Here is a 54,991-nt window from a genome sequence, read left to right on the forward strand (position 1 = left end):
CCCACGGCGCACCGGCTCACTTTATGACCATGGTCAAGCAGCAGGGCGCTCTGCTGGCAAAGGGCCGTCTGCTGGGCATCCAGTTCGATGTGCTGTTCACCGATGACCTGTACCAGACCATCAGCAAAAATGCCATTGAGACCGCCGCCGTGCTCAAGAAGGGACTGGCCGAAAAGGGCTATTCGTTCTTCATGGATTCGCCCACGAATCAGGTGTTCATCGTGTTGTCCAACGAGCAGCTGGCCGCGCTGGAAGGCAAGGCAAAGTTCGGCTTCTGGGAGAAGTACGATGATACCCACACCGTTGTCCGCATTGCCACCAGCTGGGCCACCCGGATGGAAGAGGTGGAGCAGCTGCTGGAGCTGATGTAAGGGCACACCTGCCAAATGGCGGAGCGTCTCTTTGTGCAGGATGCAGATTGTATTTCCCGCGCGGATATGCTATTCTTAACTGGATAAAGGCTGCACTTTGTGCACCGTGGAAGGATGGTTTATATTATGGGCTTTTTTGACAAGCTTTTTGGCGGCAAGGCCGCATCCGAGACGAAATTTTCCGGCCAGAAGATGACGGTCATGCTTCCCATTGACGGCAAGGTGATCCCGCTGGAGCAGCTGCCTGACGAGACTTTTGCCTCTGCGATCCTGGGCCCCGGCTGCGGCGTGGAGCCCACCGGCGACACCGTTTATGCTCCCTTTGACGGCACCGTTACGCAGGTGCCCGAAAGCCTGCACGCCGTTGGTATGATGAGCGATGACGGCATTGAGCTGCTGATCCATGTCGGCATGGACACGGTGGAGATGAAGGGACAGGGCTTTACCTCCCTGACCAAAGAAGGGGCCAAGGTCAAGGCCGGCACCCCGCTGCTGAAGGTGGATCTGGAAGCCATCCGCGCCGCAGGCCACCCCACTGCAACGGCCCTCATCGTGACCAACAGTGATGACCTGCCGGAGATCAGTGTTGCTGCAAACGGCGATGCTGCCGCTGGCACGCCGGTGTTCAAGTTCAAGAAATAAGTGAGCAGATCCCCCGGAAGCAGAGAGCTTTCGGGGGATTTTTGCGGAGAAAAGTCGTACTTATTTGCAAAAAAGCTGTATTTTGCGCGGTTTTCTCTTGCATTGCATGGGAAGCTGTGCTAGAGTAGACAAAGTGTGAGCCAAAAACCGGTACTGTGAGAGGAAAAGTATATGGAAACAAAAAAGAAACACGAATTATCCCTTGCAAAACGCATGGCGATTTCTCTGGTCTGCGGCCTGGTGGCCGGTCTGGCCTTTATGTTCCTGCGGGAGCATCTGAACGCCAGCGGTCAGGCACAGACCTGGACCACCATCAACAACCTGCTGTTCCAGGATATCACCGCCGAGGGCGCTGAGCGAGCCTTTGGCATCTTCTACATCATCGGCCAGCTCTTCATCAAGGCACTGCAGCTGGTGATCATCCCCATGGTCTTTACCTCCATTTCGCTGGCCATCGGCAGCATTGCAGACACCCGCACCATGGGCCGCATTTCCGCAAAGACCCTGTTCTGGTTCCTGCTGTGCTCCTTCCTGGCGCTGCTGCTGGCAGGCTGTGTGGGCTACGGCGCCTACTCCATGGGCCTGTTCAACACCCGCATCGAGGGTCTGGCAGAGGCCAGCGGTTCCACCGGTTCCAACCCCCTGAACGTGGTGCTGAACATCATCCCCTCCAACATCGTCACTGCCTTTGGCAGCAATGGCGCTGTGCTTTCCAGCGTGTTCCTGGCAGTGGCCATCGGCCTGAGCATGAACACCCTGGGCGAGAGCCGCACCGCGACCCTGCGCCGCCTGCTGGGCGAGGTCAACGATGTGGTGGTCGTGTTCCTGAACTTCATCGTCAGCAACTTTGCCCCCTTTGCAGTCTTTGTGCTGCTGACCCGTACCTTCGCCATCTACGGCATCGATTACCTTAAGCCCGCGCTGGTCTATGTGGTGGTCACGGTGGTCCTGCTGCTGGCCTTCCTGATCATTGCCTACCCGCTGGTCATTGCACTGGGTGCCAAGCTGAACCCCTTCACCTTCATCCGCAAGATCGCCAACGTGGCAGTGTTCGGCTTCTCCACCTCCTCCAGCGCCGCCACCCTGCCCCTGAACATCAAGGTGTGCGAGGAAGAGTTCGGCGTGGATGAGAGCATCGCTTCCTTCGTCCTGCCGCTGGGCATGACCATCAACATGGACGGCACCGCCATCATGCAGGTCGTTGCCACCGTGTTCATTGCAGGCTGTGCCGGTTACACCGTCACCCCCGGCCAGCTGGTCGTGGTCGCCCTGCTGGCCCTGCTGGCATCTGTGGGCACCCCCGCCGCTCCCGGAGCCGGTGCTGTCATCCTGTTCACCATCCTGTCCGGCATGGGCTTCGTCAACGACGGCGCTCTGCTGGCCTACTCCCTGATCCTGGCCATCAACCGCCCCATCGAGATGCTGGTCACCTCCCTGAACGTGGTGGGTGATGCAGTTGCCAGCATCTGCGTTGCCAAGAGCGAGGGCCTGCTGAACGAGGAAACCTTCAATAAGTAACAATACGCCGTAACAGGCGCAGCAAAAACTCCCATGCACAGCATCTTCCGATGTGAGCATGGGAGTTTTTTGCGTGGTTGTATCTGTGGGAAGAGTGTGGTATACTCGGCTCAGTTCAACAACTCGGAATTTGAAAGGATGATGATATGATGGATAAATTAAAAAAGAACATGGTTTTCTACCTACTGTTGCTGATAGATTTTTATATCGTTCCTTGGTTTATAAAAAACACAGGAAGTGCAATGATTGTTATGTTAGTAATTATTCCTCTAATATGTTTAATAACCTCTGTTTTTTATGGGATTAGGAATGGTTTTAACTTCTGGTATATTTTGATTGTAGCAATAATGTTTGCGCCATCTATATTTATATTTTATAACTCAAGTGCATGGGTTTATGTAGTTGGATATGCTGTTATTGCATTATTGGGAAATTTAATAGCATTGCCATTAGGAAAAAGATAACTTCGCGTTTGTGGAGCAAAGCGGAACAATAAAAGAGCAGTGCTTCCGGTGGGTGGACCCATTGGAGAGCACTGCTCTTTCTTTGTGGGAATGTTCAGCAGGCAGGAACGTCACAGCGTGCCGTAGGGTGCAATGCCGATCATGTACTCAACGCCAATGGCGACCAGAACGACCAATGTGGAGATGATGAAGCCGTGCAGCATGGGCTTTGCGCCGGAACGGCAGAGTGATTTAAAGTTTGTGTTCAGACCAATGGCCGCCAGAGCCGCGACCATCAGAAACTTGCTGATGGTCTTCAGGCCGGAAACCAGCCCGGCGGGCAGAAGGCCCAGACTGGTCAGCAGGGACATGGCAAGGAACGCAAGGATGAACCAGGGGAAAATGGAACGGATGCTCACCTTGACACCGTTGGCCTGGGCACTCTCTTTCTTTTTCAGGTGCAGGTTGATGGCGGCAAAGACCAGAACAGCCGGAATGATCGCCAGTGTGCGGGTCAGCTTGACCATCGTTGCAAAGTCACCGGCTGCTTCACTGAAAGCGTAACCGGTGGCTACGACGCTGGAGGTATCGTTGACCGCCGTACCGGCCCAGAGACCGAATGCGGCATCGGAAAGCCCGAGCCACCGGCCGAGGAGCGGGAACACAACGATCATCACCGTATCGAACAGGAAGGTGGCGGACATACCGTAGGCGATGTCCATGTCATCGGCCTCGATCACCGGCGCAATGGCGGCAATGGCAGATCCGCCGCAGATGCCGGTCCCAGCGTTGATCAGGCTGCTGGTTTTCCAGTTGAGCCCGAGCGCTTTGCCGATCAGCGCGCCCAGTCCAAAGCAGGTGGCCAGGGTGAAGAGCATGACCGTCAGCGAAAAACGGCCCACGGTCAGCACGGTGCGGATGTTCAGGCTGGCACCCAGAAGGACGATGGCGAATTTCAGGACCTTCTTAGAGGTGAATTTGATGCCGGGCGCGGTTGTTTTGTTGGGCTGGAAAAATGCATTGATGGCCATGCCGATAAACAGGGCGATGACCGAAGCGCCAATGAGGTGGAGCCCGGCGCTGCTTTCCAGCGTTTCCAGCCACTTGGCGATGCAGGCGATGCCCAGTGCCAGCGCGGCTCCGGGGATCAGGGCGGTGATCTTCTTTGACATTCGTTGGGTTTCCTTTCTTTTGCATGTTATACGGAAATAAAAACAAGCGAAAACCACCGGCAGAACCGGTGGTTTATTGCTGGAGAAAAGGGCGCTCAGAACGAGCCGCCGGAGGAGCCGCCAAAGCCGTCGCTGTCCACGGAGGAGCCGCCGGAGCTGCTGCTCTCCTCGTGGGGCGGGTCGTAGACCTGCACACGGTCGGTGTGGGTGTAGTTGTCCACCTGCACCCGCAGCTTTAAGCCTGCGCCGATGTAATCGTTGGCTTCGGTCTTGAGCCGGGCTGTTTTCATCTGGCTGTACAGCACGCCGCAGACGATACCGGCAATGATCATGGGCACGCCGATGACGATGAGGAGCAGGATGGGCCAGCCGCTGGTATCGTTGTCAACATCCAGCGGTTCGCCGTGCTCGGCGTAGAAATCCAGCGTGTCGGCGCACATGGAGAGGTACTCGGAGGCGGCCTCGGCCCAGTCGTTGTCCGAGAGATAGGGGACAACGGCATCTTCGATCTGCTCGATGCGGTAATCGGTAAAGGCTGTCACGCCGCCGCCGTAGGTGATGGTGACATACTTGCGGGAGCCGACTGCCAGCAGGAAGAGGATGCCGCTCTGTTCAGAGCCGCTGCCCAGACCGTTGGCAAGGTAGTAATCTTTGGCGTACTGGCGCTGGTCGGTGTCACCGATGCTGTCCACCACGAGAAAATATACGTCGCAGTCGTGGCCGTCGCTGGCGGCTTCGGCGGAAGCTTCCAGCTGGCTGTAAGTATCCGCATCGAACAGGCCCATCTCGTCCCGCACCAGCGGTGCGGCGGCAAAGGCGGGGATGCTCAGGCAGAGCGCCAGCACCAGAGCGGCCAGCAGGGCGGCAAAGTGTTTTGCAGTGTGTTTCATTCTGCCACCCCCTTATAACAACAGCAGGAACGCCAGCACTGCCATCAGGGGCAGGCTGATGCCCGCAAACCACGCGGCCACCCGGCTCTTGTCCACCGGCAGGTCACCGATGAGCCGCCCGGTCTGCCCGTTCATGGCGAACAGGAAGTCCTTGTCCTTCCACCGGGTGTGGAGCATCCAGACCGGCAGCAGGGCGTAGTGGGCGTGGGTCATATCCACGTTGATGTTCTCGGAAATGGGGTGGATCTCGCTGTAGCCGCCGGTGGTGGCGTGGAGCGCATCGGCCGTGGAGTTGTACATCCGGCGGTAGGCGCGCTCGGCACAGGCATCGGCATCCTCGTCATACCGGTCGGCCAGATAGCCGGGCAGGTAGGCCGTGGAGAAGGGCTTCAGGTCGCCGTAATCAAAGGGCTCAATGGCATCCATGTGGGTGTTGGGCATCTTGCTGGAGCCATCCACCGGCACCTTGGCAAAGGCGGCCGAGCCCTCGCGGCGCACATCGTAGTGCTGGGTGGTGGTCACCATGTAATCACCCTCGCGGTGGCTCTCGGAGTTCTGGCCCTCGTACCGGCCGCGCGCGTCGGCCCTGGCATCGTAGAGCCAGAAGGGGACATATACGCCCTGGATCTCTGCGATGTGGTTCTGGCTCTTGAACGCCTTGGGCAGGAAGGCCTTGCCCTTGTAATATCTGGTCAGCTGGGCAATGGCGGCCTTTTTGTCCAGCCTGAAGGGCAGGATGTACTCCGGCTTCAGTTTCCCGGAGAGCTTGCCGCCCAGCACCGTGGGGTTGCCGCAGTAGGGGCAGGTAGTGGCGGCGGTGGTCTCGTCACAGACCAGCTCGGCCCCGCAGGTGGGGCAGGAGTAGCTGTTCAGGCCCTCCGCCTCGGCCTCGCTCCACACCGGACTGTCCTGCCGGGGCAGGCGGGCGGCTTTTTTGGCATCGCCCTCGGCGGCAGTGTCGGCAGCGGCCTGCTTTTGGGCGTAGCGGGCCTCGATGTCCTTTACGTCGTAGGCCGAGCCGCAGTAATCGCAGACCAGCTTGCCGCTGGCACCGTCATAGTGCAGGGGGCCGGTACAGGCCGGGCACTGATAATTCGTTGTCTTTTCAGCCATGCGTCAGACCCCTCTCAGGCCCCAAAGGGCTTGCCGCACTCGGGGCAGAATTTGGGCGGGTTGGCCGGGTCGGCGGGCACAAAGCCGCAGTTGGCGCACCTGGCGGCGGGCCGGGGCTTGCCGCACTCCGAACAGAATTTGCCGCTGTTCTTTGCACCGCAGCTGCACACCCAGACAGCCGGGGCTTCGGGCCGGGGCTTGCCGCATTCGGCACAGAACTTGCCCGTGTTGCCGGTGTGGCCGCAGCTGCAGGTCCAACCTGCGGCCGGTGCGGCCTGAGGCTGCGCGGCGGTCTGCTGGCCGCCCATCTGGTAGAGATCCCGGGCGTTGACACCGCCCGCTGCAGCGGCCTGGTTCATCCCCATAAAAGCCATGGCGGGACCGGCGGCGGTGTTGGAGGCGGCAGCCTGCATGGCGGAGGCCTGTGCGCCCACCAGATGCGCGGCGGCGCGGGTGGGGTCCATAAAGGCCGCACTGCGCTGCAGCTCTTTGATCATCTGCTCGTCCTCTTCGCTGGCCTTGACACCGGAAACGCCCAGAGAGACGATCTCGATGCCGCGCAGCCTGCTCCACTTGGCGCTCAGCTCCTGATTCAGGGCCTCGGCCAGCTCGGCGGTGTGGCCGGGCAGGGCGGAGTAGCGGATGCCCTGCTCGCTGATCCGGGCAAAGGCGGGCTGCAGGGCGGTCATCAGCTCGGTCTTGAGTTGGCCGTCCAGCGCGTCGCGGGTGTAGGCGTTTTCCACATTGCCGCAGACGTTTGTGTAAAACAGGATGGGGTTGACCACCCGGTAGCTGTATTCGCCGAAGCACCGGATGCCGATGTCGATGTCGATACCGGCGCGCTGGTCCACCACCCGGAAGGGCACCGGGTTGGGGGTGCCGTACTTGTTGCCGGTGAGCTCCCGGGTATTGATATAGTAGATGCGCTGGTCGGAACCGGCCTGCCCGCCAAAGCTGAACCGCTTGCCCAGCTCGGCAAACACGCTGTCGATGTCCTTCAGCCCGCCGCTGAGCAGGGAGGGCTGGGTGCCGGTGCTGTAGGTGTACTCGCCGGGCTCAGCGCAGAGGTCCACCACCTTGCCCTGCTCCACAATCAGCACGCACTGGCCGTCGGCCACGGCGATCACAGAGCCATCCGAGATGACGTTCTCGCTGCCGTGCCGGTTGGCAGAGCGGCCATTGGTCTGTTTCTGGCCCTTGACAGCCAGCACCTCCGCAGGCAGAGCGTCACAATAAAAATATTCCTTCCACTGGTCGCCCATCACGCCGGATGCCGCGCCCAGAGCTGCTTTGATGAGACCCATAACTTCAATCTCCTTTTGTGCCGGGCAGTGCCCCAAAGCAGAGAATGGCTCCCCCGGGCGCTGCGGAATTTGGGACAAGTATAACATAATCCGGGAAATTGTAAAAGCGATTTGGCAAAAAGGCGGCAAAAAGGCGGCAAAAAGGCGGAAGAAAAACTTATTCTTGCTTTTTTGCCCCGGCGGGTGTACAATACCCTACGAAAAACAAAACACAGGGGAGCTCGTAAGGCGGGCTGAGAGGAAGTAACCAAACTTCGACCCTTGACCTGATGCGGATAATGCCGCCGTAGGAAGTCATAGGAAAATGATTTTTTGCAGGAGGCACCGCTGTGGTGTCTCCTGTTTTTTGTTGCCGCAAGCCGCCGCAACGGGCGGCTCCGGGCTGAGGGGGAGCGCCCTGAGCCTTGAAATGACTGCGATGGGAAGCCGTGTTCCGGCGTGAGAGGAGGCCAGCAAGCCTCGACCGCTTTTTGAGAAAGAGGAGTTACCAATGAAAAAATTCTCTGTGAAAAAGCTGGCTCTCGCTGGAATGTTCTGCGCCCTGTGCGTGGTGGGCAGTGTGTTCAGCTTCCCGATGTTCGGCAGCAAGTGCGCCCCCGTGCAGCACATGGTCAATGTGCTCTGCGCCGTGCTGCTGGGCCCCTGGTGGGGCGTGGGCGTGGCCTTTGTGGCCTCGCTGCTCCGCAATATCCTGGGTCTGGGCAGCCTGATGGCCTTCCCGGGCAGCATGTTCGGTGCCCTGCTCTGCGGCCTGGTCTACGCAAAGACCAAAAATCTGATCGCCACCCTGGTGGGCGAGGTGTTCGGCACCAGCATTCTGGGCGGCCTGTGCGCTTACCCGGTGGCCATCTGCCTGATGGGCAAGAGCGCCGGTGACATCGCGTTCTACGCCTACATCGTGCCCTTCCTCATCTCCACCGCTGTGGGTGCGGTCATTGCGGGCGTGCTGGTGTACAGCCTGCAGCACTCCGGTGCCCTGCGCTCCATGCAGAGCAGCCTTTCCTGACGGGGGTGCGTCATGTTTGCAGAGCAGTTTGCCAATGTCCGCGCCAAAAGCCCCCTTATTCATAATATCACCAACTACGTCACCGTGAACGACTGCGCCAACATGGTGCTGGCCTGCGGTGCTTCGCCCATTATGGCCGACGATGCCGCCGAGGTGGAGGATATCACCACCATCTGCGGCGGGCTGAACATCAACATTGGCACCCTGAACAGCCGCACCATTGAATCCATGCTCAAGGCAGGCAAAAAGGCCAATGCACTGGGCCACCCCGTGGTGCTGGACCCTGTGGGCGCAGGCGCTTCCGCCCTGCGCACCAAGACGGCCTACCGCCTGCTGGACGAGGTGCGGTTCACGGTCATCCGGGGCAACATCTCCGAGGTAAAGACGCTGGCTTCCGGCGCGGGCACCACCAAGGGCGTGGATGCCGATGTGGCCGACAGGGTCACCGAGGAAAATCTGGACGGCGCGGTGGCCTTTGCCAAGGCTTTTGCCGCAAAGACCGGTGCTGTTGTGGCCATCACCGGTGCCATTGACATCGTGGCCGATGGGGCAAAAGCCTACTGCATCCGCAACGGCCACCCAATGATGAGTGCCATCACCGGCACGGGCTGCCAGCTCTCTGCCCTGACGGCGGCCTTTATCACCGCCAACCCCGGCCAGCCGCTGGAGGCTGCGGCTGCCGCCGTCTGCGCCATGGGCCTTGCGGGCGAGATCGCCCATGCACGGCTGACCCCGCTGGACGGCAACGCCACCTACCGCAATTACATCATTGATGCCATTTACAATATGACTCCGGCTCAGCTGGAAGAGGGTGCCAAGTATGAAGTGCGCTGAAGAATATATGCGGCTCTACGCCGTCACCGACCGTGCCTGGGTGGGCGGTCAGACCCTCTATCAGCAGGTGGAGAGCGCCCTGAAGGGCGGGGTGACCTGCGTTCAGCTGCGGGAAAAGGAGCTGGACGAGGAAGCCTTCCTGAAGGAGGCGTTTGAGCTTCACGACCTGTGCAAAAAGTACAACGTGCCCTTTTTTATCAACGATAACGTGGACATTGCCATCCGCTGCCACGCCGAGGGCATCCATGTGGGGCAGGAGGATATGGCCGCTGCTCAGGTGCGCCAGCGCGTGGGCGATGAGATGATGATCGGCGTATCCGTCCACAGCGTGGAGGAGGCCCTGGAGGCCGTCCGGCACGGTGCCGACTGTCTGGGCGTGGGTGCAGCCTTCTCTACCCACACCAAGGCAGACGTGGACGTTCTGCCCGAGGGCATGATGAAAGCCATCTGCGATGCCGTGGACATCCCCGTTGTGGCCATCGGCGGCATCCACAAGGAGAACCTGCTCCGGCTCAAGGGCACCGGCGTGAACGGTGTGGCCCTTGTCAGCGCCATCTTCGGCGCGGAGGACATCGAGGCCGAGTGCAGGGAGCTGAAGGCACTGGCGGAGCAGATCGTAAAATAATCTGTCATCCCGCGGCAAACCGGGGGCACCACCTTGGGCCGCGTTACAAAATTCATGGAGAAAACCAACATGAAAAGCGTATTTTGCGCAGGTGCCGGCATCCAGAGCGTACTGCTTTTTCTGAATGACGGCTGCCTGCCCCTACCCCTGTATGACCAGCACCCTGCTGTTCAGAGATAAACTGTCATTTGGAGGAACAGAGCGTATGCAGACTTATACCACACAGATGGACGCTGCCCGCAAGGGCATCGTCACGCCGGAAATGGAGATCGTGGCCAAAAAGGAATACCGCACCACGGAGGAGATCCGTCAGCTGGTGGCTGAGGGCAAGGTGGCCATTCCCGCCAACAAGCACCACACCTGCCTGAACCCCGAGGGCATCGGCTCCATGCTGCGCACCAAGATCAACGTGAACCTGGGCGTTTCCCGCGACTGCAAGGATTACAACGTGGAGATGGAAAAGGTGATGAGCGCCGTCAATATGGGCGCGGAAGCCATCATGGACCTGTCCAGCCACGGCAATACCCAGCCCTTCCGCCAGAAGCTGACCCACGAGTGCCCCGTGATGATCGGCACTGTGCCCGTGTACGATTCCGTCATCCACTATCAGCGCGACCTTGCCACCCTGACCGCGCAGGACTTCATCGACGTGGTGCGCCTGCACGCTGAGGACGGCGTGGATTTTGTCACCCTGCACTGCGGCATCACCCGCAAGACCATCGACCAGATCCGCACCCACAAGCGGAAGATGAACATCGTCAGCCGCGGCGGCTCTCTGGTGTTCGCCTGGATGAGCATGACCGGCAACGAGAACCCCTTCTACGAGCACTTTGACGAGATCTGTGAGATCTGCGCCGAGCACGACGTGACCATCTCGCTGGGCGATGCCTGCCGCCCCGGCTGCCTGGCCGATGCCACCGATGTCTGCCAGATCGAAGAGCTGGTGCGTCTGGGCGAGCTGACCAAGCGCGCCTGGGCACACAACGTGCAGGTCATGGTGGAGGGCCCGGGCCATGTGCCCCTGAATCAGGTGGCCGCCAACATGGAGGTGCAGAAGAGCATCTGCATGGGCGCTCCCTTCTATGTGCTGGGACCCCTCGTCACCGACATTGCCCCCGGTTATGACCACATCACGGCTGCCATCGGCGGTGCCGTTGCCGCCATGAGCGGTGCGGCTTTCCTGTGCTATGTTACCCCCGCCGAGCATCTGGCTCTGCCCAACGTGGACGATGTGAAGCAGGGCATTGTGGCCTCCAAGATCGCCGCCCATGCAGCCGATATCGCCAAGGGCATCCCCCATGCCCGGGATATCGACGACAAGATGGGCGATGCCCGCCGCGTGCTGGACTGGGATGCCCAGTTCGCCTGCGCTCTCGACCCCGAGACCGCCAAGGCCATCCGGGATGCCCGCCTGCCTGAGGATGACCACAGCGACACCTGCTCCATGTGCGGCAAGTTCTGCGCTGTCCGCAGCATGAACAAGGCGCTGGCCGGGGAATACATCGACATCCTGTAACAACGCGTTTTCTTCCTTCTCAGCCGTCCGGTTTTGCTCGCCGGGCGGCTTTTTTGCTTGTCTCTGGGCGGGGAACAGGTTTCCTGCTTTACAGAAAAGGGAAAGCATTGTAAAATAGATGGGTAAGTAATAAAATATCCGGCGGGAAGCCCCTGCCTGAGAACGAGGAATAAAAATCATGGCAAGATCGAATATCCGGGTGCTGGCTCTGGACTTGGACGGCACCCTGACCAATGACGAAAAGATCGTTACCCCCCGCACCCGCGCGGCGCTGGATGCCGCCGCCGCACAGGGCGTGACCATCGTGCTGGCCTCCGGCCGCCCCACGGCGGGCATTCTGCCGCTGGCAAAGGAGCTGGGGCTGGACAAAAAGGGCGGCTGTGTGCTGGCCTACAACGGCGGCAAGATCGTGGACTGCGTGACCGGCGAGGCCCTGTATCAGGTGCAGCTGGGGGCGGAGTTCGTCCCGGAGCTCTGCGAATTTGCAGCCCGGCAGGATGTGGCCATCCTGACCTATAACAGCGAGGGCATCGTGTGTGAGCGGGATCAGGACGTGTGGGCAAACAAGGAGTGCTTTACCACAAAGCTGCCGATGCTCCATGTGGATGATCTTGCCTCCTATGTGGACTATCCGATCTGCAAAATGCTCATCACCCTTGACCCTGCCCGGCGGGATGCTGTCTGCGCCGCCGGAAAGGAGCAGTTTGCGGGCCGGATCGACCTGTACCCCTCCAGCCCCTTCTTCATCGAGGCCGTGCCGCTGGGCGTGGCAAAGGACAGGAGCCTTGCCGCCCTGCTGGAGCGGATGGGCCTGACCCGGGAGAACCTGATGGCCTGCGGCGACGGCCTGAACGACCGCTCCATGATCTCCTATGCCGGGGTGGGCGTTGCCATGCAGAATGCCGAGGATGCCGTCAAGGCTGTGGCCGATTACGTCACCGCCGCCGACAACAACCACGACGGCGTGGCCGAGGCCATCGAAAAATTTATCCTGAACTGAGAGGAACACAAACAACAATGCCACGCAATCTGGTTTTATTTGATCTGGAATGGAACATCGGCTATAAGCCGTATCTCTTTAATTATCATGGCGTGCAGCAGACCTTCCGGGGCGAGATCATCGAGATCGGCGCAGTGAAGATCGACGAGGATGCCAACGTGCTGGATACCTTCGCCATCCACCTGCGGCCCCGCATTTTCCGCACCCTGCAACACCACATCGCCAAGGTGACAGGCCTGACCCAGGCCGACCTGGACCGGGGCGAGCCCATCGTGCAGGGGCTGCGCCGCTTTATGCAGTGGTGCGGCCCGGATGCCGAGTTTGCCGAGTGGGGCATGGATGACGTGCCGGTGCTCAAGCAGAACCTTTTCCTCTGCAATCTGGACGAGAGCCGCCCCACCCAGTGGTATGATCTGCAGCAGATCTTCCTACGGGAGCACCCCCGCAAGGAGGGCGAGGGCATGACGCTGGAAAGCGTTGTGACCCGGATGGGCATCCCGATGGAGCGCCCGTTCCACGATGCCCTGTCCGATACCCTTTACACCGCCGATGTCTGCCGCAAGCTTGACCTGCGGGCGGGTCTGGCGGCCTACCCCACCGAGGAGGAATCTCTGCGGGCAAGTCTCTGCCCCGCCCCCGGCGATTACCGGGACTTCCGGGTGTTCCGCGGCTATGTGGAGCAGTCCACCTGGCGCAGCGACCCAAAGATCATCACTGCCAGCTGCCCGGTGTGCGGCGGGAATCTGCAGCCGGATGATATCTGGCTGAAAAAGGGCAACAGCGGCTGGTATACCTTGTCGGTCTGCCCTGCCTGCGCCGGTACCGGCAATGAGGTTGGAAAGGGCGTATTCCAGCGCTATAAGCTGGCCCGGCGGGACGGCCTGCACTGGAGCTTTGCCCGCTGTGTCCAGATCCCGGACGAAGCCGGGCTTGCCCGCTGGGAGCGGATGCGCGCCCAGCAGATCGAGCGGATGCAGGCCCGGGCCGAAAAGGCCGCCGCTGAAGCCGCCGGAAAAGCATAAAGATCCCCGCCCTGTGCAGGAAAGGCCCCCGCAGTCTCGTAGTATAGGTGATATGACAAAAAAAGCTCGTATTTTGTTCACGGGCGTGTCATAGAAACCGGATATACTAAAGAAAAATGAGAGGGAAGGAACACGCGGGATGGAAATGACGATGATAGGCTGGCTCCACCAGCTGGGAACGCTGGAATTCTGGAAGGCCCTGCTGGAAGGCTTTGGCGGCCTTGGCCCCATTGCGCCCGTGATCCTTGCGATGGTGGAATCCTTTTTTCCGCCGCTGCCGCTCATCGCCATTGTGGCGCTGAACGTTGCGGCCCACGGCGGCCTTCTGGGCTTTGTGTACAGCTGGGCCGGGGTGATGCTGGGCGGTACTGTGATGTTCCTGCTCTGGCGGCGTGTCGTCAAGCGTTTTTTCTGGAAATTTGCCCGCCGCTCGGCCAAGCTGCAAAAGGCGGAGCAATGGGTCAGCCGGTTCGACACCGCGTCCCTGTTCTTGCTGTCGCTCCTGCCCTTTACGCCCTCGTCCTTTATGCACTTTGCCTTCGGCATCTCTGATTTTGACGAGAAGCGCTACCTTGTCACCATGCTGCTGGGCAAGGGCGTGATGGTGGCCATGATGGCCCTTTTCGGGCAGTCGCTGGTGTCCGCCATGAAGAACCCGTTCTACCTTGTGCTTGCCATCGCCATCTGGGCGGGAATGTACTTTGCCAGCAAGCACTTCTGTAAAAAGCACGAGATCGATTGAATCGGCGCAGAGCTGCCGCTGAAATGCCAGCGCCTGCGTTCTGCTTGACTTCTCCCCCCGGCCCGGCTATAATACAGATGTATCAGGAAAAATGCGTTTACCCGGGCAGAGTAGCGCAAAGGTGAGCTGGACAGAGAGAACGGGCCGTTGGCTGGGAGCCTGTTTGCAGCAGCGTGTGTGAAGTGCGCCCGGACAGCACGCCGCGGGAAACCTGCTGGGGAGTATCGCGGCGCGGCAGCCGCCGTTATCGGCTTTGAGCGACAAACAGAAGTGGAACCGCGATTTTGAAAACCGCCTTCGAAGTGATATGCGATATCATATTGCTTTGAGGGTTTTTGTTTTTTCAGGCAGATTCGCAGGAGCTGCCCTCTTTGCCAAGGGCTCCCCCATTAGGGGAGCTGGCGAGTGAAGCGAGACTGAGAGGTTTTGCTGCGGCTTTTGTTTGCCCTACAAGAAGGAGAGTTCTTATGCAGATTTTCAACACCCTGACCCGCCAGAAGGAAGAGTTTGTACCGCAGGTGCCCGGCGAATACCGCATCTATGTCTGCGGCCCCACCGTTTACAACTATATCCACATCGGCAATGCCCGCCCGCTGATCGTGTTCGATACCCTGCGCCGCTATCTGGAATACCGCGGCAACAAGGTCATCTATGTCTCCAACATCACCGATATTGATGACAAGCTCATCAAGAAGGGCCAGGAGGAGGGTACCTCCATGAAGGAAGTGGCCCAGCGCTTTGAGGCCGAGTACCTCAAGGATGCCGCCGGTCTGAACTGCAAAAAGCCCACCGTCCAGCCCCGTGCAACGGAGCACATCCAGCAGATCCTGGACATCGTCAAGGACCTGATCGATTCCGGCCACGCCTACGTTGCCAAGAACGGAGATGTCTACTTCCGCGTCAAGAGCGACCCGGAGTACGGCAAGCTGAGCCACCTCAAGCTGGACGATCTGGAGAGCGGCAACCGCGAGCTGCGCAGCCAGATGGAGGATGACCTGAAGGAAGACCCCGCCGACTTTGCCGTCTGGAAGGCTGCCAAGCCCGGCGAGCCCGCCTGGGAAAGCCCCTATGGCATGGGCCGCCCCGGCTGGCATATCGAGTGCAGTGCCATGAGCCGCACCCATCTGGGCAAGACCATCGACCTGCACTGCGGCGGTCAGGATCTGATCTTCCCCCACCACGAGAACGAGATCGCCCAGAGCGAGTGCGCCAACGGCTGCGAGTTTGCCCACTACTGGATGCACAACGGCTTCATCAACGTGGATAACCAGAAGATGTCCAAGAGCCTGCACAACTTCTTCACCGTCCGCGATGTGGCAGACCTCTACGGCTACGAGCCCATCCGCTATTTCATGCTGACCGCAGGCTACCGGATGCCCCTGAACTACACCGTGGACCTCATCGAGAGCTGCAAGAACAGCCTGGAGCGTCTTTACACCTGCCGCGAGAACCTCGATTTTGCCCTGAGCAAGACCGAGTTCGGCACCGATGAGACCCTGACCGCCAAGGCAGACGAGGCCCGCGCCAAGTTCTGCAAGGCCATGGACGATGACCTGAACACCCCCGATGCGCTGGCTGCCGTGTTCGATCTGGTCAAGGAGATCAACACCCTGTCCGCTGCCTCCTCCAAGGCTGCGCTGGAGGCTGCCGCCAAGGCGTTCGATGAGATCACCGGCGTGCTGGGCCTGATGTACAACCGCAAGAAGGACGAGGTGCCCGCTGAGGTGACGGAGCTGGTGGAAAAGCGCGCCGCCGCCAAGAAGGCCAAGGACTGGGCCGCTGCGGATGCCATCCGCGCACAGCTCACCGAGATGGGCTGGGCTGTCAAAGATACCGCCCAGGGCCCGCAGCTGAGCAAAATTTAACTTGAATCCCGTTATTGACCTGTACGGTACAATGCGGTAAAATGAGGGTGCGGGAACACTGTGCTGTGTGTTCCACGCACCCTTATTTTTGCATGATACAAGAACCTATATAAAAGGAGGTCTTTGGCTGATGAAAACCAAACGGCTGATCTCATTGCTGCTGGCGGCAGTGTTCGCCCTGAGTGCGGCGGCCACACCGGCGCTGGCGGCTTCGGCGGGCAGCGAACTGCCTGACCTGACCACCGCAGGCGTGGATGAGAACAACAGCGTTGTCTCGATCCGCCTGACCGCAGACGGGGATCTGACCTATGGCTCCCCCTTTACCCTGAGCGTCCAGACCACCCCGGCAGATACCCAGTATATCGGCGTGGTGATGGGCACCAGCGGCGAAGCGCAGGGCTATGTGACCCTGATCCTTTCGGGCAAGATCCGCACCCTGCTCAAGATGATCCCCCTGCCGAAAAAGATGTCGGCGAACCCTGAGCAGGAAGAGGAGTTCAACATCTACGCCTACATCAAGCAGCTGATCGACGGCAACGACGTGAGCGTGCTGCTGCGGGTGGCTGATGAAGTGGTCTCTGTGATGGATGTCCTGAAATTCTACATCCCCACACTGAAGGATGTCTCCACCGGCATGAAGCTGTCGCTGGAGCTCATCCGCAAATATCTGCCCGAGGGCGTGTTCAGCCGCATTTATCTGGACGAGCAGCCCACGGAAGCCGGCAGCTATGTGGGCGGTGCTGTGGCGCTGGAATCCGGTGATGTGAACACCGCCGGTATGGCGTTCTTCCGCATCAAGCCCAAGAGTGCAGGCGTGCGTGTCTACTGGGCACAGGAGCTCCCCGCCAGCATGACTGCGGCAGAAGCCCAGAACTACAACGTCACTGCCGTGGTCGAAAGCGACGGCCAGGTGATCGAGGGCGGCAAGGTGACCTACACCTATAAAAAGAAGAGCGGTCTCTTCGATTTCCTGGGTACGACCCAGAGCGGATTCCCCACCGAGCCCGGCGAGTATGTCCAGACGGCCAAGGCTGCCGGAAACTACTCCAGCAGCGAGATCAGCCGGACGATCGTGATCCAATAACTGAATGAGCAAAAAACCTCCCTGCCACGCCGGCAGGGAGGTTTTTGTTTGTTCTTACATCCTTATTGGCGCTTACATCCGGAACCGCCAGCCCCAGCCGCCGCCACAGCAGCAGTTGCACAGCAGATTGAGCAGGATCATGCTCCAGCACCAGCGCATCAGGCCGCCGGGCTGGGCGTAGGTGGTCTGGGTGCGGTAGGTGCGGCCCGGGTCCTGCAGATTGCGCAGGTTCATCTGGTATTCAGTGTTGCCGGGCTCCATCTGGGCGGCGCGGCGGGCATCCTGCAGGGCATCAATGCTGTTGCCCAGGCCCTGATTGGCCAGCGAGGAGAGATAGTACCACCGGGCGGTGCGCACGGTGATGCCGTCCAGCACGCGGCGGGCCTCGGGGTAGCGCTGGTTGATGATAAAGTTGCGGGCGGCCTGCATCTCAGGCGTGTCCGCACCGTTGTAGCCGGGGCCGCGCTGCTGCTGATAATTGCCGCCAAAGCCGAATCCGAACCCGAAGGGGTCATAACCGAAGCCAAAGTCTCCGAAATCCCCGTTGGAGTAACCGTTCTGCTGGTACCCCTGCTGATAGCCGCCGTAGGAGGGGCCGCTCTGCTGGCCGTAGCCGCCGCCGTAGCCGCCGCCCATCTGGGGGCCGGTCTCGCCCTTGGTGATGGCATCGTATGCCGCCTGCACCTCCTTGAAGTGCTCTTCAGCGGTGGGGTCGTTGGGGTTCAGGTCAGGGTGCCAGCGCTTGCACTTGGCACGGTAAGCCTTTTTGATCTCGTCTTCACTGGCACCGCGCTGGATGCCCAGAACCTCATAGGGGTCTCTCATCGGTCTACTTCCTCACGTCTCTATTACCATCTGTGCGGCCGCTGTGCCGCACAAGCAATCTCTAGTGTACAGGACTGGAACGGAAAAATCAAGGAAAACCGCCGGGATCAGGCGGTTTTGTCCTTCTTTTTTGCGTTTTTGCAGTGATATTTGAGCCACACGCCCGAATACAGGATGTTGCGCAGAAGGTCAACGTCCTCCACACAGGGCAGGCGCTCAAAGCTGCGGGCGCAATTGGCCAGCAGCAGCTCAAAGATCTCCCGCATCTCTTCCTCATACCCGGGCTCTCTGCTCAGGGTACGCAGGGGATTGTATGCGCCCTTGCGCTCGTCCCGGGTCAGGTCGTCGTAGGCATCCAGCAGGTAGATATACTTGCCCAGGTTGAAGCCGATGCTGCGCAGTTCTGGGGACCAGTGGTCCTGCCTGTAATCGAACAGCTCGGCCATCAGTTCCCCAAAGCAGCCGGAAACGGCATCCAGATCCTCGCTGCCCTCGGCTTCATACCGGGCCAGCCGATCCAGACAGGTGCGGATGGCGCTGCACTGGCGGGGCCAGCGGGCGGCGGCCTGCTGCGTGGGGGCAGCAAGCATCTTTTCAAAGCCCAGGCCCAGCAGGCTGTGGTCATCGTTCCACTTGTCCTGCGCGTTATAGTAGTGCAAAGCCACGCTCAGGTCTGCGCAGTAATCGGTGGGGCCGCTGGAACGCCACTCCACCTTCCGGATGGGGTGGATGGGGCAGTGGTCACAACCTGCCGCACAGGCGCTTTCGCCCTCGTACAGGCTGCACAGCAGCAGATCCAGAAAAGTCAGGTCATAGCTCAGGGTCAGCCGCCCCCGGGTGCCGTGCAGCGCGCCAATGCGGCGGCAGAGCCCGCAGTAGGCCGCGCGGTACCGCGCCTGTGCCTCCGGGCTGAGCGCGGCCTGATTCGGGATAACATATCCGAACATGGCTCAGCTCTTCTTGATGAATTGGGTGCCGCAGCGGGGGCAGGAGATCTGGATGCGGCCGCGGCCGCGGGGCACGCGCAGCTTCTGGCGGCACTGGGGGCAGCGGTAGTAGTGATAGACCTTGCGGTTGGCCCACTGCTCCTTCCAGCCCTTGAATTTGTTGTCCACCCGGTCCTTCAGGGTGTAGAACTTATAGTTCTCCTCGGTGCGCTTGGAGATGTTCCGGCTGAAGGTGCGGTAGTAGCAGAAGATCAGCAGGGCCGCGCCCAGATAGGTGAACAGGTTGACCCGGCTGATGATGGCGATGAGGAGCAGCACCAGCGAGGCAATGCTCAGGAATTGGTTCAGGCCATCGGTGCCATAGCGGCCGATCATAAACTGACGAAGTTTCTCTCTCATAGATTTCCGGTCCTTTGTCCTCAAGAATAACCCTCTCAGCCACGCAGACGCATGGACAGAGAGGGCGTTTGATCGTTTACAACAATAGAATATCAGCCAACCATGATAAAACTTTGAACAGATTGCAAATCTACCATGAAAGGACGAAATTTAATTGGCATTCTCTGCACCGGAGCGCTTGCGCACGGTCAGGGCGGCCTCCACATCCAGCGCGCCCTCCATCCGGCAGTGCAGCACGGCACGGCCTGCTTCACCGGTGGTGGCAAGGTAGGTGCCCGCCATGCCGCCCCGCAGGGGGACGATGGCCGGGCCCAGGATCTTTACCGGGCCTTCCACGCTGAGCTGAACGGCCTCGCCGCAGTAGGGCAGCAGGTTGCCGTTCTGGTCAATGGCCCGCAGGCTGACCGCCGCGCAGTCCCAGGTGGGGCCGTCGGTCAGGATGGGGTTGTGCACCACGCATTCCAGCCGCACCGACTGCACCGGCTCCTTGACCACGGTGCGGACGGTGCGCCCGTGCCAGACTGCCTCAAACCGGTAGACGCTGGACGGCCCGCCCAGTACGCCGATGTATTTGTAGTACATCCGGAGCAGGTCGTTTGCGCTCAGCCGCAGGGAGAGCATCCGCGCCCGGGAGAGAGGCGAAAGGTTCAGCGCGTCCCGGCGCATCTCGTTGAGGATGGCCGCCACCTGCGGGGCCGTGCTCTGGTCAAGGCCCTCATACTTTTCCAGCAGGGAGCCGACGAAATCCTGGATCTCGATGGGCGGGTGGGGCAGGGCGGCAAAGCGGCCCCGGCGGTCGGGGGTGAACTCGGCAATGAAATCGTTGCCCCGGTAGAGGCGGACGCTCTCGGCGTTGGTGAACACCCAGCAGGCCCCGGCAAAGCCGCCGGGGTGGTCGCCCAGTGCCATGCTGGAAGAGACCTCGAACACCACGTCCGAAGGGGAGCGGGGCGTTTTCTGGCTGGCGTAGACAGCGGCGGAGAGCTTCGGGTTGCGGAACAGGTCCGTCACGCCGTGGTAGCAGATGCGGTCGCCGCTGCCGAACTCGCGGTGGGTGTTGTAATCGGCCATGCACCAGCCAAGGGCACCGGCCACGCCCTGCTGGGCAATGGAATCGTTTGAGGACGGCGGCGTGGCGCAGAGCCTGTGCCAGCCGGTGCGGCTCGTCGTCAAAGGCTTTGGCCGGGAACTGCTGGCCCCCGAACTCGCTGATGAGGTAGCCCTTGCGGAGATCGGGCGTAACGGCAGACCGGGGCTCGCAGCCCGGGCCGCGGCCGGAGTAGGAGTAATCGTTGTAGGCGTAAACATCCTCGAGCAGCTGGCTCTTGCGGGCGATCCGCACGCCGCCGGTGGGGCGGGTGGGGTCCAGCCGATGGACGGCTTCGTTGGTGCGCTTGTAAAAGGCCTCGTTGTCGGAACTGCCGTTCACCCGCACGCCCCACAGGAACACGCTGGGGTGGTTGCGGCACTGGCAGACCATCTCGCGGCAGTTCTGCAATGCCTGGGCCTGCCAGGCTTCATCCCCGATGTGCTGCCAGCCGGGCATCTCCACGAACACCAGCAGGCCCAGCTCATCGCAGGCATCCAGAAAAGCCGGGCTCTGGGGGTAGTGGCTGGTGCGCACTGCATTGCAGCCCAGCTGCTTTTTCAACAATTGGGCATCCAGCTGTTGAATGCTGTCCGGCATGGCATAGCCCTGATAGGCGTAGCTCTGATGCCGGTTCAGGCCCCGCAGCTCCACCCGCTGGCCGTTCAGATAAAAGCCCCCGGCCACGAACTGGATGGTGCGGAAGCCGAACCGGGTGCTCTTTTCGTCCAGCACCCGGTCGGGCAGGCCGCTGGTGCCGGGCCGGATGAGCCGGACGGTCAGGGTATAGAGGAAGGGATGCTCCACGCTCCAGGGGTGCACGCCGTTCAGGGTGCCCACAATGGGCAGGCTGAGCTCACCGCTGTACAGGGCTCTGCTCCCGGCGGGGCTGCGGATCTCGGCCTGCAGGGTGCAGCCGATGGTCTCGCCCACCGTGGAGGAGTAGATGCGGAAATCGCCCTCGGCCTGCGCCTCGATGAAGATGTCGCGCAGGTAGGCGGGCTCTTTCACGTCCAGGCTGGCGGCCCGGTAGATGCCGCCGTAGGTCAGAAAATCGATCTGCCCGCCGAAGGGAGGAATGTTCAGGTCCTCCCGGCTGTCGCACCGGACGGCCACCACATTTTTTTGGCCCAGCAGCAGCGATTCGGTCAGGTCCACAGTAAAGGCGGTGTAGCCGCACCCGTGGTGGAACACCCGCCGCCCGTTGCAGAACACGGTGGCATCGTGGGCCACGGCTCCAAAGGTCAGCAGTACCGTGCGGCCCTGCCACTCTTTGGGCGCAAAAAACTCCCGCCGGTAGCCGGACACCCGCTGGTATTCGTTCTCGTTGCAATAGTTGTAGGGCAGCGTTTTGACCGTGTGGGGCAAGCGCACCGGCTCCAGCTCCACCCCGGTGCATTCGGGGCGGACGATGGCGGGATCAAAGGTGGGGGCAAACAGCCAGCCGTCGTTCCAATCGTAGTGTTCCATAGCCTGTCTCCATCGCTCTGCACAAAATAATTCTTACCCTTATGCTACCACAAAGTTGTGAACGAAAAAAGCACTCCGTCCCTTATTTTTCCCGTTTTTGCAGAAAAAGCTGTTAAAATCAAAAACGCCCCCGCCGGCAAGGGCAGAGGCGCAAGGGAAATATCAGAATCTGGGAAGGTCGTAGGCACGCATGGCTGGGTGTTTGTGGGAAATCTGCTCTTCCGTAGAAACTACGCTGGTGCCAAACTTACAGGATTGACATTGATAAATTTCAACATGAGTGCGATTTTCGACCGAATCATTATATCGGGGGTCGCGTCCCTGACAAGGAATAAAATTGACTGTATACCAGGAAGCATAATACTCATCCACACAAATCATATCGCTCTGTCCGCAATATTCGCAGACAAGGGACACGGTTTCGGCAGCTGTTGTAGCATTTACAGAACGAGCCTGAGACACTGCGAATGCGGGAAGAGCACATAGACCTGCAAAAAGAAAGGTGATAAAAAATAGAGTTAATCTCTTTTTCATAATATATTCACCCACCTATATTATCGAATCTTTTTGAGAAAAACTACGGATGATCGTGGACAACCTCTTCTTCATAGTGAGTGTTAGATTCGCCCCGATGGCAATAAGTGCACTCATAAACAGTTGTAATGGTACGACGCTTGATCGTATCATTGTAATTTGGTTTGTTATAAGAACAGGGAATATAACCAACAGAATACCAAGAGCTACGTTCGATACTGGTCTGAACCATTTCTCCACGGTTACAATCGCCGCAAAGAGAAGCACATGTTTGGATGCCGCCATTAGTAGCGAGCGAAGAAAAAGAAATAGAAGATAATAAAAGAATAGTTCCGACCAAACAACTGATAACTCGTTTCATAATAACAGCCTCCTTTTTATAGGGAAATAATTGAAAGACCTCAATTGAGATCATCTTTATTATATCATAAATAGAAATCGGCTGGAACTGTGAGAAAAAACAAAATGGCTGGCTGAAGTTTGGTCGGAGTGACGATAAAAAGTGCCCCCGCCGGGCAGGCGGGGGATGAAACTCAGCGGATGAAATTGGTCATGGGTCGGCGGGGATTCTCGGGGTGGGTGATACCGTTTGCTTTGCCCAGTTCGATGCACTTGAGCAGCCAGGCCATGTTCCGGCCCAGCTCCCGCATCACGGCGCAGCCCTCTTCGTCCTCCAGCACCTGCTCGGGCTTGGAGCCGTGGACCATGGGCCAGTAGGAACCGCTGACCAGCGGCATGTGGAAGAACTCGGGGTACTTCACCAGCTGGTCCAGCGTGGTGGTGGTGCCGGCGCGGCGGGCCGAAGCGCAGATGGCAGCGGGCTTGTAGGCCAGATACTTGCCGCCCGCGTAAGCCAGACGGTTCATGAAGCTGGTCATGTTGCCGGAGGCAGACGCATAGTGGACGGGTGTGCCGAACACAAAGGCATCGGCAGTTTTGGCCTTTTCGATGGCTTCGTTGACCACGCCGCCGAACACGCAGCCCTTACCGGCGGCACAGCCGCCGCAGCCGATGCAGCCGCCCACCGGCTTTGTGCCGACGTTCAGGATCTCGGTCTCAATGCCGCTGGCGTTCAGCTCCCCGGCGATCAGGGACAGGGCGGTATAGGTGCAGCCCTTCTCGTGGGGGCTGCCGTTGATGAGCAGGACTTTCATAAGCAGATACTCTCCTTTTTTGGAAAAACGCGCCGCACATGGGGCGCTTTGCCCTGATTTTAGCACAATTGCACCCTGAGTGCAACGCGCGCCCTTGACAAAGAGTTGCGTTTTGACGATAATATGGAGATACGAAAACACGAAACAGCTGCTGGCCGGGCAGGGGGCCCGGACAGCGGGAGAAGGAGGCAGATACATGCGCGTTATTGCAGGAGAAGCACGGGGCCGCAGGCTGGAAGCCCTGCCCGGCACCGAGATCACCCGCCCGACGATGGATCAGGTCAAGGAGGCCATGTTCAGCATCGTCCAGTTCGACCTGCCCGGTGCCCGGGTGCTCGACCTCTACGCAGGCAGCGGCCAGCTGGGCATCGAGGCCCTGAGCCGGGGTGCGGCCCGGTGCGTGTTCCTGGACGAGAACCGGGAGGCCGTGAACATCGTGATGAAGAACTGCAAGAACTGCGGCGTGTTTGACCGCAGCCGGGTCAACATCGGCGAGGCGGCACGGTATCTCTCCGCCTGCCATGAGCAGTTCGACATCGTGCTGCTGGACCCGCCCTTCCACACCGGCACGCTGGAAAAGATCCTGCCCGGCGTGGACAAATGCCTGGCTCCGGGCGGCATTGTGATCTGCGAGAGTGAGACCGGCCTGGTGCTGCCTGCCGAGGTGGGCGGCATGACCCTGAAAAAACAGTATAAATACGGCAAAGTCCTGCTGTGGAAGTATGGTAAGCCCCGGCAGAGCGCCGGAGAGGGAGATGCGGAATGAACGTAAACGAGCTTTTGGATACCATTGAGGATACGCTGGAGGAGAGCGCCGGAATGCCCCTTTCGGGCGGCAAGCGCATCGTGGATGTGGAGCAGATCCGGGACTATCTGGACGAGATCCGCCAGAACCTGCCTGTGGAGCTGCGGCAGGCCCAGTCCATTGTCAGCGACCGTGCCCAGCTCATCGAATCGGCCAACGCACAGGCACAGGCCATTGTGAAAAAGGCCGAGGAGCGCGCCCGTGTGCTGGTGAGCGAGGCCGAGATCGTCAAGGCGGCCCAGCAGCGCGCGGGGGAGATCGTCTCCGCCGCCCAGACCGAGGCCCGCACTGTCCGCCAGACTGTGACCGACTACTGTGATAATATGCTCAAGACCACGGAAGAGACGATGGCGGAAAACGCCGCACAGGTCAAAAATGTCCGTGCAAACCTGCGCCAGGGCCCCAGAAAACAGCTCTGATGCGGGAATGTGAAATTTCCCGGTGAGAGCTTCCGGCCCCTGCAAGCAAAAACGACGGCTTGCAGGGGCTTTTTTTGGTACATTTTGAGAGAAAAAACAAAAGGGAAACTCTTGCAATCAGGGGCCTGTTTTGTTACAATAAAATTGTATCCTCAGGGCTGGCCGGGCCACAAACTCCCGGCAGGCCGCAGGCCGCTTTCCCGGGCAGCAGCTCCGGGCAGAAAAGGGCGGCAGATGCAGGATCTTATCTGAGTTTTGAAAGGAGGCTGGGAACATGGACACAGAAAAAACAGCACAGCCCTTTGACCCGGCCTCGTTTGAGCATGTCCCGGTGCTGCTGAACGAGTGCCTGGACGGCCTGAAGATCGACCCGGCCGGAACCTATCTGGATGGCACGGCGGGCGGCGCGGGGCACTCCCGCCAGATCGCCCTGCGGCTGAACGGCGAGCAGGGCGGCAGGCTCATCTCGCTGGATCAGGACCCAGATGCCGTGCAGACGGCCCGGGCCCGGCTGGCGGGCCTGCCTGCCACCGTGGTGCAGATTAACTTCCGCTATGCCGGACAAGCTCTGGAGCAGCTGGGCATTGAAACGATCAACGGCGCGCTGCTCGATCTGGGGGTGTCCAGCCATCAGCTGGATGACGCGGCCCGGGGCTTTTCCTACCGGGCAGATGCCCCGCTGGACATGCGGATGAGCCAGGAGGGCGAGACGGCCGCCGATCTTGTGAACAGCGAGAGCCGGGAGGAGCTGGCCCGCATCCTGCGGGATTACGGCGAGGAGCCCTTCGCCTGGCAGATCGCGGGCAGGATCGTGGAAGCCCGGGAAACTGCCCCCATTGAAACGACATTGCAGCTGGCGGATATCGTGGCCAGCGCCATGCCCCCGGCGGAGCGCCGGAAGAACAAAAACCCCTCCCGCCGCACCTTCCAGGCACTGCGCATTGCGGTAAACCATGAGCTGGACGCACTGGAAGAGGGGCTGGACACCATTTTTGCGCATCTCGCACCGGGTGGAAGACTTTGCGTGATCACCTTCCACTCGCTGGAGGACCGGCTGGTCAAAAACAAGTTCCGCCGCTGGTCCACCGCCTGCACCTGCCCGCCGGAGTTCCCGGTGTGCGTCTGCGGCGGCAAGGCCAAGGCAAAGCTGATCACACGCAAACCCATTGAAGCCAACACGCAGGAGCTGGAAGAGAATCGGCGCAGCCGCTCGGCCCACCTGCGGGTTTTGGAAAAGATCTGAGGGCGGCACAGCCCCGGAGATGTGAGGAGGAGATCACCATGGGTCAGGCAGCATACGATATGACAGAGGTTCGGCGCAGAAGAGCGCCGCAGGCACAGCCCAAAGTCCCACTGCGGGTAGAAAAGGGCGGCAAAAAGCGGCTGAACCCCGTGCGGGCCGCCATGCAGCACGCGCTGCAGCTGGTGGGCGCGGCTTTGCTGGTGGGCTTTGCGGTGAGCCTGCTGTGGAGCGAGGCACAGCTGGTGGAGCTGAATTCTCAGATCCAGAGCGCCAAGGCAGAGCTTGTGAGCGAGCAGAGCCAGTATACATACTACAACAGTGCCCTGAACAGCCGCACCAACATCACAAGTGTTGAGGAGACCGCCACCCGCCTGGGGCTGATGAAGATCGACCAGAGCCAGATCACCTACATCCGGCTGGATGAGGGCAGCGTTCTGGTGCGCAAGGCATCCGCTGTGCGGCAGTGGTCGGATCTGCTCCACGATGGGGCAATGACCATTCTTGCCTCTGTCAGAACGGCAAAATAAACCAAACAACGAAAAGCGTGCGGCAGCGCACGCTTTTTCGGTTTTCTTCGGGAGTACGCAATGCAAACACCATCCTCCAATCCCAAAAAGAACAGTGCCCGCCGCCGCAGTGCGGACCCGCACGCACGGCTCAGTGCCCGGCTGCGCCATATCAGCTTTGGTGCCGCCGTGCTTCTTGTGGTGGCCGCCGCGCTGACCGTGATCTACAGCCTGTACAAGATCCAGATCCGCGACGGTGCCACCTACCGCCAGTACGCCGCCGAGCAGCAGCTGCTGGACAGCACCATTCAGGCCACCCGCGGTGAGATCTACGACACCAGCGGCATCACGCTGGCATCCACCAGCGTGGTCTGGACCATCTGGGCCGACCCCTCTTACAGCACGGCCCTGTATACCACCACCACCGATCAGGACACCAAGGCGGAGATCCGCACCATCGATGAAGCCGCCATGAAGGAGGTCTGCACCCAGATCACCCTCCGCCTGCTTTCGGGCGACGGCGAGAGTCTGGACAGCGTGGACACCACTTCAGCGGAGTACCAGACCCAGTATCAGGCGGTCTGCGATGCCCTCTCCCAAAACGAAAGCTCCTATCAGGTGCTGGCCACCAAGGTCAACAACGCCATCAAGCTCTCCATTGAGGAATACGTCAAGACCTACAACAAGGCCCACAGCAAGAGCGGAAAATCCGCCGGTGCGCTGGAAAAGATCCTGGCCAAGCTGGGTCTGGGCCAGCAGGAGAGCGACGACGGCACCCCCACTGTCCGCAAGGGGCGGGTGTCGGTGTCGGCCTCCAAGGGCTTCCAGCGGGATTACCCCTACGGCCGCTTTGCCGCCGCCGTGCTGGGCTTCTGCAATGCGGACGGTCAGGGCGTGTACGGTCTGGAAAACTCCTATGAGTCCACGCTGGCCGGTGTGAATGGCCGCACCATCACCCTGCGCAACGCCTACGGCAACGCCATTGCCGATGAAAACGCCACCACCTACGCCGCAAAGGACGGCTCCAATCTGGTGCTCTCGCTGGACGTGAACATTCAGGAGGTGGTGGAGCGCTACCTGAACGAGGCCGTGGCGGCCAACACCGTTGAGAACCGCGGCTGCGCCATTGTGATGAACGTCAAGACCGGTGCCATCCTTGCCATGGCCTCCAAGCCGGACTTTGACCCCAATGACCCACAGGATTTCAGCGCCAATCTGGCCTACCTGACGGAGCAGGTGCAGGCTGAGCCGGAGCTGTACACCATCTACAAAAAAGACGAGAACGGCAACTACCTGCGGGACGAGAATGGCCAGAAGATCGTGGATGAGGAGGCCGACTACACCGGCACTTACCGGGATATTCAGTGGAAGAACAAGACCATCACCGAGCTGTACTACCCCGGAAGCGTGTTCAAGGTCATCACCGCCGCCATGGGTGTGGACAGCGGCAAGGCGACCTATTACACCACCCTGAACTGCTCCGGCGCTTACAGCGTGGCAAAGCAGACCTACCACTGCGCCGGCAGAAAGGCGCACGGGGCCCAGAATCTGGCCGAGGCCCTGCGCAACAGCTGCAACATCTACTTTGTCCAGCTGGGCCAGCGCGTGGGTTCCAGCCTGTTCTATGATTACTTTGATGCCTTTGGCTTTACCGAGCGCACCGGCGTGGACCTGCCCAATGAGACCAGCTTCATGCAGTATTACAGCAAGAGCCGTCTGGGCGAGGTGGAGCTGGCCTCCTCCGCCTTCGGTCAGGCCATGGCCGTGACCCCGCTGCAGGTGTGCACCGCCATCTCGGCGGCAGTCAACGGCGGCTATCTGGTCACCCCCCATGTGGTGGATAAGATCACGGACCAGAACGGCAATGTGGTGCAGGAGATCGGCACCAACATCCGCCGTCAGGTCATCAGCGAGAGCGCCAGCGAGACCATCCGCCAGATCATGGAGTTTGAGGTGGGCGACGGCACCCAGGGCGGCGGCGGCAACGCCTACGTTGCAGGCTACCGCATCGGCGGCAAATCCGGCACCTCCGAGCAGCTGAACATGGACCGCCGCGCCGATGGCGACTACAAGAAGGTGGCATCCTTTGCGGCTGTCCTGCCCGCCAACGACCCGGAGATCCTGGTCTATGTCATGCTGGACGACCCCAACAATGCCCGCACCGACTATTCCTCCATTCTGGCGGCTCCTGTGGTGGGCAACATCATCAGCGAGATCGCGCCCTATCTGGGCATCGCCACCGACGGCGTGGACCGCAGCGGCACCACCGTCAAGGTGCCCAACCTGACGGGCAAGGAGTGGAGCAACGCGCAGGTGCAGCTGAACATCAAGGGTTTGAAGCATCACCTGGCCGAGAGCGAATCCGACCAGACCGCCGCCCTTGTCACCTACCAGTACCCCCGCGCGGGGGCAGAGGTGCCCTACGGCACCACCGTTTATCTGTATACCGATACCTATGAGGGCAAGCACGCCGAGGTGCCGGATGTGACCGGCAAGAGCGCGGACTTTGCCCGGCAGATGCTGAACGCTGCAGGGCTCAACTGCACAGTCGAAGGCTCCGGCACGGTCCAGAGCCAGAGCGAGGCACCCGGCTCCAGCGTCCAGCGGGGAACCATTGTACATCTGATCTGTGGATAAAGGGGAATGAGAGTATGGAAGCAATTGCAGCAAACATCCTGTTGGAGGGCCTGGCGGTCAACGCGCTGGCCCAGTGCGAGACCCCGGTCACGCTGGTGACCACCGACAGCCGTGAGGTCTGCCCCGGGTGCATCTTTGTGGCGTTCCCGGGCGAAAAATTCGACGGCCATGATTTTGCCGCCAAGGCGCTGGAAAACGGCGCGCTCTGCGTGGTGCTGAACCACCCCGTGGAAGGCGTGCCGGAGGAGAAGAGCGTGATCTGCCCGGACAGCTACCACGCCATGATGGTGCTGGGTGCCAATTATCGCAGCCAGTTCCACCCCAAAGTGGTGGGCGTGACCGGCAGCGTGGGCAAGACCACCACCAAGCAGATGACCTACGCCGCCATTGCAGGCTTTGGCAATACCATCAAGACCGAGGGCAACCAGAACAATGAGCTGGGCCTGCCCCGCACCATGTTCCGCATCGGCAAGGAGACCCAGTACGCCGTGGTGGAGATGGGAATGAGCCACGCCGGAGAGATCGAGCGCCTGAGCAAGTGCGCCCGCCCGGATGTAGGCATCATCACCTGCATCGGTGTGTCCCACATCGGCAATCTGGGCAGTCAGGAGAACATCTGCAAGGCAAAGCTGGAGATCTGCGCCGGTCTGCCGGAGGGTGCTCCGCTGGTGCTGAACGGGGACGACCCCTTCCTGCGCAAGGCCGTCCTGCCCGACCATGTCCGCCCGGTCTGGTTCAGCCTGGGCGATGAGAACGCTGATGTCTGTGCCCTGTCCATCCAGCAGGATGAAAAGGGCATGAGCTTTGTGCTGGAGGATCACGAGGAGGGGACTTTCCTCGTAAAGATCCCCGCCATGGGCCGGCATAATGTGGCCAACGCACTGGCTGCCTACTGCGCCGCCACCCGTCTGGGGCTGAATGCCCGCCGGGTCATTGCCGGTCTGGCCGACTTTGAGCAGACCGGAATGCGCCAGAAGGTGGTGCACGCCAGAGGCGTGGATGTCATTGAGGATTGTTACAACGCCAACCCCGACAGCATGAAGGCCGCGCTGGCCATGTTCAGGGAATATCCCTGCAAGCGCCGCTTTGCCCTGCTGGGCGATATGCTGGAGCTGGGCGATATCAGCCGCGCTGCCCACGAGGAGGTGGGCCGTCAGGCCGTGGAAAACAAGGTGGACTACCTCGTCACCTATGGCGAGCAGGCCAAGCGCATTGCTGTGGTGGCTGCCGCCAAGGGACTGCCCACCCTCCATGCCGACACCTACGCTCAGGCCGCCGAGACGCTGCTGAACAAAATGCAGCCCGGCGATGCCCTGCTGGTCAAGGCCAGCCGCGGCATGGCACTGGAAAAAGTGCTGGAGATCTTTTACAAGGAGTAACATCGAGCTATGATTCGTTTTGCCTTGATCGCCGCCTCAACGCTGGGGTTCTTCCTCACGGCGGCGCTCGGGAATCTGATGGTGCCGCTGCTGCGGGCGTTCCAGGGACGCTGGGATGAGCCCAAGGCCCGGCAGGCACCCGGGCAGGAAGCACCGGATGCCGAGCCGGAGCGCCCGCCGCAGGCTCCCACCATGGGCGGGCTCTGCCTGATGGTGGGGGTGCTGGCCGCTGTGGGCGTGGGCTGGACAGCCGCCTGTGTGGCTCAGCCTGAGCTGCTGGGGGCCGAGAGTTTGCTTTCGGTCCGGCTGCTCACAGCGCTGCTGGGGGCTCTGCTCTTTGGCGGCGTGGGCCTGCTGGAGGATCTGGCCCGCATCCGCAGCCGTTCCGTGCTGGGCCTGCGGCGGCACACCCGCCTTGGGCTGGAAGCCGCTGCCGGTGCCGTGGTGCTGGTGCTGCTGGGAGCCAAAGGCTGCCTTGCAGCCGGGATCACCCTGCCGGGTGTGGGCTATGTCGATCTGGGCATTGCCGCCCCGCTGCTGTGGGAAGGGCTGCTGGTCGCGCTGGCCGAGTGTGCCCGCATTGCCGATGGCATGGACGGCATCGTCTGCGGCACGTCCTTTGCGGCCATGCTGGGCCTGATGGGGGTGATGACCCTGCTGGGCTGGTTCCCGCTGGGCGTTCTGCCCGCCGCGCTGGCCGGTTCCCTGATGGCCTTCCTGCTCTGGAACTTCCCGCCCGCAAAGCTGCGGCTGGGCAGCGTGGGCAGCCTGTTTCTGGCCGGGATGCTGGGGTGCGTTCCCCTGTGCATCGGCTGGCCCGACCTCACCCTGCCGCTGGCCCTGCCCTTCTGGCTGGAGGGCGGCATGGTGGCCCTGCAGATCCTGGTCTGCAAGGCCAGCCGGGGCCGCAGGCAGCTGTTCCGCTCAGCACCGCTCCACCGTTGGCTGGAGCTGCGGGGCCAGAGCGCGGAACAGATCTTTTATACCTTTTGTGTCATTGCCATGCTGGGCGTGGCGCTGACCGTTCAGCTGGCAAAAATCAGTTAAGGAGGGGTGCAGTTTGGCAACACTCCGCAGAAAAAAAGCAGAGCCGTTTTCCGTCTTTCAGCGGGACCCCGGCCCCTGGCCGCCCATCCTGCTCAACTGGATGGCGACCCTGGCCATCATCATGGTGTTCGGGCTGGTTATGCTGTTCAGTGCAAGCTATACCACGGGCTATCTCCGCTTTGGGGACAGCTTCCATTACATCAAATCCCAGCTGCTCTGCACGGTGCTGGGCCTTGGCATGATGTTCCTGTTCTCCTATTTTGACCACCGTTTCCTGCGCAGAATGGTCAAGCTGGGCTATGTTGTCTGCCTGATCCTGCTGGTGCTGGTGCTGTTCAGCAGCCCCATCAACGGCTGCCGCCGGTGGATCAGCTTCGGCGGCCTGACCTTACAGGCCTCCGAGGTGGCAAAATTTGAGATGATCCTGCTCACGGCAGACATCGCCGCCAGGACCCCGCAGATCAGATTCGGCGAGATGCCCCTGCGCAAGTGGGTCTACCACAGCATCGTGGTGGAGCTCATCCGGCCCATCCTGTGGCTGATGCCTGTCCTCATCCTGCTGGTGCTGGAGCCCCACATGTCGGGCATCCTGCTGACCACGGCCATTGTGGGCACCATCCTGCTGTTGGGCGGCAGCGGCGGCATCATTACCTGGGGCTGTGCCGGTGCCGCGCTGTTCCTGCTGGAGACTTTGCTGAAGCACGTGGACTCCATCGACTACCTGCAGAGCCGTCTGGACGGCTGGACGCAGGATCTTGACCGGATGACCAGCCAGACCAAGCAGAGCCTGTACGCCATCGGCTCAGGCGGTGCCACGGGGCTGGGGCTGGGCAACAGCATCGAAAAGCAGCTCTGGCTGCCGGAGAGCACCAACGACTTTATCTTCAGTGTCGTGTGCGAGGAACTGGGCTTCGTCGGCGCGGTGATCGTCATCGTGCTGTTCGTCCTCTTTCTGGTGCAGGGCTTCTGGATCGCCTTCCATGCCGAAAACCGGTTCTGCACGCTGGTGGGCATCGGCATCATGGCGCAGATCGCCTGGCAGGTGTTCTGCAACATCGCCGTTGTCACCAACACCCTGCCCAACACCGGCATTTCGCTGCCCTTCTTCTCCTCCGGCGGCACCAGCCTGATCCTGCTGCTGGCCGAGATGGGTGTTATGGTCAATATCGGACGCAACGGCGAACGGGCCCGCCTGGAACGGGAGGAAGCCCACGCCGAGCGGGAGCGCCAGCGCAAGGCAAAGACCATTGTGCTGGATACCGCGCGCAGAGCGCAGACAGAACAGTAAGGAGGAACCAAGATGCGTGTACTCATTGCAGCCGGCGGCACTGCCGGCCATATCAACCCGGCTCTGGCCATTGCGGGAGCCATCAAAAAAGCCGACCCCACCGCCGAGATCCATTTTGCGGGCCGGAAGGAGGGCATGGAGTACCGTCTGGTCACACAGGCGGGCTATCCCTTCCATCACATCGAGATCACCGGCTTTCAGCGGAAGCTGAGCCTGAACAATATCAAGCGGAATCTCATTACCCTGTGGAATCTGGCACTCTCCGGCCCCAAGGCCAAAAAGATGATGAAGGACATCCAGCCCGACCTGGTCATTGGCTGCGGCGGCTATGTGTCCGGCCCGGTGGTGCGCTGCGCCGCCAGACAGGGCATCAAGACCGCCCTGCATGAGCAGAACGCCTTTCCCGGCGTGACCAACAAGCTGCTGGCCCCGGATGTGGACATCGTGTTTGCCGCTGTGCCCGCCGCCGTGGAAAAGCTGGGCGCACCCGAAAAGACCATCGTGGTGGGCAACCCCGTCCGGCCTGAGGTGTTCACCCAGGCGAAGAACCGGGAAGCCATCCGTGCCGAACTGGGTGCAGGCGACCGCACCGTGATCCTCTCCTTCGGCGGCAGTCTGGGTGCCCGCCGTGTGAACGAGGTGGTGGCCGACCTCTGCGCCTGGGAGCAGAAAAACCACAAGCCCGTCCTCCATCTCCATGCCACCGGCCAGTACGGCGTGCAGCTGTTTCAGGATCTGGAAAAGGAAAAGGGCTTTGCCCCCGGCGAGAGCCTTGTGGTGAAGGAATACATCAACAATATGCCCGAGCTGCTGGCCGCAGCGGACCTTGTCATCAGCCGCGCCGGTGCCCTGACACTGGCCGAGCTGGAGGCTGTGGGCCGTGCCGCTGTGCTCATCCCCAGCCCCAACGTGGCAGAGAACCACCAGTATTACAACGCCATGGAGCTGCAGAAGGCCGGTGCCGCCGTGGTCATTGAGGAAAAAGACCTGACCGGCGAAAAGCTGGTGCAGACCGTTTCCGGGATGCTGGCCCAGCCCGGCAAGCTGGCTGAGATGGGCCGCAATGCCCGGAGCCTGTCGGTGGACGACAGCCTGGACCGCATTGCGGATGCCCTGCTCAAGCTGGTCAAGACCCCGTAACGGAAGGAAAAAACAGAGGAAAGGAGGTGCAGCCGGATGCCGCAGAATGACCGGAACAGCCGGAACCGCAAGCGCCGCCGGGCCTACGATCAGGCCCGGGATGACCGGCGCGGCGGGCAGAGCACCCAGCGCCGCAGCAGCGCGGGTGCAGGCAGTGACCTGGGGTACAGCGGGTACGCAGGATATTCCTCCGGCGGCCACCCCATCACGAACCCCAATTATGACCCCGATGCGCCCCGCCCCAGCCGGTATACGGAACGCACGGTGAACTACGGCTCCTACCCGGATAACAGCATCACCTTTCCCACCGGCGGGCGGAGCAGCCAGAGCGGCGCACAGCGCCCCCGCGGTGGGCAGAATGGCCAGCGGCGCACCTCCGGGGGCAATCAGCGGAACCGCCGCCCGGCCAGCGGCCAGAACAGGAATGCCCAGCGCCGCAACGGCCAGCGGATGCGGCCGGTGCAGGGGCAGAACGCCCGGCGTGACCCCGTCCGGCGGGAGGGCAGGAAAAAGCGGAAGCTGACCCGGGCCGCCATCCGGCGGCGCAGGCTCATGCGGCGGCTCACGGCCCTTGTCATGCTGCTCTGCGTTATCGGCGCGGGGGTCTACCTCACCGTGACGATGCTGTTCAAGATCAGCTCCATTCAGGTGCAGACAGCGGACGGTGTGGTGCAGGAGGCCGGCGGCTATACCAGCGACCAGATCCTGCAGGCGATGGATGTCCATCCGGAAGAGAATATCTTCAGCTTTGACCCCGGCAGCAAAGCCGCCGCGCTGGAAAAAGTGTTCCCCATGCTGGAGGATATCCGGGTGGAGCGGGATTACCCCGGAACCGTGGTGGTGCGGGTGACAGAGGCCCGGCCTGCCTGGGCCATGCAGACCTCCTCCGGCTGGCTGACCCTCTCGGGCGGCCTGAAGATCCTGGAGAAGGATTCTGCTCAGCCTGCCGGTCTGCCCACTCTGTACGGCGGCGAACCGGTCTCTGCCGAGCCCGGCGAACAGCTGACCTTTGCGGCGGAGCCCAAGGTCGACAGCACCCCGGACAGCACCCCGGACAGCGCCGCCGACAGCAGCGCCTCCGGCACTGTTGAGGAGGAGGCGGACCAGCGGCTGGAAAGCCTGAACACCCTGCTGGCCGCGCTGGATGCCGCAGGCATGAGCGCCGACGTGACCCGCATCGAGTTTGCGGATGTGGACGAGATGGCTTTCCTCTATCAGGACCGCATCAGCGTCTGGCTGGGCACTCTGAACGAGCTGGAATATAAGCTCAAGCTGGCAAAGCACGTCCTGCTGAATGAGGACGGCAAGGGCTGTGCCGCGACCGACACCGGAAAGCTGGACTTCACCCATATCAGCATGTCCAGCACCCGCAAGTTCACCTTTGCACAGGGTGAGCCGGAGCTGCCCTCCGGCTACATCGTGCCTGAACCGGTGGAGGAAACTCCTACGGAAGCGGGTGTGACCGGTGAAACGGCAGAAGGCACGGCCACAGACGGCACTGCCCCGGCAGAGGGCGAAGCCGCCGCAGATGCCGCTGCCGAAACACCAACGGATACCGCCGCGGCCCCGGCAGGCCCCGAGGCCGGACCGACGGCACAGCCGACCCCCGCCGAAGGAACGACCCCGGCGGCGGGCGATGCAAATCAAACCCAAAAGACCCAATGAGGAGCGTGTAATGTTATGAAGCTGGAACAATTACTGGAAGGCGTGCCCTTTACCCTGGTGCAGGGCAGCCTGGATACCGAAGTGCAGGACATCATCTACGACAGCCGGAAGGCAGCCCCGGGCCTTGCCTTTGTCTGCATCGTGGGCACCCAGCGTGACAGCCACGAGTTTGCCGCGGACTGCGCCGCCAAGGGCGTGAGCGTGCTGGTCATCCAGCACGACATTGACCTTTCTGCCATGCCCGGCGTGACCGTGGTCAAGGTGGAGAGCAGCCGCTATGCCATGGCGCTGATGAGCGGCAACCTCTTTGGCAACCCCTCCCGCCAGATGACCATGATCGGCGTGACCGGAACCAAGGGCAAGACCACCACCACCCACATGATCAAGAGCGTGCTGGAAGCTGCCGGGAAAAAAGTCGGCATGATCGGCACCAACGGCATCTACTTCATGGGCCGCCATCAGGAGACCGCCAACACCACCCCTGAGAGCTACGAGCTGCAAAAGACCTTCCGTCAGTTTCTGGATGCAGGCTGCGATGTGGCCTTGATGGAGGTGTCCAGCCAGGGCCTGATGATGGACCGTGTGGCGGGGGTGCACTATGATATCGGTGTGTTCACCAACCTTTCCCCCGACCACATCGGCCCCGGTGAGCACAAGACCTTTGAGGAGTACCGCAGTTGGAAGGGGCAGCTCTTCCGGCGGTGTGATGTGGGCGTGGTGAACATCGATGATGAAAACACCGAAGCCCTGCTGGAAGGCCACACCTGCAAGCTGGTGACCTATGGCCGCAGTGAAAAGGCCGACTACCGCGCCGAGGGTTGTGAGCTGCTGCGCACCCACGATTTTCTGGGCGTGGCGTTCCACGTCTCCGGCAGAGACAACATGGATGTCAGGGTGAACATGCCCGGCGAGTTCAGCGTCTACAACGCGCTGGCTGCCCTGGCCGTGGGCAAGGTGCTGGGCCTGCCCGATGCCGCCATCCACGAGGGTCTGGGCAAGTGCGTGGTCAAGGGCCGCGTGGAGCTGGTGCCCATCAGCAAAAAGTTCACCATCCTGCTGGACTACGCCCACAACGAGGTCTCCACCGAGAGCCTGCTCACCACCCTGCGGGCGTATCACCCCCACCGGCTGGTGGTGGTGTTCGGCTGCGGCGGCAACCGCTCCAAGCTGCGCCGCTACGGCATGGGCGAGACCTGTGCGAAAATGGCGGATTTCTCCATCCTGACCGAGGACAACAACCGCTTTGAGAAGATCGAGGACATCCTCGCCGATATCCGGGTGGGCATGAACAAGGGCAACCCCGATGCCAAGTTTGTGGAGATCCCCGACCGTCTGGACGCGCTCCACTACGCCGTGGATCACGCACAGGAGGGCGACCTGATCGCCGTCATCGGCAAGGGCCACGAGACCTACCGCGACCGTGAGGGCGTGAAAACCCCCTTCCTGGAACGGGAGCTGCTGGAAGAATACGCCCAGCAGATCGGGTTGGAATAAACAACAAAAACGCGCTGTGTCGTTGGACACAGCGCGTTTTTTGCTGCTGCTCTGGCACGGCAGCGCTTATGCGCCCCACACCAGCCAGAGATACACATAGCCCGTCAGGACGGCTGCCAGTGTGAACGGGATGCCGATGCGCAGAAAATCACGGGTGCGCACCTGCTCACCCTGCTTGCGCAGGATGCCGATGGCTGCAATGTTGGCCGAAGCGCCAATGGGGGTCAGGTTGCCGCCCAGAGTTGCACCCGTGAGCAGGCCGAAATAAAACAGCTCGGGCGGGAAGCCTGCACCGCCGTTCATCAGCCCGGCAATGCCCTGCACTACCGGCAGCATGGTGGCCACATAGGGGATGTTGTCGATGAAGGCAGAAAGGCCCACCGAGACGAATACCAGCAGGGTATAGAGCCGGAAGGGGTCATCACCGGAGAGGGCGTAGAACAGCTGGGCGGCGGCATCGATGACCCCGGCCTTGCGGATGCCCTCGATCAGGATGAACAGCCCGAACAACAGCAGCAGGGTGTCACAGTCCAGCTCACGGGCCGCCAGCCGGAACGGCGCGAACGAGCGGCGGCGCAGGCAGGCGCGCAGGATGCCGAACAGGCAGACCCCTGCACAGATCAGCCCGCTGCGCAGGCCATAGAGCGCCAGCGGCAGCCCGCCCGACGGCTGGGGCAGGAAGGAGGCCGCGATGAGCAGGCCCACCGTCAGCAGCATCAGGGCGGAGGGAACGGTGTCGGTGACCTCGGTCTCCACCGTGGCCGAGATGGGCTGGGTCTCGTGCCGGAAGGTGAACAGCAGCACGCCCAGAGAGGCCAGTGCCCCCAGCTCCACCCCGAAGAAGATGCCGGGCCTGCCCTCCATCCAGAAGAAATGGAAGAAGTTCATCCCCGCAAAGCCGCCCAGCAGGATGCTGGTGGTGTCGCCCACAAGGGTGGCGGCTCCCTGCAGGTTGGAGGAGACCGCAATGGAGATGAGGACGGGCACAGGGGAGATCTTGAGCTTGCGGGCAATGGCAAGGCCCACAGGGGCTACCATGAGCACCGTGGCAACATTGTCCACAAAGGCGCTGATGACTCCGGCAAAAAGGGCCAGCATACACACGGCCCATTTCACGTTGGGCACCCGCACGATGAGCAGCTCGGCCAGCCGGGCGGGCATCCTGCTCTCAATAAAGAGGGAGACCGTGCCCATGGTGCCCGCCATCATCAGCAGGACATTGAAGTCCACGGCCCGGGCGGCATCCATCAGGGTAAAGTCCCACAGGCCCGCCGCGCCCAGAGCCAGAAACAGAGCGGCCCCGCCCAGCGCGGCAAAAGGCCGGTACTGCGGCAGGGCCAGCATCAGAAGATAGGTCAGCAGAAAAATGATCAGTGCAGGAAGCATACGCAGACCTCAGCTTTCGGGCCTGGCATCGGTGTCCTCGTCGATCATCCGGTATCCCACGCCCAGTTCGTTCAGAATATAGGTGTTGCGCCCGGGCACGCTGCCCAGCTTTTTGCGGATGTTTGCCATGTTGACCTGCAGCTTTTTGGTGCTGCCGCAGTCGGTATCGCCCCAGATGGCCCGCACGATGGCGGCATAGGTCATCACCCGGCCTGCATGTTCCGAGAGGAAGGCCACGATGTTGTATTCGGTCTGGGTCAGCTTGACCTCGGCACCGTCCACAAAGACCTTGCGGCGCTCGTAGTTGATCTCAAGCCCCTGTGCCCGGAACACGCCGCCGGGCATCCCGCCCAGCACGCCGAAGCGGTTGGTGCGCAGGGCGGCGCGCACCCGGGCCAGCAGCTCGCCGGTGCCAAAGGGTTTGGTGATGTAATCGTTGGCTCCCAGATCCAGCGCTTCGATCTTGTCCTGCTCGGTGGTGCGGGCCGAGAGCACGACGATGGGGGTCAGGAACTTCTGCCGCACAAAACGGATGAGCTCCAGACCGTCCCGGTCAGGCAGGCCCAGATCCAGGATGATAAGGTCCGGATTGTGGGAGGTGAACAGGGTCTGGCCCATGGCGCAGGTGTTGGCAACAAGGGCCTGATAGCCGTTGGTCTCCAGCAGCGTCTCAATAAAGCTGCAGATGTTGGCCTCATCTTCCACGACCAGAACCTTGAATTTGTTATTGCTCATCTTCGTTTTCCTCCGTCTCGATCGATTCGGTCTCCAGCCAGAAGCGGATGGTGGTGCCCTCGCCCACCTTGCTCTCGGCCTGGATCTCGCCGCCGTGTGCCTTGACGATGGCGGCACAGACCGAAAGGCCGATGCCCATGCCGTGCTTGCCGCTGTCGGCCGCGGCATCGGCGGGCAGCACACCGGTGAACAGGGTGCGCAGGCGCTCCTTCGGGATGCCGCAGCCGTTGTCCGATACCTCAAACACCGCCCGGCTGCCCAGCGTGAACACCCGCAGGGTCAGCTGGGTCATCCCCTCGGCGTGGACGGCGGCATTTTCCAAAAGGTTCGTCAGCACCTGCGAGATCAGCATCGAGTCCATGGGGATCACGATGAAACTGTCGGGCAGGTAGGTGGTAACGGGCACCTTGGGGTAGCGCTTCTGGAACCGCACCAGCACGGTGTCGATCAGCTCGTCCAGCACGGTGGGGGTCTTTTGCACGGCCACCTGCCCGCCGTCAAAGCGGGTGACGGACAGCAGATTCTCCACCATCCGGTTCAGCCACTGGGCATCGGAACAGGCTTCGCCAAGAAGTTTTAATTTTTGCTCTTTTTCCAGGCTGTCATAATTTTCAATGACCGTGGAACAGGCCCCGTAAATGGAAGTAAGGGGCGTGCGCAGATCGTGGGAGACCGCCCGCAGCAGGGTGGCCCGCATTTTTTCGGTCTCGCTCTCCATCCGCAGCTGTTCCTGTTTTTTGATGCGGGTGGTCAGGGTGCTGGTCATAATGGACACCACCAGCATCGCCATGCCCGAGAACAGGTTTTCCGGCAGAGTGAAGTTGAAGGCAAAATAAGGGGAGCGGAACGCAAAATTCACGGCCAGCACGCCGATCAGGGAAGCCACCACGCCCCACACATAACCATCTGTATAGATCGAGATCAAAAAAACTGCCAGAACAAACACCATCGATGCAACGCCATCGATCCGGCCGGTGATCTGCTGTGTGCCGGTCACAATGAGAAAGGCAGCGCACAGCACAGCGGCCAGGACCAGCGCGTCGTGCCAGCGGGTCTTCTGCTTCATGGGGATCCCTCCATATCTATTCTACTCCAGATAAAAAGTATACCATACTTTTCCTAAAGATGCAGTAAAGGCTGAAAAAAGAGCTGTTGTTCCGGGGGTGGGCTGCACAGAATGCTGAATAGTTAAAATAAACTCGAAAGAAATCGACACGGTTTCTTCCGGGTTTATTTTTTTGCGCATTTTTAGGAAACAAGGGGGCTGAGAGAGCTTTGGGCGGCAGACATTTGACGATTGAGGATCGTCGGGAGCTGGAAAAATATTACCTCGATAGGATCAGCGTGGAGAGCATCGCGGAAACTCTGAGGGTTCACCGCTCCACTATTTATAACGAGCTTCGCCGCGGGGACACCGGGCGGGTGGACAAGAACGGGAACTGCGAGTACAGCGCAGAGCTGGCGCAGAAAAGAATCTGCGATGCCCGCCGCAGCATCCATCATAAGAAGCAGGAGGACACCGCAAATGCCGATGTTTAAGACCTGCACGGCCTGTAAGGAAACATTCATTGCGGAGTCACCGTTCATCAAACTGTGTCCGATCTGCAATGCAAAGAGCCAGACCACCCCGGCGGAACGTGCGCAGCGCAAAACTCGCATTACCCCGGATCGGCTGATGCTGGATGTTCGACAGGCGGATGCAGCGGGTAAATCCTATGGCCGGTGGCGGTACGAAGAAACCGAACGCCGCCGCAAAGAGGAAGAAGAGGAACGTCGCAAGTTTGAGGAACGCCAGAAACGGCGTGAACAGATGAAAGCAGCAAAGGAGAACGAACATGGCGAAAGTGAAACTTGACTACATGAGCCTGAGCATGAGGGCAGAGGGAAGTGACGACATGGTGCGGGAGCTGTCCGGCAGATTCCTTGACATGGCGGACAAGTATGCCGCACCCGGATTTTACTTCCCAGCTCTTCCTCCCTCCGTTTTCGAGGACGGTTGCCGTGACCCGGAAGAACTGAACACGGGAGATATGAAGCCGCTGACCACGCCGAAAGAAGTTGCACCCGGCGCAGACTGGGACGTGGTGGCAATCTATGACGATGCGGGTATTCCGTCCATCATGCACCGATTCCGCCGCATGAGCAATAAAGAGTTGTTCGGTGGCAGCGACAAGCCGCACCCGGCGTTCATCATCGGCGGCGAGGTATACGACGAAATCTATATTTCCGTGTACCCCAATGTGATGATTAACGGAAAGCCGTACAGCCTGCCGTTTCAGAAACCGGCGGGAAACATCACGCTGGACGACTTCTCCAAAGCCTGTTTCAGCAAGGGCGAGGGCTGGCATCCAATGACGGCAGCAGAGTGGGGCTTCCTTGCAAACCTTAGTCTGAAACTGGGGACTCTGCCGCACGGGAACACCGACTACGGCGCATGGCATGGCGACCATAAGGAGCACGGCCAGAAAGCACCGAACAGCAATCGGACGCTCACCGGAACTGGCCCGGAAACGTGGACGCACGATCACACCAAAACCGGTGTCCACGATCTGTGCGGCAATATCTGGGAAGTGCTGGCCGGTCTGCGGATTAAAAACGGTGTGCTGATGGTGGCCGCGAATAACGATGCAGCACTCCCCGAAACCGACCTGACCCAGTGCGGCGACGACTGGAAGCTGCTGACGGACGATAAGGGCGCACCAGTGTATGTTTCCGCATCCGGCAGCGAGATCGTGTTTACCACTGACAACGATGAAGCGGGCGGCGTGGGCAGCTCTGAGTGGGGCAAGGTCAAGACGGAATGCAAGAGCGAAATGCTCAAAGAGTATGCGCTGTTCGCAGGGGAGGAAGAAGCCTACTGCTACATTGATGCAACTGAGGGCGAATACATTCCGCTCCGCGGCGGCAGCTGGGCCGATGGCGGGAGTGCCGGCGTGTTCTACTTGAGCCTCGGCAATCCGCGCTCGCATTCGTGGACGATCTACGGGGGCCGTTCCGCTTTCTTCAAGAAGAAGCAGAAAGCTGAACGCTGAAAAGCTGATGGGCTGCGCGGTAGCGCAGCCGAAAGCCGGGAGAGAAAATGCTGATCTATTTTGTAGAGTGCTTTATCATGGGGTTTGCGTTGGGCCTATCGTGGGCTTCGTTCGCCACTCCGGTTTACCTGATCTGCTGTTTTGCAGGGTGGGTATTTGATTGGAAAATTCCAACGGCATTGTGGCTCGTTGCATTTGCTGTTCAGAACTGGGACAACGCAAAGAGCTGGTTCAAATAAAAACGGTCTGGGCGTACCGAAACACGCCTGCCACATGACCGGGCACTTAGGGAGCGCACCGGTCAGCCGGTTTCCGCAAGACCGGCATCTTACCTGCTGGGGATGAAAAGAACACGGCAGGGCGACCCGCACGGGCAGGAGCGGAAGCATTGCACTGTACGACACCGCTCCTTTCTATGGCGCAGCCAGTGCAAGCGGGGAATTTACACCGCCCCGCCGCCCAGTGCTGACTCTGGGATGCGCCGCCACTTCCGAATATTCATCAAGCAAAGAAAGGACAAAGTTATGAACGACATGGAAAGTGCTTTTACGAACCGGCTGAATTGTCGGTGGTGGACGAGGGGAAAGGGTGCTCGCTGGTAAAGGCGAAAGGTAGTCCGTACAAGCTGGGCTTTCTGGTGGCGCAAGGTGCTGACGGCATTTTCAAAAGCCTTAACGACGCAGAAGCGGTAGATGCGATGGAGAGGGCAATCGTGGGAACCATTCGCATTATGGCGATGCGGCGCAAGGCGGAGTTCGGGAACCGCAACGGTGCGTTCGATATGAGCAGCGGTTTCAACGCTGTCCGGGACGAGGGTGCGCTGAAAGAAATTCTTAAAGGCATCTTCGGGAAGCAGTAAGAACATGAAAGTACATATTAGAAGCCCCACCGTAAAGGAAGTTCGCAAGAGCGAACAGTGTCGCCACACGTTCAGGATCACGGATGCGAAGTGTGCGCCGTGTGATGGGTACAACATGAACTGTGAGCATTACGAGAAAACCAACAAGGGTGCCGCTGATACAAAACATCTTTCGAGGTAAACAAGCCGCCCTGCGCCGCGTCAGCGGGGCGGCTTTTCATGTGGTGCGGGGTAGCTGGATGCGCAACCAGTCGCCGCAAGCGGGGCCGAACCCCGCCCGCACCTGCTTTACTTGAAATCATGGAAGCCGGACTGCACCGGCAGGCGCGAAGCGTCAAGCCATACCTGCATGACAACGACGGAGGTTGAAAGGTATGCCCGCTGCATGAGCGAAGAAATGCCTTGTCCGATCCACCCAAGCCAAAGGTGGTAGGTCTGGTTTGGTAGATCAGACCGCCCCGCCGCCCTGTCTTTCTTTGAGTTCAACAGGGCGGCGGGTGTCTATTATGCGGATGCGCAATGGAGAAGAACGGCTCCCATGTTACTCTGAGCCGAAAGGTCGGTTCGATCCCGACCGTCCGCACAAGAAAGAATGGAGAACGTCAATGGAAATCGAATGTTTGACACCGGAATTTCCGCAAGGAGCAAGGGTATATAGTTCGGATGGTATTGCTCCAACTCTCCTGAACAGCGCGTCGGCCATGAGGTCACAGTCGATTTTAATTCGGGGGGGGGGGGTAGCATGAAAGTTCACAGCGAAAAATCAATGTGTCTAGCCGGGAATTTTGTCGATAGAAACACCAACCAAAACGGGAGCGGCGTAAAAGAAGATACGTCTTTTACGCTGAATACAGTAGACCGCCACGCAGTCGCTTATAGAGAGCTGCAATATGACAGTTACATAGAGGATGATGTGAGCGGAACGCTTAAAAAATCAGGTGGAGCGTTGGGAGGGGGTTCAGAAACGGTGGTTTGCGAAGAAAGAGAACAGCCGGACTGGATCGTCCGCCGATTGATTCCGCTGGAATGCAGTCGATTGCAAGGGTTCCCGGATGGATGGGCGGAAATTGAATCGCTGAAAAATCCGAAAGAGTTCAACTTCTGGCGGGAAGTCTATGCCAGAAGTTGCGAAATCAAAAAGACAAAACCAAAACAGACCATCCTTCGCGCGGACGGCGCAAAGAGCGATGAAGCGTTGATGCGGTGGCACGATGGGCTGCACAGTTTGGCGGCAGAATATGCGATGTGGGGAAATGGAATGGCGTTGCCGAATGCCATTTTCTTTGTCCAGAACGCATTCCGCGAGCTTGGAAAACCGCCGCATGAGGTGAAGCTGGGAAGCCTGTTTGACGGAAGCGGAACAATGCCGCTGTGCGCCGCCATGTGCGGCGGTCATCCGGTCTGGGCGAGTGAAGTAGAACCTTACCCGATTGCGGTGACAAGAACCCATCTGCCGCACATGAAGCATTTGGGCAGTGTAACGGAAATAAAAGGGTCGAAAATCGAACCGGTGGATATTATCACGTTCGGTTCACCCTGTCAGGACTTGAGCATTGCAGGGAAACGCGCCGGTTTGAAGGGAGAAAGGTCCGGCCTGTTCAGAGAAGCAATACGGATCATCCGGGAAATGCTGGCAGCAACTAACGGAAGATACCCACGCTTTGTGATCTGGGAAAACGTGCCGGGCGCACTTTCATCGAACGGAGGTGAAGATTTTGAAGTTGTCCTCAATGAACTGCTCTGTCTTAGAGAATTTACCGGAAGTGGAGCAGCTAAGTTTATTCGGCAGCACGGAAAGTGGAGGAACTTCGCAAATTACGGAGCTGTTGCCTATCGAATCGTCAACGCGCAATTTTGGGGAGTACCCCAGCGCAGGCGAAGAATATATGCTATCTGCGATACTTGTGGAGAATCCGCAGGAGTGGTCGTTTTTGAGCGAAAAGGCACTCAATGGGATTTTGACCCGTGCATCCCGCAGGGGGGGGGGGGGGAAGTTGCAGGACTTACTGCTGACTGCTATTCATGGCATGATCGAATGGTGGCATCAAAACCCAGCGGGGGGGGGGGGTCAGCAGCATATACCATGAAAATCCGTGGAGGATGTGAGGGCGGTGGAAAGGGCGCACTTGTGCAAGAAGAACTTTCCGCAACGCTGGCAACCCATCAAGACCAAACGCTTTTTGAAAGCCACGGGTGCTTCCCAATAAACACAATGCTTGCGACGCGGTACAAAGCCCTTGGTCGAGGAACGGGACTTGGTATCGGCAACGATGGCGACCCGCAGTATACGATAACAAAAGGACATGAACACGCAGTAGCGTATAGCGTTGGCGATGCACCGGACACGGCCTTTGCAAATGCCGGGGATATGGTAGCAAGAACGCTGACCGCTCGTGCAGACGGAAGCCCGATGATTGACCGAGGCCCGAACATTGTAACACAGAAAGGAAAGTAGATGCAGAGGTACAAGGTGGTTGTCGTCTGTTGCACCGCCGACGAAACGGATGTACACACGATCCGCGTCAACGGCTGGGGCGAGAGCGAAGCAGAGTACAACGCCCGCTGCAAAATCCAAAAGTTCCACCGTCACGAGTATGAAAAGATTACTGTGACGAGGATAGAAAAAATCAAATAGGAGGTCGAGAATGTGCTGTATGGAAAAGCAATCGAGGTTTTGATAAAGGTTTCGGGAGCGAGATTCGCACCAGCACCAATGCCACCGAGAGAAGAAATCGAAGAAGCGATTCAGACCGTGGCAGGCATGGAAACGGTTCAGGCTTGCCCGAAGTATGCGCTTCACGCCGCGCTGTGGTGGCTGGCGGTCAAATCCAAAGAGGTGGAACGGTGACAAGAAGAGATAAAGCGATTCTAGCTCTGGTCTGTGCTGTTGAAATCATCAACTGTGCAAAGGCTGGTGTGCTGAAAAGCCGGATCACTGACCTTGAAACGCAGCGGGACATTTACGCAAGCCGGGCGCAACACTGGATCGACCGGGCAGTAGAGGACGAAGAGGTTATAGATTCTATGCAGCTTCGCCTTGATGCGTTGGCCGACGGAAAGGTTAAGCTGGAAGATGCAGGAGTGTTTTTCTGCACGGCCTATTGCACAGAGCAATACCCGCATATCTGCGGAGAGGGTCACGGAATCACAGCCAGCGGCCAGCCGATACAGGCGGGCGTAACCGTGGCGGCGGATCAGGCGATCTTTCCGTATGGCACGGTTTTGTACATTGAGGGCGTAGGAATCCGCATTGTGCAGGACAAGGGCGCGGGAGTGCAGGGAGCGCACATTGATGTTGCCGTTGACACCCATGAGAACGCGCTTGCGTGGAGCGGGTACGGTGAGCATCGGGTGTGGATTTTGAAAGGAGAATAAATTATGCCGAACTGGGTAGAGGGAAAATTGAAAGTCCGCGGGAAACCGGAAGATATTAAGCGGTGGGTGGAGGAATGCCTGCATTGCTACACTACGAACTGGCTGGGCGACGGCGCACACACGGAGCTTGTAAAGGGTGCTGTCCGATTTGAGCACGACCCCGACAGCGAAGAAATGTATCTGTATGTAGACAAGAGTGCTCATATCGAGGGAACGAGAAGAAACTTCATAGAAAAAGGCGAGTATGTGGACTTCTGCGAAGAGGGCAAAAAGTCAATCCTCGTTGTGAACATGAAAGCTGCATGGAATATCGAAGAGCAGCCCTATATTGAAATGTCCAAAAAGTACAACTTGGATTTTAGAGTGTATGGCTATGAAATGGGCATGGAGTTCAACAAGGAAATCGAGATCGTAGAGGGCGAGATCGCAACGTATCGGCTGATCCAATTTAAGGACTACAAGTGGGAATGCCCTGATCCGAAACTTGGAGGGTGAGCGGAATGACAAAAGAAGAAACTATTGCAGCAACAATGGAAAGAGCATATCGCGCGGGCGTGATCGGGCGAGCCGAAATGTTCAAGATCAAGATTATGCTCATTGTACACAACGCCTACAAGTTTCAGGGCTGTGCGCAGATTTACCGCAATTACTTGCCGCAACACATCGCAATCCATGTTCGGAAACAGTACCTTGCTGAACTGAACAGAAAAAGAAAGGGTGGACGAAATGCGCAGGGCGATAGCCATTGATTTTGACGGGTGCATTTGTCAGAGCAAATACCCGGAGATCGGGGAACCAAACTGGCACGTTATCGAGGAAGCCAAGAAAGAACAGGAGGCGGGTGCTGGCCTGATCCTGTGGACTTGCAGGGCGGGCAAGGAACTGGACGCAGCTATTGCAGCCTGCAAAGAGTGGGGCCTGAACTTTGATACCGTGAATCAGAGCTTGCCGGAGTGGATCGAAGCGTGGGGCAGCGATTCCCGCAAAGTTGGCGCAGATGAATACTGGGACGACAAAGCGGTGATCGCGGACACGACCTGCATCCTGCGGAGTGCCACCTGCTACCAGAGGAAAAACAAATGAATTTGCCAGATAAAAAATACACCGCGATCTATGCTGATCCTCCGTGGTCATATCGCCAGTGTGGAACCGGCCCAAAGAGCCGGGGCAATGCCGCGCAGCATTATAACACCATGACGACGGATGATATATGCGCCCTGCCGGTTAAAAACCTTGCGGGGGGGGGTCGGTGTGCTTCATGTGGGCGACATTCCCACAGATAGCCGATGCCCTGCGCGTCATGGAAGCATGGGGTTTCGAGTATAAGACCTGTGCCTTTGTGTGGATCAAGAAGAACCGGAAGAGCAACACAAACTTTTGGGGCATGGGAGCGTATACACGAGCGAACGCCGAGATTTGTCTGCTGGGGGTAACGCCCGGATTCAAACCAGCGGCGCAGATCAAGAGCCATGCAGTACATCAAGTTATAGAGTCCCCGGTAGAGGAACATAGCAAGAAGCCGGAAGAAACAAGGCGGCGGATTGTGGAGCTGCTGGGTGACGTGCCGAGGATAGAACTTTTTGCCCGCCAGCGGTCGCCCGGATGGGACGCATGGGGCAATGAAATAGGTGAACAAGATGAAAAGTGAAAAAGCAGTTATGCCGATGCGTAGCGTCAACGCAAACCCCGGAAAGTATGTCAGCATCATTACGAACTTTGGCTGTCATTACACCTGCCCGGAGTGCATCGTAAGAAACAATGGGCTGAAAATGAGCGAAACAGACAATTTCAGCACGCAGGAACCGCTCAACAAGGTGCTCTGCAAGGAAAGGCCGGAGTGGGTTTCGGTGTCTGGTGGTGGCGATCCGCTGTTCCATTGGAAAGATCATTGGTCATTCTACGAGGGTCTTTTCCACACGGCAGAGCGGCGAAACGTCAAGTTGGAAATGCACACGAGCTATCTCCCGGATAGCCCGGAAGTGCAAGACTTCCCGCTTAATTGGTTTGAACGGGTGGTGTACCACGTCCATAAATTCGACGATCTGCTCCACGTTAAAAGAAAGTTCGGTGAGATAGTCCGCGTGGTATTTGTCGTTGACGACAATATGACCGAACAGGATGTGCTTTTCATCGCCGGTTATGTGGCGGGAAGCAAAGAGATTGACGAACTTTCTTTCCGCCAGCGGGTAGATGAAAACTACAAGGAAACCTACCACCTCCACGATTTGCTGACGGAGTATCACAAGAAGCTCTGGTGGTACATTACCCAGTGCGATTATAACCTCTACTTCCATAATGGCAAGGTGTACACGAAGTACACTGATATTTTTACGGAGGGCAAAGAGTGACACAGTATTGCCGGTATTGTTCTCTGGCGGTTCTGAATGACGATGATTTGGTTTACTGCGAAGCCAAAGACGAAATGCGAGAGGGCAAGCAGATAAGAAATCCGAACAAGTGCAAGCACTTTGAGTTCAACCCGGTGGACGTTCTGGACGAGAACAAAAAGTATCGACCGAGAAAACCGAAGAAGAAAAACATTGAGGGGCAGGTGAGCTTTTTATAAACAACTGGAAACCAAACCTGCCCAGATCGGACCCCACCGCAGCTTTCGCCCGTACATAAGCACATGAGCGAAAGCGAGGAAATATGATCTTTTTCATCATCGGAGTGCTGGCCGCGTTGGTTGCGCTGGCCGTCCTGCTCCTGTCCGAAGAGGGCAAGGCCGCAGCATTTATTCCCGGCGTGGTCGCCGTTATCCTGATCGGTGTGTCCTGTGTGTCCTACGTTCCCACCGGCTACACAGGCATTGTGACAACATTCGGCAAAGTAGAAGATGGCACAAAGGATGCCGGTGTGGTGTTCAAAGCACCGTGGCAGTCCATCGTCAAGATGGATAACCGTGTTCAGGAAATGAGCATGGATTTGTCGGCGTTCAGCTCTGACATTCAGGAAGTTGCCACCTCTGTTGCAGTCGGCTACCGGATCAATCAGGCAAATGCCATGACGATTTATAAGTCAGTAGGCAAGAAGTATGAGGACACGCTGATTACTCCCCGTGTGCAGGAAACGGTCAAGGCCGTGGTCGCCCACTACGATGCAAGCAGTCTTATCTCGAACCGGGATGCCGTTGCATCACAGATGGACACGAAGCTGCGGGAAGTACTGGCAGAGTACAACATTGACTTGCAGTATATCAGCGTCACCAACTTCGACTTCACCGATACCTTTACGGATGCCGTTGAAGCCAAAGTAAAGGCCCAGCAGGAAAAGGAAAAGGCGGAAACCGATGCAGAGAAACGTCGTGTTGAAGCACAGGCCACGGCGGACGCTGATTTGATCGCGGCCAATGCAGAAGCGGAGAAATCCAAGGTTGCGGCGGACGCGGAGCTGTACGTTGCCGAAAAGAAAGCGGAAGCAAACCGCGCCCTCAACGACAGCCTGAATAGCAATTTGCTGGAATACTACCGGATCACAAACGTCGATTCCCTCTGGAATGGCGAACTGCCTACATACGTTGGCGGTGATGGCAGTATTCCCATCATCAACGGGATCAACTGATTTTCTCCTACCGGAGCCGCCCGGCGCGGCGGCTCCATTCTGTGAGCATGGGGACAGGCCCCTACCGGTTCAAGCCCGGAAATGCCCGAAACTAACAGGAGGAAAGGACAATGCCGAAATACTTAGTCATGCTGCGGTGCAGCAGAGCAAGAAGCAACGCAAACCGCCATAGGCAGGAAACACCGGCCTATCTGCCGTACCGCATAGAAGCACCGAAAGCACTTGACGCAGCGGACAAGGCAAAAGAAGAAGCGGCCCTGTACTACCCGCAGTACCAGAAAATCCAAGTGGACAGTGTAACGGAGGTGCGGGACTTGTGAACAGGTACTACATCAGCGTTGCCGGTTGGAATGGTGCTGGCGTGACTGCGCCGTGCATCATCATCGGACAGGAATTTGAAGCGGAAACGGAACGCGAAGCCGGTGAAGCGGAGGAGAAATCCGCAGACGAACAGTTTCCCGGATATGCGCCGTTTGCAGTTATCAGAAAGGTGGTTTGAATATGAAACTTTCGGGAGTTACAAAGATGGTGAAACGACAGCTTGTGTGCAACGTCTTTCACAATATCAAGAGCGACGACTTTTATATTGGAACAGCATCGGCTATCTACTGTGCGACAGGCTTCCCGCTCCCGCTGAACCGCAGCCAAATGGGTGCGCTGCTGGGAATCAGCGAAGATACCATGATCGAAAAGGTGGTCTACAACGATTTTGATTGCGCATACAAAAGCGATCTTGAGGGGTTCAATCTGGACGACACGGTTAAGGGCGAAGTAGAAGTAAAGAAAATGGCCGTCGGCATTTACTACATGGGAGAAATCCTTATCCCGGTCACAACGGAAGATAAACACATGGTCGGCCTTATCTGCTGGTCGCAGCTTGCACCGGTTGAGGACGAAATCAAGAACAACGGGTTTATTCGCTACTATCAAAGAAAACGCGCTGACGGAAGAACGTACTATGTGGTAAAAAATGGTATGAGAGTACGCGCTGCTGTCACGTCTTATTCCCTGAACGAATATGCAGAAGCGACACTGCAAGAGCTGGTAGCTATGATGGCAGAAACGCATACTGGCGAACAGGAAGAGCATGAACAGACATTCGATGACCTGACGGATGAAGTGGAGAACGAAGCGAGCAATGAAGATGTTTGATGCAATCTACAAATGCCGATTGTGCGGTGAAGAATTTGTGAAATGCTCTACCAGCGGAGAAGAAAGCAACCGTAGCTTTGTAATGAAGATCATGTGTAGAGCAGTTGACTTGAAAGAACCGGAAGAGGTCATGGAACCGACAATCTACGCTTGTCACCCGTGCAAGGATGGGAGTTTTGGCGTTGCTGACTTTCAGGGAATGCGTTTGGAGGGAAAAACAGGGTGAGCAGAAGATACATTCGTATCGGAATCAACGAAACGCTCTGGTTAGGACAGGCACAATGCGTATTGCACCTCATAGACTATGACGCGCTTCGAGAAGATGGATATGAACTGAGCAATAAGGGAGAACAGTTTTTCAATGACTTCTTCCAGCAGGAAATTTTCAGTCAGGAGGATTTTAGACACATGATTGAAAGTGGCCTGAAAGCAAACATAGAGGGTGCGCAGCAGCTTATGGATGCTGTTGAACAGTGCTTTGACCGATTCGATAGAACACACATTGTTACGGCGGAACAAGTGTTGCTGCAATACTGCGGGATGATCGAAGAAGAGGCTAAAGAAGCGGCCCCGGAAATCCACTCGGAAACGGAAAGAAAATGGATAAGCAATCAAGAAGTCATTATCAAGCAGGCGGGCATAATCGAAACTCAAAGAAATATGATTGCAAGCCTGAAAGAAGAAAATGAACACTTGTCTATTGCTTTTGCTGACGAACGAGCTGAAACAAATTCGCTAAGAAAAAAATTGCAGAAGAAAAAGAAGCACCGGTCGCTGGGCGATAGGCTTTTGCAACTTGTCGGGTTTGTGTATTGGATAGTAGATACGATCTGCAATTAAAACAGGAGAATAAACAATGGATGCAGTAAGAAAAGATGTTCGCCGTCTGGTAAACAAGGAGCTGGAAGCAGCAAAACAAACACTTCCCCAAGTTTGCCAGCCCGCACGAGGGACAGAATGTTGTCCGGGAAGAGCTGGAAGAAGCGGAACGGGCGATTGTGCCGCTGAAACTTTACATCGAAACCCGGATGTGGAACATGGTCAAGGCAAACCAGACTGTGCCGAAAGACGATTTCAAAGCCATTCGGGAAGCCGCAGTAAATCTGGCTGTCGAAGCAATTCAGGTGGCAGCAATGGCGAAGAAGTTTGAACACGGCCAGCGGAACAACTGGCCCGGCGCAAGGGAGGATAGTCATGGAGAAGAAAAAGAAAACCGTGCCGGAAGTGGAAACAGTGACAATCACCATGAGCCGACCGGTGGCAGAAGCGGTAAAGACAGCCTGTGAGTGGTATCTGAGATTGCACATGGGTCAGTTCTGGGATATGGCGGACGATCTCTGCATGGAAAAATTTTATTCCGATCTGAAAAACAATGCGTATGAGACGAACGAGCAGCGGGAGAATGCTTTTGACGTTGCCCTGCATCGGCGGGATACCATGCGGGAGGAAATGGAAAAGCTGTATAACCGTTGCGTTCTCCCTGCTCCAATTTCGGATGTGATGAAAATTCCGTACAGAGCGGAAATTGTATGGCTGGTCATTCGACACGCGCTGTCGTGGCACGACAACCCGGACGGTGTTGCAGGGTGCGTCAGCTATTATGCGCCGTTGAACCGCAGCGACCAGCCGCAGCCGAAAATCGAGCTGAAACTGAAAGGCAAAGGTGAAGATCATGGGTAGTGTCTTACGGGTAATCGGTATAATGCCGCTGAAAAAGAACGTCCCGCACCCGCGGGCGGCAGATTGGAAACTGAAAACCTGCCCGGAGTGTGGCCGGGAGTGCTGGTATCAGACCAACAACGCGAAGCTGGTTTTGCGGGTCAACCCGGATATGAAGTTTGTTTGCTCGGAATGTGCGCTGAAAGCTGGGAGGGATTGAGACGGAACAGTTTACCAACACGGAAGAGCTGCTTCGGAGAATCCGGGAGAACGTGCCTGAAATTTTGGGCGGCGAAAGTAACCCGGACATGGAAGATGAAGTGGAACAGATCATGTGCGTGGTTGAGAACGCACCGAGGGTCGCCCCGGAGGGGGTGCGCCCGGTGGCGCACATCGCATGGAGAAAACGGCCCAAGCAGTTTGTCGTATATGATCCTGTTCCGACAAACGAGTGTTTGTACGATGGAAAGCCGGTTTATACACAGCGGGTTTTGAAACTCGAAGAATACACAGTGCCGTTTTGCTCTAACTGCGATCACCGTTTGGACGATTGCGCCGGGAGTTTTTGTCCAGTGTGCGGTTCGATTATAGAAGAAAGGCGCAGAACATGAAAAAAGAATGTTCCACCTGTGCATGGCATGACGGCTATACATGGGTGTGCTTCAACGGAAATTCTGAGTACCGGGCGGACTTCACTGACCCGGAAAATACCTGCCCTGCATGGGAAGAAAGGAAAGAGCAAAATGAAAAAACTTGAACCGGCGGAAATCCGCAGACTGGCCGCAATCGCCCTCTGGTGGCTGTGTGTCGGCATTGTGCTGTCAAACCTGCTGTCGGTGCTGCTGCAAAACCTGACAGAGTGGATCATGTCGCTTGTCTGAGTGACCAGTCAAAGCCCCTATCTATATTATATATAGGAAGCCCGTCGTTAAATTGCCGCCCTGACGAGGCGGCAAGGGGCTTGTATACCGTAGATAAACTAAGGGACACAGGGAGAGAGTAGAACAGGAACGATGCACCTGACCCAAACGGGGAAAGGGAGTGCAGAGGGAAAACGAGGGCAGCGTTACAGCAGCCTACCGGGATAGAGAGCAAAGGGAACGCGGCCCGGTGTTTCCCCTCTGCATCGTTCCCCCTCTCGTGTTTGTGGCCCATGATTAAGAAAATTCCATGATGTTTGCGGAAAGGAGGACGTGGAGAATATGACCGGCGGCTTTAGAGTTCGGGAACAGAAATTTATCTGCGGTATGAATTATGCCACGGCCCCCTCTATGCAGGTGGACTTCTTCGAGGTGACAGAGCAGCAGCACAAGGCCAGCACCCGGAAAAAGAAAGAGCTTGCCACCAGCATTGCCAAGGAATCGTATAATCTGCGCAAGAGTGGTCGGTATTTGGAACTGCTGGCAAATCGGAACTTCCGACCCGGTGACTATTCCGTTACATACACCTACAACGAAGAACACCACCCTGCGCCCGGTGATCTGCAACGTGCCGACCGGGATTTTTCCAATGCCATCAAAGCATTGTACCGTATCTGCGACAAAAACGGAATCAAACACCCGAAATGGATCGTGGTTTCGGAATACTGCACGATGGACGGGGACAAGCCGCTGGGCCGTCACCATCATCATGTTATCATGTCCCACCCGGCGGGGCTGACCCGTGAAATGGTGGAAAAGGCATGGGGCAAGCGCGGCAGATCGCGTTGCGAGCCGTTGGAATTTGACCACAACAGCATTGAATCCCTCGCAAAGTACATCACCAAGAACGTGCGCTGCAAACGTCACTGGCGGCAAAGCCGCGGGCTGAAACCGCCGAAGATGCCGCGCCCAAATGACGGGAAAATGAGTCGCACCCGGCTGAAAGACGTTTGCGAGAACCGGCTGGAAGATCGAGACTACTGGGAGAGGATGTATCCCGGCTATACCCTGCACCGGTGCGAGTGCATCATAACCGGCAACGCCACCCGCCACCTGATCGTGCGCCTGTACCGCAAGCCGGAACAGCGGAGGAATAGGAGGAATCAGCCTTGAACCGTTTGACGCT

General features: G+C 58.8%; 63 protein-coding genes, 1 tRNA gene, 1 pseudogene and 1 riboswitch (2 of these 66 only partly in view). Of the genes and pseudogenes, 51 read left to right on the forward strand and 14 right to left on the reverse strand.

Annotated elements, in window-relative coordinates:
* From D3F01_RS08245 to D3F01_RS08260, 4 genes are all read left to right on the forward strand, one after another.
* On the forward strand, nucleotides 1-371 hold the end of the coding sequence (locus D3F01_RS08245; protein ID WP_005930152.1) for an aminotransferase class I/II-fold pyridoxal phosphate-dependent enzyme. It extends 652 nt beyond the left edge of the window; 371 of the gene's 1,023 nt are visible here — the last part of the coding sequence; the start codon falls outside the window, past its left edge; the stop codon is at nucleotides 369-371.
* 126 nt (nucleotides 372-497) lie between these two features.
* On the forward strand, nucleotides 498-1,013 hold the full coding sequence (locus tag D3F01_RS08250; protein ID WP_181966878.1) for a PTS glucose transporter subunit IIA: 516 nt from the start codon (nucleotides 498-500) through the stop codon (nucleotides 1,011-1,013).
* A 171-nt stretch (nucleotides 1,014-1,184) separates the two neighbouring features.
* Nucleotides 1,185-2,531: a dicarboxylate/amino acid:cation symporter gene (locus D3F01_RS08255; RefSeq protein WP_242887763.1), complete on the forward strand. Its 1,347-nt coding sequence runs from the start codon at nucleotides 1,185-1,187 to the stop codon at nucleotides 2,529-2,531.
* A 146-nt stretch (nucleotides 2,532-2,677) separates the two neighbouring features.
* Nucleotides 2,678-2,995: a hypothetical protein gene (locus tag D3F01_RS08260; RefSeq protein WP_081733101.1), complete on the forward strand. Its 318-nt coding sequence runs from the start codon at nucleotides 2,678-2,680 to the stop codon at nucleotides 2,993-2,995.
* 110 nt (nucleotides 2,996-3,105) lie between these two features.
* Here D3F01_RS08260 and D3F01_RS08265 read toward each other — a convergent pair whose 3' ends face one another.
* The 4 genes from D3F01_RS08265 to D3F01_RS08280 all read right to left on the reverse strand — a co-directional run bounded on the left by D3F01_RS08265 (nucleotide 3,106) and on the right by D3F01_RS08280 (nucleotide 7,453).
* The gene (locus tag D3F01_RS08265; protein ID WP_005930142.1) at nucleotides 3,106-4,146 is read right to left on the reverse strand and encodes a YeiH family protein; all 1,041 of its coding nucleotides are present in this window, start codon (nucleotides 4,144-4,146) and stop codon (nucleotides 3,106-3,108) included.
* Nucleotides 4,147-4,241: 95 nt separating this feature from the next.
* Complete coding sequence (locus D3F01_RS08270; RefSeq protein WP_242887776.1) at nucleotides 4,242-5,036, reverse strand: TPM domain-containing protein; 795 nt, start codon at nucleotides 5,034-5,036, stop codon at nucleotides 4,242-4,244.
* A 12-nt stretch (nucleotides 5,037-5,048) separates the two neighbouring features.
* On the reverse strand, nucleotides 5,049-6,149 hold the full coding sequence (locus D3F01_RS08275; RefSeq protein ID WP_242887779.1) for a Trm112 family protein: 1,101 nt from the start codon (nucleotides 6,147-6,149) through the stop codon (nucleotides 5,049-5,051).
* A gap of 14 nt (nucleotides 6,150-6,163) precedes the next feature.
* Entirely contained in the window at nucleotides 6,164-7,453 is a 1,290-nt protein-coding gene (locus D3F01_RS08280) for an SPFH domain-containing protein (protein ID WP_242887781.1), read from the reverse strand.
* Between the two features lie 203 nt (nucleotides 7,454-7,656).
* A riboswitch (TPP riboswitch) is annotated at nucleotides 7,657-7,763 on the forward strand.
* 180 nt (nucleotides 7,764-7,943) lie between these two features.
* On the opposite strand from D3F01_RS08280, the gene thiW reads away from it, so the two are divergent.
* The 9 genes from thiW to D3F01_RS08325 all read left to right on the forward strand — a co-directional run bounded on the left by thiW (nucleotide 7,944) and on the right by D3F01_RS08325 (nucleotide 17,147).
* Nucleotides 7,944-8,459 (forward strand): energy coupling factor transporter S component ThiW, encoded by a 516-nt coding sequence (gene thiW / locus D3F01_RS08285; protein WP_005930128.1) that lies wholly within the window; start codon nucleotides 7,944-7,946, stop codon nucleotides 8,457-8,459.
* A 12-nt stretch (nucleotides 8,460-8,471) separates the two neighbouring features.
* Nucleotides 8,472-9,293, forward strand: a complete 822-nt coding sequence (gene thiM / locus D3F01_RS08290; RefSeq protein ID WP_242887784.1) for a hydroxyethylthiazole kinase — start codon at nucleotides 8,472-8,474, stop codon at nucleotides 9,291-9,293.
* Nucleotides 9,280-9,918 carry a thiamine phosphate synthase gene (thiE, locus tag D3F01_RS08295; RefSeq protein ID WP_156067168.1) on the forward strand — a complete coding sequence of 213 codons (639 nt, stop codon included), beginning with the start codon at nucleotides 9,280-9,282 and terminating at the stop codon, nucleotides 9,916-9,918. Before thiM ends, thiE begins: the two co-directional genes overlap by 14 nt.
* Before the next feature lie 205 nt (nucleotides 9,919-10,123).
* Nucleotides 10,124-11,434, forward strand: a complete 1,311-nt coding sequence (thiC, locus tag D3F01_RS08300) for a phosphomethylpyrimidine synthase ThiC (RefSeq protein ID WP_242887786.1) — start codon at nucleotides 10,124-10,126, stop codon at nucleotides 11,432-11,434.
* Between the two features lie 178 nt (nucleotides 11,435-11,612).
* Nucleotides 11,613-12,434, forward strand: a complete 822-nt coding sequence (locus tag D3F01_RS08305) for a Cof-type HAD-IIB family hydrolase (protein ID WP_005930117.1) — start codon at nucleotides 11,613-11,615, stop codon at nucleotides 12,432-12,434.
* Between the two features lie 17 nt (nucleotides 12,435-12,451).
* Entirely contained in the window at nucleotides 12,452-13,456 is a 1,005-nt protein-coding gene (locus tag D3F01_RS08310) for a 3'-5' exonuclease (RefSeq protein ID WP_242887796.1), read from the forward strand.
* A 139-nt stretch (nucleotides 13,457-13,595) separates the two neighbouring features.
* Nucleotides 13,596-14,198 carry a VTT domain-containing protein gene (locus D3F01_RS08315; protein WP_242887799.1) on the forward strand — a complete coding sequence of 201 codons (603 nt, stop codon included), beginning with the start codon at nucleotides 13,596-13,598 and terminating at the stop codon, nucleotides 14,196-14,198.
* Between the two features lie 467 nt (nucleotides 14,199-14,665).
* Nucleotides 14,666-16,063: a cysteine--tRNA ligase gene (gene cysS, locus D3F01_RS08320; protein WP_242887802.1), complete on the forward strand. Its 1,398-nt coding sequence runs from the start codon at nucleotides 14,666-14,668 to the stop codon at nucleotides 16,061-16,063.
* Nucleotides 16,064-16,193: 130 nt separating this feature from the next.
* On the forward strand, nucleotides 16,194-17,147 hold the full coding sequence (locus D3F01_RS08325) for a hypothetical protein (protein ID WP_242887805.1): 954 nt from the start codon (nucleotides 16,194-16,196) through the stop codon (nucleotides 17,145-17,147).
* Between the two features lie 72 nt (nucleotides 17,148-17,219).
* On the opposite strand, the gene D3F01_RS08330 is transcribed toward D3F01_RS08325, so the two are convergent.
* From D3F01_RS08330 to D3F01_RS08360, 7 genes are all read right to left on the reverse strand, one after another.
* Nucleotides 17,220-17,972 carry a J domain-containing protein gene (locus D3F01_RS08330; RefSeq protein WP_242887808.1) on the reverse strand — a complete coding sequence of 251 codons (753 nt, stop codon included), beginning with the start codon at nucleotides 17,970-17,972 and terminating at the stop codon, nucleotides 17,220-17,222.
* Nucleotides 17,973-18,079: 107 nt separating this feature from the next.
* On the reverse strand, nucleotides 18,080-18,919 hold the full coding sequence (locus tag D3F01_RS08335; RefSeq protein ID WP_242887811.1) for a DUF5685 family protein: 840 nt from the start codon (nucleotides 18,917-18,919) through the stop codon (nucleotides 18,080-18,082).
* Between the two features lie 3 nt (nucleotides 18,920-18,922).
* Nucleotides 18,923-19,318, reverse strand: coding sequence for a hypothetical protein (locus D3F01_RS08340; RefSeq protein ID WP_005930086.1), 396 nt, complete (start codon nucleotides 19,316-19,318; stop codon nucleotides 18,923-18,925).
* Between the two features lie 715 nt (nucleotides 19,319-20,033).
* Nucleotides 20,034-21,875, reverse strand: a complete 1,842-nt coding sequence (locus D3F01_RS08345; protein WP_242887814.1) for a glycoside hydrolase family 2 TIM barrel-domain containing protein — start codon at nucleotides 21,873-21,875, stop codon at nucleotides 20,034-20,036.
* 162 nt (nucleotides 21,876-22,037) lie between these two features.
* Entirely contained in the window at nucleotides 22,038-22,409 is a 372-nt protein-coding gene (locus D3F01_RS08350) for a hypothetical protein (RefSeq protein WP_242887816.1), read from the reverse strand.
* 43 nt (nucleotides 22,410-22,452) lie between these two features.
* A complete protein-coding gene (locus tag D3F01_RS08355) occupies nucleotides 22,453-22,770 on the reverse strand; it encodes a hypothetical protein (RefSeq protein ID WP_143405751.1) in 318 nt (105 codons plus the stop codon).
* Nucleotides 22,771-22,942: 172 nt separating this feature from the next.
* A complete protein-coding gene (locus tag D3F01_RS08360; RefSeq protein WP_242887819.1) occupies nucleotides 22,943-23,563 on the reverse strand; it encodes a flavodoxin family protein in 621 nt (206 codons plus the stop codon).
* A gap of 196 nt (nucleotides 23,564-23,759) precedes the next feature.
* Between D3F01_RS08360 and rsmD the strand changes: the two genes are divergently transcribed.
* The 11 genes from rsmD to D3F01_RS08415 all read left to right on the forward strand — a co-directional run bounded on the left by rsmD (nucleotide 23,760) and on the right by D3F01_RS08415 (nucleotide 37,186).
* Entirely contained in the window at nucleotides 23,760-24,329 is a 570-nt protein-coding gene (rsmD, locus tag D3F01_RS08365; RefSeq protein ID WP_097770180.1) for a 16S rRNA (guanine(966)-N(2))-methyltransferase RsmD, read from the forward strand.
* Nucleotides 24,326-24,787, forward strand: a complete 462-nt coding sequence (locus D3F01_RS08370) for an ATPase (RefSeq protein WP_242887821.1) — start codon at nucleotides 24,326-24,328, stop codon at nucleotides 24,785-24,787. Before rsmD ends, D3F01_RS08370 begins: the two co-directional genes overlap by 4 nt.
* A 274-nt stretch (nucleotides 24,788-25,061) precedes the next feature.
* Nucleotides 25,062-26,030, forward strand: coding sequence for a 16S rRNA (cytosine(1402)-N(4))-methyltransferase RsmH (rsmH, locus tag D3F01_RS08375; RefSeq protein WP_005930069.1), 969 nt, complete (start codon nucleotides 25,062-25,064; stop codon nucleotides 26,028-26,030).
* Between the two features lie 38 nt (nucleotides 26,031-26,068).
* Nucleotides 26,069-26,557, forward strand: coding sequence for a hypothetical protein (locus D3F01_RS08380; protein WP_005930066.1), 489 nt, complete (start codon nucleotides 26,069-26,071; stop codon nucleotides 26,555-26,557).
* Between the two features lie 60 nt (nucleotides 26,558-26,617).
* Entirely contained in the window at nucleotides 26,618-29,173 is a 2,556-nt protein-coding gene (locus D3F01_RS08385; RefSeq protein WP_242887822.1) for a penicillin-binding protein 2, read from the forward strand.
* A 14-nt stretch (nucleotides 29,174-29,187) separates the two neighbouring features.
* On the forward strand, nucleotides 29,188-30,552 hold the full coding sequence (murF, locus tag D3F01_RS08390; protein WP_242887824.1) for a UDP-N-acetylmuramoyl-tripeptide--D-alanyl-D-alanine ligase: 1,365 nt from the start codon (nucleotides 29,188-29,190) through the stop codon (nucleotides 30,550-30,552).
* A gap of 9 nt (nucleotides 30,553-30,561) precedes the next feature.
* A complete protein-coding gene (locus D3F01_RS08395; protein ID WP_242887826.1) occupies nucleotides 30,562-31,599 on the forward strand; it encodes a glycosyl transferase family 4 in 1,038 nt (345 codons plus the stop codon).
* Between the two features lie 13 nt (nucleotides 31,600-31,612).
* Nucleotides 31,613-32,887, forward strand: coding sequence for an FtsW/RodA/SpoVE family cell cycle protein (locus D3F01_RS08400; protein ID WP_242887828.1), 1,275 nt, complete (start codon nucleotides 31,613-31,615; stop codon nucleotides 32,885-32,887).
* Between the two features lie 12 nt (nucleotides 32,888-32,899).
* A complete protein-coding gene (gene murG / locus D3F01_RS08405; protein ID WP_156068967.1) occupies nucleotides 32,900-34,027 on the forward strand; it encodes an undecaprenyldiphospho-muramoylpentapeptide beta-N-acetylglucosaminyltransferase in 1,128 nt (375 codons plus the stop codon).
* Between the two features lie 36 nt (nucleotides 34,028-34,063).
* Entirely contained in the window at nucleotides 34,064-35,692 is a 1,629-nt protein-coding gene (locus D3F01_RS08410; RefSeq protein ID WP_242887831.1) for an FtsQ-type POTRA domain-containing protein, read from the forward strand.
* Between the two features lie 15 nt (nucleotides 35,693-35,707).
* Nucleotides 35,708-37,186 (forward strand): UDP-N-acetylmuramoyl-L-alanyl-D-glutamate--2,6-diaminopimelate ligase, encoded by a 1,479-nt coding sequence (locus D3F01_RS08415; protein ID WP_098923478.1) that lies wholly within the window; start codon nucleotides 35,708-35,710, stop codon nucleotides 37,184-37,186.
* A 66-nt stretch (nucleotides 37,187-37,252) separates the two neighbouring features.
* Here the strand turns inward: D3F01_RS08415 and D3F01_RS08420 are convergent, their stop codons facing one another.
* From D3F01_RS08420 to D3F01_RS08430, 3 genes are read right to left on the reverse strand one after another with little or no spacing between them, the layout of a single operon-like run.
* Complete coding sequence (locus D3F01_RS08420) at nucleotides 37,253-38,572, reverse strand: SLC13 family permease (RefSeq protein ID WP_242887846.1); 1,320 nt, start codon at nucleotides 38,570-38,572, stop codon at nucleotides 37,253-37,255.
* 9 nt (nucleotides 38,573-38,581) lie between these two features.
* On the reverse strand, nucleotides 38,582-39,307 hold the full coding sequence (locus D3F01_RS08425; protein ID WP_242887848.1) for a response regulator transcription factor: 726 nt from the start codon (nucleotides 39,305-39,307) through the stop codon (nucleotides 38,582-38,584).
* Complete coding sequence (locus D3F01_RS08430) at nucleotides 39,297-40,373, reverse strand: ATP-binding protein (RefSeq protein WP_242887850.1); 1,077 nt, start codon at nucleotides 40,371-40,373, stop codon at nucleotides 39,297-39,299. Before D3F01_RS08430 ends, D3F01_RS08425 begins: the two co-directional genes overlap by 11 nt.
* A gap of 209 nt (nucleotides 40,374-40,582) precedes the next feature.
* On the opposite strand from D3F01_RS08430, the gene D3F01_RS08435 reads away from it, so the two are divergent.
* The 27 genes and pseudogenes from D3F01_RS08435 to D3F01_RS08565 all read left to right on the forward strand — a co-directional run.
* Nucleotides 40,583-40,846, forward strand: a complete 264-nt coding sequence (locus tag D3F01_RS08435; RefSeq protein WP_120020040.1) for a helix-turn-helix domain-containing protein — start codon at nucleotides 40,583-40,585, stop codon at nucleotides 40,844-40,846.
* Nucleotides 40,833-41,162, forward strand: coding sequence for a hypothetical protein (locus tag D3F01_RS08440; RefSeq protein WP_242887852.1), 330 nt, complete (start codon nucleotides 40,833-40,835; stop codon nucleotides 41,160-41,162). The genes D3F01_RS08435 and D3F01_RS08440 overlap by 14 nt, the downstream gene beginning before the upstream one ends.
* Entirely contained in the window at nucleotides 41,143-42,339 is a 1,197-nt protein-coding gene (locus tag D3F01_RS08445; protein WP_242887855.1) for a hypothetical protein, read from the forward strand. The genes D3F01_RS08440 and D3F01_RS08445 overlap by 20 nt, the downstream gene beginning before the upstream one ends.
* 47 nt (nucleotides 42,340-42,386) lie before the next feature.
* Entirely contained in the window at nucleotides 42,387-42,578 is a 192-nt protein-coding gene (locus D3F01_RS08450; protein WP_156060113.1) for a hypothetical protein, read from the forward strand.
* 323 nt (nucleotides 42,579-42,901) lie between these two features.
* Complete coding sequence (locus tag D3F01_RS08455; RefSeq protein ID WP_242887858.1) at nucleotides 42,902-43,198, forward strand: hypothetical protein; 297 nt, start codon at nucleotides 42,902-42,904, stop codon at nucleotides 43,196-43,198.
* 508 nt (nucleotides 43,199-43,706) lie between these two features.
* Nucleotides 43,707-43,781, forward strand: a tRNA-OTHER gene (locus D3F01_RS08460).
* A gap of 159 nt (nucleotides 43,782-43,940) precedes the next feature.
* Nucleotides 43,941-45,653, forward strand: coding sequence for a DNA cytosine methyltransferase (locus D3F01_RS08465; protein ID WP_242887860.1), 1,713 nt, complete (start codon nucleotides 43,941-43,943; stop codon nucleotides 45,651-45,653).
* Nucleotides 45,654-45,833: a hypothetical protein gene (locus D3F01_RS08470; protein ID WP_242887862.1), complete on the forward strand. Its 180-nt coding sequence runs from the start codon at nucleotides 45,654-45,656 to the stop codon at nucleotides 45,831-45,833.
* 12 nt (nucleotides 45,834-45,845) lie between these two features.
* On the forward strand, nucleotides 45,846-46,046 hold the full coding sequence (locus D3F01_RS08475; protein ID WP_242887865.1) for a hypothetical protein: 201 nt from the start codon (nucleotides 45,846-45,848) through the stop codon (nucleotides 46,044-46,046).
* Nucleotides 46,043-46,573: a 3D domain-containing protein gene (locus tag D3F01_RS08480; protein ID WP_242887867.1), complete on the forward strand. Its 531-nt coding sequence runs from the start codon at nucleotides 46,043-46,045 to the stop codon at nucleotides 46,571-46,573. Before D3F01_RS08475 ends, D3F01_RS08480 begins: the two co-directional genes overlap by 4 nt.
* 3 nt (nucleotides 46,574-46,576) lie before the next feature.
* Nucleotides 46,577-47,068: a hypothetical protein gene (locus D3F01_RS08485; RefSeq protein ID WP_120020047.1), complete on the forward strand. Its 492-nt coding sequence runs from the start codon at nucleotides 46,577-46,579 to the stop codon at nucleotides 47,066-47,068.
* Nucleotides 47,069-47,073: 5 nt separating this feature from the next.
* Nucleotides 47,074-47,322 carry a hypothetical protein gene (locus D3F01_RS08490; RefSeq protein WP_120020048.1) on the forward strand — a complete coding sequence of 83 codons (249 nt, stop codon included), beginning with the start codon at nucleotides 47,074-47,076 and terminating at the stop codon, nucleotides 47,320-47,322.
* A complete protein-coding gene (locus D3F01_RS08495; protein ID WP_120020049.1) occupies nucleotides 47,300-47,656 on the forward strand; it encodes a hypothetical protein in 357 nt (118 codons plus the stop codon). Before D3F01_RS08490 ends, D3F01_RS08495 begins: the two co-directional genes overlap by 23 nt.
* A pseudogene (locus D3F01_RS08500) lies at nucleotides 47,653-48,221 on the forward strand (MT-A70 family methyltransferase). The gene D3F01_RS08495 and the pseudogene D3F01_RS08500 overlap by 4 nt, the downstream one beginning before the upstream one ends.
* Nucleotides 48,211-48,921, forward strand: coding sequence for a hypothetical protein (locus tag D3F01_RS08505; RefSeq protein ID WP_242887870.1), 711 nt, complete (start codon nucleotides 48,211-48,213; stop codon nucleotides 48,919-48,921). Before D3F01_RS08500 ends, D3F01_RS08505 begins: the two are co-directional and overlap by 11 nt.
* On the forward strand, nucleotides 48,918-49,139 hold the full coding sequence (locus tag D3F01_RS08510) for a hypothetical protein (RefSeq protein WP_242887873.1): 222 nt from the start codon (nucleotides 48,918-48,920) through the stop codon (nucleotides 49,137-49,139). The genes D3F01_RS08505 and D3F01_RS08510 overlap by 4 nt, the downstream gene beginning before the upstream one ends.
* Before the next feature lie 83 nt (nucleotides 49,140-49,222).
* On the forward strand, nucleotides 49,223-50,134 hold the full coding sequence (locus D3F01_RS08515; protein WP_242887876.1) for a prohibitin family protein: 912 nt from the start codon (nucleotides 49,223-49,225) through the stop codon (nucleotides 50,132-50,134).
* Nucleotides 50,135-50,244: 110 nt separating this feature from the next.
* The gene (locus tag D3F01_RS08520) at nucleotides 50,245-50,454 is read left to right on the forward strand and encodes a hypothetical protein (protein WP_120020054.1); all 210 of its coding nucleotides are present in this window, start codon (nucleotides 50,245-50,247) and stop codon (nucleotides 50,452-50,454) included.
* On the forward strand, nucleotides 50,451-50,633 hold the full coding sequence (locus tag D3F01_RS08525; protein WP_242887879.1) for a hypothetical protein: 183 nt from the start codon (nucleotides 50,451-50,453) through the stop codon (nucleotides 50,631-50,633). Before D3F01_RS08520 ends, D3F01_RS08525 begins: the two co-directional genes overlap by 4 nt.
* A 2-nt stretch (nucleotides 50,634-50,635) precedes the next feature.
* Nucleotides 50,636-51,286, forward strand: coding sequence for a hypothetical protein (locus D3F01_RS08530; protein ID WP_242887882.1), 651 nt, complete (start codon nucleotides 50,636-50,638; stop codon nucleotides 51,284-51,286).
* Complete coding sequence (locus tag D3F01_RS08535; protein WP_242887884.1) at nucleotides 51,273-51,512, forward strand: hypothetical protein; 240 nt, start codon at nucleotides 51,273-51,275, stop codon at nucleotides 51,510-51,512. Before D3F01_RS08530 ends, D3F01_RS08535 begins: the two co-directional genes overlap by 14 nt.
* Nucleotides 51,509-52,126, forward strand: coding sequence for a hypothetical protein (locus D3F01_RS08540; RefSeq protein WP_242887887.1), 618 nt, complete (start codon nucleotides 51,509-51,511; stop codon nucleotides 52,124-52,126). The genes D3F01_RS08535 and D3F01_RS08540 overlap by 4 nt, the downstream gene beginning before the upstream one ends.
* A 158-nt stretch (nucleotides 52,127-52,284) precedes the next feature.
* Nucleotides 52,285-52,572, forward strand: coding sequence for a hypothetical protein (locus tag D3F01_RS08545; RefSeq protein ID WP_242887889.1), 288 nt, complete (start codon nucleotides 52,285-52,287; stop codon nucleotides 52,570-52,572).
* Nucleotides 52,481-52,966 carry a hypothetical protein gene (locus tag D3F01_RS08550; protein ID WP_242887899.1) on the forward strand — a complete coding sequence of 162 codons (486 nt, stop codon included), beginning with the start codon at nucleotides 52,481-52,483 and terminating at the stop codon, nucleotides 52,964-52,966. The genes D3F01_RS08545 and D3F01_RS08550 overlap by 92 nt, the downstream gene beginning before the upstream one ends.
* Nucleotides 52,967-53,688: 722 nt before the next feature.
* Nucleotides 53,689-53,826, forward strand: a complete 138-nt coding sequence (locus D3F01_RS08555; protein WP_242887902.1) for a hypothetical protein — start codon at nucleotides 53,689-53,691, stop codon at nucleotides 53,824-53,826.
* A 321-nt stretch (nucleotides 53,827-54,147) separates the two neighbouring features.
* Nucleotides 54,148-54,978 (forward strand): hypothetical protein, encoded by an 831-nt coding sequence (locus D3F01_RS08560; protein ID WP_242887905.1) that lies wholly within the window; start codon nucleotides 54,148-54,150, stop codon nucleotides 54,976-54,978.
* A protein-coding gene (locus D3F01_RS08565; RefSeq protein WP_242887908.1) for a DUF1064 domain-containing protein crosses the window boundary here: on the forward strand, nucleotides 54,975-54,991 show its beginning. 496 nt of this gene lie beyond the right edge of the window; 17 of the gene's 513 nt are visible here — the first part of the coding sequence; the start codon lies at nucleotides 54,975-54,977; its stop codon lies off the right edge, out of view. Before D3F01_RS08560 ends, D3F01_RS08565 begins: the two co-directional genes overlap by 4 nt.

The organism is Faecalibacterium sp. BCRC 81149 (assembly GCF_022750605.1).
In the GTDB taxonomy this organism is placed as follows: Bacteria; Bacillota; Clostridia; order Oscillospirales; family Ruminococcaceae; genus Faecalibacterium; species Faecalibacterium duncaniae.

Coding starts and splice junctions, on each gene's coding strand:
- D3F01_RS08250 (WP_181966878.1), top strand. CDS start 498: ATGGGCTTTTTTGACAAGCTTTTTGGCGGCAAGGCCGCATCCGAGACG.
- D3F01_RS08255 (WP_242887763.1), top strand. CDS start 1,185: ATGGAAACAAAAAAGAAACACGAATTATCCCTTGCAAAACGCATGGCG.
- D3F01_RS08260 (WP_081733101.1), top strand. CDS start 2,678: ATGATGGATAAATTAAAAAAGAACATGGTTTTCTACCTACTGTTGCTG.
- D3F01_RS08265 (WP_005930142.1), bottom strand. CDS start 4,146: ATGTCAAAGAAGATCACCGCCCTGATCCCCGGAGCCGCGCTGGCACTG.
- D3F01_RS08270 (WP_242887776.1), bottom strand. CDS start 5,036: ATGAAACACACTGCAAAACACTTTGCCGCCCTGCTGGCCGCTCTGGTG.
- D3F01_RS08275 (WP_242887779.1), bottom strand. CDS start 6,149: ATGGCTGAAAAGACAACGAATTATCAGTGCCCGGCCTGTACCGGCCCC.
- D3F01_RS08280 (WP_242887781.1), bottom strand. CDS start 7,453: ATGGGTCTCATCAAAGCAGCTCTGGGCGCGGCATCCGGCGTGATGGGC.
- thiW (WP_005930128.1), top strand. CDS start 7,944: ATGAAAAAATTCTCTGTGAAAAAGCTGGCTCTCGCTGGAATGTTCTGC.
- thiM (WP_242887784.1), top strand. CDS start 8,472: ATGTTTGCAGAGCAGTTTGCCAATGTCCGCGCCAAAAGCCCCCTTATT.
- thiE (WP_156067168.1), top strand. CDS start 9,280: ATGAAGTGCGCTGAAGAATATATGCGGCTCTACGCCGTCACCGACCGT.
- thiC (WP_242887786.1), top strand. CDS start 10,124: ATGCAGACTTATACCACACAGATGGACGCTGCCCGCAAGGGCATCGTC.
- D3F01_RS08305 (WP_005930117.1), top strand. CDS start 11,613: ATGGCAAGATCGAATATCCGGGTGCTGGCTCTGGACTTGGACGGCACC.
- D3F01_RS08310 (WP_242887796.1), top strand. CDS start 12,452: ATGCCACGCAATCTGGTTTTATTTGATCTGGAATGGAACATCGGCTAT.
- D3F01_RS08315 (WP_242887799.1), top strand. CDS start 13,596: ATGGAAATGACGATGATAGGCTGGCTCCACCAGCTGGGAACGCTGGAA.
- cysS (WP_242887802.1), top strand. CDS start 14,666: ATGCAGATTTTCAACACCCTGACCCGCCAGAAGGAAGAGTTTGTACCG.
- D3F01_RS08325 (WP_242887805.1), top strand. CDS start 16,194: ATGAAAACCAAACGGCTGATCTCATTGCTGCTGGCGGCAGTGTTCGCC.
- D3F01_RS08330 (WP_242887808.1), bottom strand. CDS start 17,972: ATGAGAGACCCCTATGAGGTTCTGGGCATCCAGCGCGGTGCCAGTGAA.
- D3F01_RS08335 (WP_242887811.1), bottom strand. CDS start 18,919: ATGTTCGGATATGTTATCCCGAATCAGGCCGCGCTCAGCCCGGAGGCA.
- D3F01_RS08340 (WP_005930086.1), bottom strand. CDS start 19,318: ATGAGAGAGAAACTTCGTCAGTTTATGATCGGCCGCTATGGCACCGAT.
- D3F01_RS08345 (WP_242887814.1), bottom strand. CDS start 21,875: ATGGAACACTACGATTGGAACGACGGCTGGCTGTTTGCCCCCACCTTT.
- D3F01_RS08350 (WP_242887816.1), bottom strand. CDS start 22,409: ATGAAAAAGAGATTAACTCTATTTTTTATCACCTTTCTTTTTGCAGGT.
- D3F01_RS08355 (WP_143405751.1), bottom strand. CDS start 22,770: ATGAAACGAGTTATCAGTTGTTTGGTCGGAACTATTCTTTTATTATCT.
- D3F01_RS08360 (WP_242887819.1), bottom strand. CDS start 23,563: ATGAAAGTCCTGCTCATCAACGGCAGCCCCCACGAGAAGGGCTGCACC.
- rsmD (WP_097770180.1), top strand. CDS start 23,760: ATGCGCGTTATTGCAGGAGAAGCACGGGGCCGCAGGCTGGAAGCCCTG.
- D3F01_RS08370 (WP_242887821.1), top strand. CDS start 24,326: ATGAACGTAAACGAGCTTTTGGATACCATTGAGGATACGCTGGAGGAG.
- rsmH (WP_005930069.1), top strand. CDS start 25,062: ATGGACACAGAAAAAACAGCACAGCCCTTTGACCCGGCCTCGTTTGAG.
- D3F01_RS08380 (WP_005930066.1), top strand. CDS start 26,069: ATGGGTCAGGCAGCATACGATATGACAGAGGTTCGGCGCAGAAGAGCG.
- D3F01_RS08385 (WP_242887822.1), top strand. CDS start 26,618: ATGCAAACACCATCCTCCAATCCCAAAAAGAACAGTGCCCGCCGCCGC.
- murF (WP_242887824.1), top strand. CDS start 29,188: ATGGAAGCAATTGCAGCAAACATCCTGTTGGAGGGCCTGGCGGTCAAC.
- D3F01_RS08395 (WP_242887826.1), top strand. CDS start 30,562: ATGATTCGTTTTGCCTTGATCGCCGCCTCAACGCTGGGGTTCTTCCTC.
- murG (WP_156068967.1), top strand. CDS start 32,900: ATGCGTGTACTCATTGCAGCCGGCGGCACTGCCGGCCATATCAACCCG.
- D3F01_RS08410 (WP_242887831.1), top strand. CDS start 34,064: ATGCCGCAGAATGACCGGAACAGCCGGAACCGCAAGCGCCGCCGGGCC.
- D3F01_RS08415 (WP_098923478.1), top strand. CDS start 35,708: ATGAAGCTGGAACAATTACTGGAAGGCGTGCCCTTTACCCTGGTGCAG.
- D3F01_RS08420 (WP_242887846.1), bottom strand. CDS start 38,572: ATGCTTCCTGCACTGATCATTTTTCTGCTGACCTATCTTCTGATGCTG.
- D3F01_RS08425 (WP_242887848.1), bottom strand. CDS start 39,307: ATGAGCAATAACAAATTCAAGGTTCTGGTCGTGGAAGATGAGGCCAAC.
- D3F01_RS08430 (WP_242887850.1), bottom strand. CDS start 40,373: ATGAAGCAGAAGACCCGCTGGCACGACGCGCTGGTCCTGGCCGCTGTG.
- D3F01_RS08440 (WP_242887852.1), top strand. CDS start 40,833: ATGCCGATGTTTAAGACCTGCACGGCCTGTAAGGAAACATTCATTGCG.
- D3F01_RS08445 (WP_242887855.1), top strand. CDS start 41,143: ATGGCGAAAGTGAAACTTGACTACATGAGCCTGAGCATGAGGGCAGAG.
- D3F01_RS08450 (WP_156060113.1), top strand. CDS start 42,387: ATGCTGATCTATTTTGTAGAGTGCTTTATCATGGGGTTTGCGTTGGGC.
- D3F01_RS08465 (WP_242887860.1), top strand. CDS start 43,941: ATGAAAGTTCACAGCGAAAAATCAATGTGTCTAGCCGGGAATTTTGTC.
- D3F01_RS08470 (WP_242887862.1), top strand. CDS start 45,654: ATGCAGAGGTACAAGGTGGTTGTCGTCTGTTGCACCGCCGACGAAACG.
- D3F01_RS08485 (WP_120020047.1), top strand. CDS start 46,577: ATGCCGAACTGGGTAGAGGGAAAATTGAAAGTCCGCGGGAAACCGGAA.
- D3F01_RS08490 (WP_120020048.1), top strand. CDS start 47,074: ATGACAAAAGAAGAAACTATTGCAGCAACAATGGAAAGAGCATATCGC.
- D3F01_RS08495 (WP_120020049.1), top strand. CDS start 47,300: ATGCGCAGGGCGATAGCCATTGATTTTGACGGGTGCATTTGTCAGAGC.
- D3F01_RS08505 (WP_242887870.1), top strand. CDS start 48,211: ATGAAAAGTGAAAAAGCAGTTATGCCGATGCGTAGCGTCAACGCAAAC.
- D3F01_RS08515 (WP_242887876.1), top strand. CDS start 49,223: ATGATCTTTTTCATCATCGGAGTGCTGGCCGCGTTGGTTGCGCTGGCC.
- D3F01_RS08520 (WP_120020054.1), top strand. CDS start 50,245: ATGCCGAAATACTTAGTCATGCTGCGGTGCAGCAGAGCAAGAAGCAAC.
- D3F01_RS08530 (WP_242887882.1), top strand. CDS start 50,636: ATGAAACTTTCGGGAGTTACAAAGATGGTGAAACGACAGCTTGTGTGC.
- D3F01_RS08535 (WP_242887884.1), top strand. CDS start 51,273: ATGAAGATGTTTGATGCAATCTACAAATGCCGATTGTGCGGTGAAGAA.
- D3F01_RS08550 (WP_242887899.1), top strand. CDS start 52,481: ATGGAGAAGAAAAAGAAAACCGTGCCGGAAGTGGAAACAGTGACAATC.
- D3F01_RS08555 (WP_242887902.1), top strand. CDS start 53,689: ATGAAAAAACTTGAACCGGCGGAAATCCGCAGACTGGCCGCAATCGCC.
- D3F01_RS08560 (WP_242887905.1), top strand. CDS start 54,148: ATGACCGGCGGCTTTAGAGTTCGGGAACAGAAATTTATCTGCGGTATG.